Source organism: Pseudomonadota bacterium, from assembly GCA_039028155.1.
Classification (GTDB): domain Bacteria; phylum Pseudomonadota; class Alphaproteobacteria; order SP197; family SP197; genus JANQGO01.
On sequence record JBCCIS010000024.1, the window covers coordinates 1 to 57,671 of the forward strand.

57 protein-coding genes (1 of these 57 running past the window's edge) are annotated in these 57,671 nt (G+C 63.9%); 45 read left to right on the top strand and 12 right to left on the bottom strand.

Features of this window, described 5'->3' with window-relative positions; genetic code table 11:
* Both AAF563_13825 and AAF563_13830 read right to left on the bottom strand, forming a co-directional pair.
* On the bottom strand, nt 1-417 hold a 417-nt coding region (locus tag AAF563_13825), incomplete at its 3' end, for a polysaccharide biosynthesis protein (protein ID MEM7122357.1).
* Complete coding sequence (locus tag AAF563_13830) at nt 414-1,436, bottom strand: glycosyltransferase family 4 protein (protein MEM7122358.1); 1,023 nt, start codon at nt 1,434-1,436, stop codon at nt 414-416. The genes AAF563_13830 and AAF563_13825, both read right to left, overlap by 4 nt.
* Nucleotides 1,437-1,594: 158 nt before the next feature.
* Between AAF563_13830 and AAF563_13835 the strand changes: the two genes are divergently transcribed.
* The 4 genes from AAF563_13835 (at nt 1,595) to AAF563_13850 (ending at nt 5,179) form a co-directional block, all read left to right on the top strand.
* Entirely contained in the window at nt 1,595-2,872 is a 1,278-nt protein-coding gene (locus AAF563_13835; GenBank protein MEM7122359.1) for an O-antigen ligase family protein, read from the top strand.
* Entirely contained in the window at nt 2,869-3,897 is a 1,029-nt protein-coding gene (locus AAF563_13840; protein ID MEM7122360.1) for a KpsF/GutQ family sugar-phosphate isomerase, read from the top strand. The genes AAF563_13835 and AAF563_13840 overlap by 4 nt, the downstream gene beginning before the upstream one ends.
* Before the next feature lie 3 nt (nt 3,898-3,900).
* Nucleotides 3,901-4,401, top strand: coding sequence for a transcription termination/antitermination NusG family protein (locus AAF563_13845; protein ID MEM7122361.1), 501 nt, complete (start codon nt 3,901-3,903; stop codon nt 4,399-4,401).
* A gap of 139 nt (nt 4,402-4,540) precedes the next feature.
* Complete coding sequence (locus AAF563_13850) at nt 4,541-5,179, top strand: winged helix-turn-helix transcriptional regulator (GenBank protein ID MEM7122362.1); 639 nt, start codon at nt 4,541-4,543, stop codon at nt 5,177-5,179.
* Nucleotides 5,180-5,182: 3 nt separating this feature from the next.
* Here AAF563_13850 and AAF563_13855 read toward each other — a convergent pair whose 3' ends face one another.
* Nucleotides 5,183-6,544, bottom strand: a complete 1,362-nt coding sequence (locus AAF563_13855) for a hypothetical protein (GenBank protein MEM7122363.1) — start codon at nt 6,542-6,544, stop codon at nt 5,183-5,185.
* A 167-nt stretch (nt 6,545-6,711) separates the two neighbouring features.
* On the opposite strand from AAF563_13855, the gene AAF563_13860 reads away from it, so the two are divergent.
* From AAF563_13860 to AAF563_14040, 37 genes are all read left to right on the top strand, one after another.
* A complete protein-coding gene (locus tag AAF563_13860; protein MEM7122364.1) occupies nt 6,712-7,458 on the top strand; it encodes a class I SAM-dependent methyltransferase in 747 nt (248 codons plus the stop codon).
* 249 nt (nt 7,459-7,707) lie between these two features.
* Entirely contained in the window at nt 7,708-8,736 is a 1,029-nt protein-coding gene (gene pseB, locus AAF563_13865; protein MEM7122365.1) for a UDP-N-acetylglucosamine 4,6-dehydratase (inverting), read from the top strand.
* Nucleotides 8,733-9,935 carry a UDP-4-amino-4,6-dideoxy-N-acetyl-beta-L-altrosamine transaminase gene (pseC, locus tag AAF563_13870; GenBank protein MEM7122366.1) on the top strand — a complete coding sequence of 401 codons (1,203 nt, stop codon included), beginning with the start codon at nt 8,733-8,735 and terminating at the stop codon, nt 9,933-9,935. The genes pseB and pseC overlap by 4 nt, the downstream gene beginning before the upstream one ends.
* 14 nt (nt 9,936-9,949) lie before the next feature.
* Nucleotides 9,950-10,657 carry a glycosyltransferase family protein gene (locus AAF563_13875; GenBank protein MEM7122367.1) on the top strand — a complete coding sequence of 236 codons (708 nt, stop codon included), beginning with the start codon at nt 9,950-9,952 and terminating at the stop codon, nt 10,655-10,657.
* The gene (locus AAF563_13880; GenBank protein MEM7122368.1) at nt 10,654-12,363 is read left to right on the top strand and encodes a hypothetical protein; all 1,710 of its coding nucleotides are present in this window, start codon (nt 10,654-10,656) and stop codon (nt 12,361-12,363) included. Before AAF563_13875 ends, AAF563_13880 begins: the two co-directional genes overlap by 4 nt.
* Nucleotides 12,360-13,415: a UDP-2,4-diacetamido-2,4,6-trideoxy-beta-L-altropyranose hydrolase gene (gene pseG, locus AAF563_13885; GenBank protein ID MEM7122369.1), complete on the top strand. Its 1,056-nt coding sequence runs from the start codon at nt 12,360-12,362 to the stop codon at nt 13,413-13,415. The genes AAF563_13880 and pseG overlap by 4 nt, the downstream gene beginning before the upstream one ends.
* Nucleotides 13,415-14,494 (top strand): pseudaminic acid synthase, encoded by a 1,080-nt coding sequence (gene pseI / locus AAF563_13890; protein ID MEM7122370.1) that lies wholly within the window; start codon nt 13,415-13,417, stop codon nt 14,492-14,494. The genes pseG and pseI overlap by 1 nt, the downstream gene beginning before the upstream one ends.
* Nucleotides 14,487-15,119 (top strand): pseudaminic acid biosynthesis-associated methylase, encoded by a 633-nt coding sequence (locus AAF563_13895; protein MEM7122371.1) that lies wholly within the window; start codon nt 14,487-14,489, stop codon nt 15,117-15,119. The genes pseI and AAF563_13895 overlap by 8 nt, the downstream gene beginning before the upstream one ends.
* Before the next feature lies 1 nt (nt 15,120).
* On the top strand, nt 15,121-15,858 hold the full coding sequence (locus AAF563_13900) for a glycosyltransferase family protein (protein ID MEM7122372.1): 738 nt from the start codon (nt 15,121-15,123) through the stop codon (nt 15,856-15,858).
* Nucleotides 15,848-16,840, top strand: coding sequence for a Gfo/Idh/MocA family oxidoreductase (locus tag AAF563_13905; protein ID MEM7122373.1), 993 nt, complete (start codon nt 15,848-15,850; stop codon nt 16,838-16,840). Before AAF563_13900 ends, AAF563_13905 begins: the two co-directional genes overlap by 11 nt.
* Entirely contained in the window at nt 16,837-18,123 is a 1,287-nt protein-coding gene (locus AAF563_13910) for a DegT/DnrJ/EryC1/StrS family aminotransferase (GenBank protein ID MEM7122374.1), read from the top strand. Before AAF563_13905 ends, AAF563_13910 begins: the two co-directional genes overlap by 4 nt.
* Before the next feature lie 106 nt (nt 18,124-18,229).
* Nucleotides 18,230-19,189, top strand: a complete 960-nt coding sequence (locus tag AAF563_13915) for a hypothetical protein (GenBank protein ID MEM7122375.1) — start codon at nt 18,230-18,232, stop codon at nt 19,187-19,189.
* Nucleotides 19,186-19,890, top strand: a complete 705-nt coding sequence (locus AAF563_13920) for a hypothetical protein (GenBank protein MEM7122376.1) — start codon at nt 19,186-19,188, stop codon at nt 19,888-19,890. The genes AAF563_13915 and AAF563_13920 overlap by 4 nt, the downstream gene beginning before the upstream one ends.
* Nucleotides 19,891-19,900: 10 nt before the next feature.
* A complete protein-coding gene (locus AAF563_13925) occupies nt 19,901-20,653 on the top strand; it encodes a WbqC family protein (GenBank protein ID MEM7122377.1) in 753 nt (250 codons plus the stop codon).
* A complete protein-coding gene (locus AAF563_13930) occupies nt 20,650-21,171 on the top strand; it encodes a GNAT family N-acetyltransferase (GenBank protein MEM7122378.1) in 522 nt (173 codons plus the stop codon). The genes AAF563_13925 and AAF563_13930 overlap by 4 nt, the downstream gene beginning before the upstream one ends.
* A 109-nt stretch (nt 21,172-21,280) precedes the next feature.
* Complete coding sequence (locus tag AAF563_13935) at nt 21,281-22,117, top strand: hypothetical protein (protein ID MEM7122379.1); 837 nt, start codon at nt 21,281-21,283, stop codon at nt 22,115-22,117.
* Between the two features lie 9 nt (nt 22,118-22,126).
* Complete coding sequence (locus AAF563_13940; protein MEM7122380.1) at nt 22,127-22,924, top strand: class I SAM-dependent methyltransferase; 798 nt, start codon at nt 22,127-22,129, stop codon at nt 22,922-22,924.
* A gap of 121 nt (nt 22,925-23,045) precedes the next feature.
* Nucleotides 23,046-24,839: an ABC transporter ATP-binding protein gene (locus tag AAF563_13945; GenBank protein MEM7122381.1), complete on the top strand. Its 1,794-nt coding sequence runs from the start codon at nt 23,046-23,048 to the stop codon at nt 24,837-24,839.
* Nucleotides 24,840-24,842: 3 nt separating this feature from the next.
* Entirely contained in the window at nt 24,843-25,580 is a 738-nt protein-coding gene (locus AAF563_13950; protein ID MEM7122382.1) for a hypothetical protein, read from the top strand.
* A gap of 57 nt (nt 25,581-25,637) precedes the next feature.
* Complete coding sequence (locus AAF563_13955) at nt 25,638-26,657, top strand: N-acetylneuraminate synthase family protein (GenBank protein ID MEM7122383.1); 1,020 nt, start codon at nt 25,638-25,640, stop codon at nt 26,655-26,657.
* A gap of 1 nt (nt 26,658) precedes the next feature.
* Complete coding sequence (neuC, locus tag AAF563_13960) at nt 26,659-27,816, top strand: UDP-N-acetylglucosamine 2-epimerase (GenBank protein ID MEM7122384.1); 1,158 nt, start codon at nt 26,659-26,661, stop codon at nt 27,814-27,816.
* 22 nt (nt 27,817-27,838) lie between these two features.
* Nucleotides 27,839-28,621 carry a methyltransferase domain-containing protein gene (locus AAF563_13965; GenBank protein MEM7122385.1) on the top strand — a complete coding sequence of 261 codons (783 nt, stop codon included), beginning with the start codon at nt 27,839-27,841 and terminating at the stop codon, nt 28,619-28,621.
* A complete protein-coding gene (locus AAF563_13970; GenBank protein ID MEM7122386.1) occupies nt 28,621-29,346 on the top strand; it encodes an acylneuraminate cytidylyltransferase family protein in 726 nt (241 codons plus the stop codon). The genes AAF563_13965 and AAF563_13970 overlap by 1 nt, the downstream gene beginning before the upstream one ends.
* On the top strand, nt 29,343-30,713 hold the full coding sequence (locus tag AAF563_13975; protein ID MEM7122387.1) for a hypothetical protein: 1,371 nt from the start codon (nt 29,343-29,345) through the stop codon (nt 30,711-30,713). The genes AAF563_13970 and AAF563_13975 overlap by 4 nt, the downstream gene beginning before the upstream one ends.
* A complete protein-coding gene (locus AAF563_13980; GenBank protein MEM7122388.1) occupies nt 30,710-31,687 on the top strand; it encodes an NAD-dependent epimerase/dehydratase family protein in 978 nt (325 codons plus the stop codon). Before AAF563_13975 ends, AAF563_13980 begins: the two co-directional genes overlap by 4 nt.
* Entirely contained in the window at nt 31,684-32,859 is a 1,176-nt protein-coding gene (locus AAF563_13985; GenBank protein ID MEM7122389.1) for a glycosyltransferase family 4 protein, read from the top strand. Before AAF563_13980 ends, AAF563_13985 begins: the two co-directional genes overlap by 4 nt.
* The gene (locus AAF563_13990) at nt 32,847-33,875 is read left to right on the top strand and encodes a hypothetical protein (GenBank protein MEM7122390.1); all 1,029 of its coding nucleotides are present in this window, start codon (nt 32,847-32,849) and stop codon (nt 33,873-33,875) included. Before AAF563_13985 ends, AAF563_13990 begins: the two co-directional genes overlap by 13 nt.
* Before the next feature lie 3 nt (nt 33,876-33,878).
* Nucleotides 33,879-35,771: an asparagine synthase (glutamine-hydrolyzing) gene (asnB, locus tag AAF563_13995; GenBank protein ID MEM7122391.1), complete on the top strand. Its 1,893-nt coding sequence runs from the start codon at nt 33,879-33,881 to the stop codon at nt 35,769-35,771.
* Between the two features lie 13 nt (nt 35,772-35,784).
* Nucleotides 35,785-36,588, top strand: coding sequence for a class I SAM-dependent methyltransferase (locus AAF563_14000; GenBank protein MEM7122392.1), 804 nt, complete (start codon nt 35,785-35,787; stop codon nt 36,586-36,588).
* Between the two features lie 19 nt (nt 36,589-36,607).
* The gene (locus AAF563_14005; GenBank protein MEM7122393.1) at nt 36,608-37,390 is read left to right on the top strand and encodes a class I SAM-dependent methyltransferase; all 783 of its coding nucleotides are present in this window, start codon (nt 36,608-36,610) and stop codon (nt 37,388-37,390) included.
* A gap of 68 nt (nt 37,391-37,458) precedes the next feature.
* Nucleotides 37,459-38,427: a GDP-mannose 4,6-dehydratase gene (locus AAF563_14010; protein MEM7122394.1), complete on the top strand. Its 969-nt coding sequence runs from the start codon at nt 37,459-37,461 to the stop codon at nt 38,425-38,427.
* On the top strand, nt 38,424-39,545 hold the full coding sequence (locus AAF563_14015) for a glycosyltransferase family 4 protein (GenBank protein MEM7122395.1): 1,122 nt from the start codon (nt 38,424-38,426) through the stop codon (nt 39,543-39,545). The genes AAF563_14010 and AAF563_14015 overlap by 4 nt, the downstream gene beginning before the upstream one ends.
* Nucleotides 39,542-40,639, top strand: coding sequence for a glycosyltransferase family 4 protein (locus AAF563_14020; protein MEM7122396.1), 1,098 nt, complete (start codon nt 39,542-39,544; stop codon nt 40,637-40,639). Before AAF563_14015 ends, AAF563_14020 begins: the two co-directional genes overlap by 4 nt.
* Nucleotides 40,636-41,409, top strand: coding sequence for a methyltransferase domain-containing protein (locus AAF563_14025; protein MEM7122397.1), 774 nt, complete (start codon nt 40,636-40,638; stop codon nt 41,407-41,409). The genes AAF563_14020 and AAF563_14025 overlap by 4 nt, the downstream gene beginning before the upstream one ends.
* Nucleotides 41,410-41,423: 14 nt before the next feature.
* Nucleotides 41,424-42,269 (top strand): glycosyltransferase family A protein, encoded by an 846-nt coding sequence (locus AAF563_14030; protein ID MEM7122398.1) that lies wholly within the window; start codon nt 41,424-41,426, stop codon nt 42,267-42,269.
* A gap of 9 nt (nt 42,270-42,278) precedes the next feature.
* Nucleotides 42,279-44,162, top strand: coding sequence for an asparagine synthase (glutamine-hydrolyzing) (gene asnB, locus AAF563_14035; protein ID MEM7122399.1), 1,884 nt, complete (start codon nt 42,279-42,281; stop codon nt 44,160-44,162).
* Complete coding sequence (locus AAF563_14040; GenBank protein MEM7122400.1) at nt 44,096-45,289, top strand: glycosyltransferase family 4 protein; 1,194 nt, start codon at nt 44,096-44,098, stop codon at nt 45,287-45,289. The genes asnB (AAF563_14035) and AAF563_14040 overlap by 67 nt, the downstream gene beginning before the upstream one ends.
* A gap of 7 nt (nt 45,290-45,296) precedes the next feature.
* On the opposite strand, the gene AAF563_14045 is transcribed toward AAF563_14040, so the two are convergent.
* The 4 genes from AAF563_14045 to htpX form a co-directional block, all read right to left on the bottom strand.
* Complete coding sequence (locus AAF563_14045) at nt 45,297-47,006, bottom strand: heparinase II/III family protein (GenBank protein MEM7122401.1); 1,710 nt, start codon at nt 47,004-47,006, stop codon at nt 45,297-45,299.
* Between the two features lie 9 nt (nt 47,007-47,015).
* The gene (gene rpe, locus AAF563_14050; protein MEM7122402.1) at nt 47,016-47,675 is read right to left on the bottom strand and encodes a ribulose-phosphate 3-epimerase; all 660 of its coding nucleotides are present in this window, start codon (nt 47,673-47,675) and stop codon (nt 47,016-47,018) included.
* Nucleotides 47,676-47,692: 17 nt separating this feature from the next.
* Nucleotides 47,693-48,979, bottom strand: coding sequence for a transcription antitermination factor NusB (locus AAF563_14055; GenBank protein MEM7122403.1), 1,287 nt, complete (start codon nt 48,977-48,979; stop codon nt 47,693-47,695).
* Nucleotides 48,980-49,109: 130 nt separating this feature from the next.
* Nucleotides 49,110-49,958: a zinc metalloprotease HtpX gene (htpX, locus tag AAF563_14060; GenBank protein ID MEM7122404.1), complete on the bottom strand. Its 849-nt coding sequence runs from the start codon at nt 49,956-49,958 to the stop codon at nt 49,110-49,112.
* A gap of 136 nt (nt 49,959-50,094) precedes the next feature.
* Here htpX and AAF563_14065 point away from each other — a divergent pair, with 136 nt between their 5' ends.
* Genes AAF563_14065 through AAF563_14075 form a run of 3 tightly spaced genes read left to right on the top strand, consistent with a single transcriptional unit; the run spans nt 50,095 to nt 51,553 of the window.
* A complete protein-coding gene (locus AAF563_14065) occupies nt 50,095-50,448 on the top strand; it encodes a hypothetical protein (GenBank protein ID MEM7122405.1) in 354 nt (117 codons plus the stop codon).
* 2 nt (nt 50,449-50,450) lie between these two features.
* Nucleotides 50,451-50,615 carry a succinate dehydrogenase assembly factor 4 gene (locus tag AAF563_14070; protein ID MEM7122406.1) on the top strand — a complete coding sequence of 55 codons (165 nt, stop codon included), beginning with the start codon at nt 50,451-50,453 and terminating at the stop codon, nt 50,613-50,615.
* 5 nt (nt 50,616-50,620) lie between these two features.
* A complete protein-coding gene (locus tag AAF563_14075) occupies nt 50,621-51,553 on the top strand; it encodes a tetratricopeptide repeat protein (protein ID MEM7122407.1) in 933 nt (310 codons plus the stop codon).
* Here the strand turns inward: AAF563_14075 and AAF563_14080 are convergent.
* The 4 genes from AAF563_14080 to AAF563_14095 all read right to left on the bottom strand — a co-directional run bounded on the left by AAF563_14080 (nt 51,550) and on the right by AAF563_14095 (nt 55,321).
* The gene (locus tag AAF563_14080) at nt 51,550-52,203 is read right to left on the bottom strand and encodes a pyridoxamine 5'-phosphate oxidase family protein (GenBank protein MEM7122408.1); all 654 of its coding nucleotides are present in this window, start codon (nt 52,201-52,203) and stop codon (nt 51,550-51,552) included. The two genes, AAF563_14075 and AAF563_14080, sit on opposite strands and share 4 nt — an antisense overlap.
* Nucleotides 52,204-52,207: 4 nt before the next feature.
* Entirely contained in the window at nt 52,208-52,948 is a 741-nt protein-coding gene (locus tag AAF563_14085) for a class I SAM-dependent methyltransferase (protein ID MEM7122409.1), read from the bottom strand.
* 265 nt (nt 52,949-53,213) lie between these two features.
* The gene (locus AAF563_14090; protein ID MEM7122410.1) at nt 53,214-54,611 is read right to left on the bottom strand and encodes an amidase; all 1,398 of its coding nucleotides are present in this window, start codon (nt 54,609-54,611) and stop codon (nt 53,214-53,216) included.
* On the bottom strand, nt 54,608-55,321 hold the full coding sequence (locus tag AAF563_14095; protein MEM7122411.1) for a GNAT family protein: 714 nt from the start codon (nt 55,319-55,321) through the stop codon (nt 54,608-54,610). Before AAF563_14095 ends, AAF563_14090 begins: the two co-directional genes overlap by 4 nt.
* Before the next feature lie 97 nt (nt 55,322-55,418).
* On the opposite strand from AAF563_14095, the gene AAF563_14100 reads away from it, so the two are divergent.
* The gene (locus tag AAF563_14100) at nt 55,419-56,903 is read left to right on the top strand and encodes a PLP-dependent aminotransferase family protein (GenBank protein ID MEM7122412.1); all 1,485 of its coding nucleotides are present in this window, start codon (nt 55,419-55,421) and stop codon (nt 56,901-56,903) included.
* Here the strand turns inward: AAF563_14100 and AAF563_14105 are convergent.
* A protein-coding gene (locus tag AAF563_14105) for an Ldh family oxidoreductase (GenBank protein ID MEM7122413.1) crosses the window boundary here: on the bottom strand, nt 56,900-57,671 show its 3' portion. 251 nt of this gene lie beyond the right edge of the window; the window shows 772 of its 1,023 coding nt (coding positions 252-1,023); its start codon lies off the right edge, out of view; it ends in the stop codon at nt 56,900-56,902. The genes AAF563_14100 and AAF563_14105 overlap by 4 nt on opposite strands.

Consider the following 57,671-nt stretch of genomic DNA (forward strand, 5'->3'; position numbering starts at 1 on the left):
GACGTTGGAAAGACCGCCGTCCTTGGCGATGCGATAAATCATCCGCGAGCCGCCGGTCAGCGCCAGCAGGACGAACCAGTTGATGACCAGCGCCGAGCGCGGGTAGTCCTCGGCGCGGCTGAACAGGAAAAGGATCGGCAGGAAGATCAGGATCGTCAGCGTCACCGCCTTGGCGAGCGCATAGAGATCGGGCAGCGACGCATAGCGCCAGACGCCGCGGTAAACGCCGGTGCGCAGAAAGACCAGGCCCGCGATGGCAGCAAACACCACCACGCCCTCCAACAGGTAGGGCCGCGTCTGGGCGAACATGTCGTCGCCAAGGCGCAGGTAAAGCGCGATGACAAAGGAAAGCCCCGCCATCACCACGTCATGCACCATGGTGATGTGCGAACGCGATGGCCGATAGCGCCGTTTCATGCGGTTTCCGCCCTGTTCTGGCTGCGAAGATACCACAGGAAACCGGCGACCGTGACCATGCCGACCACCAGCGCGATCCAGGCCAGCCAGCCGCCCATGAGCGACGCATAGGCGCAGGCGACCAGCAGGATGTTCACGAGCGAGACGCGCTTGACGACCCAGGCATGATCACGTCCGCCCATGATCGCGGCCTGATAGGCGTGGTCGCGATGCGGCCGCCAGAACTTGCCGCCGCGCGCCATGCGCATGACCAGCGTCGTCGTCGCGTCGCCCCAGTAATAGAGCGGCAGCAACAGGGCGGCCATCCAGTGACCCATGGCGGCGGCCTGCCAGATCAACAGGAAACCAAGCAGAAACCCCAGTGTGACGCTGCCGACATCGCCCAGGAAGATCCTGGCGGGGTGCCAGTTCAGGACCAGGAAACCCGCCGCGCCACCGGCCAGGACCGCGGCCAGAGCCGCCTGGCTCCAGTCACCGCCCTGGCGCGACACATGGTCGAGGATCAGGATGGCAAGGCCGCCGGCAATGGCGATCGTCTCGGCGCCGGTCATGCCGTCAATGCCGTCCATGAAGTTGTAGAGGTTGATGAACCAGATCCAGGCAACCGCCAGGAGCGCCCGTTCGACCCAGATTGGGACCAGGCCGTCAAACAGCAGCACATTCTCCGGCAGCAGGCTGAGGACGAAGGCCACGGCCAGGATCTGCGCACCAAATCGCGGTAGCGCCGGCAGATCCTTGATGTCGTCCCACCAGGAAATGGCGGCCAGGACCAGCGCGCCGGCCAGCACCGGCCACATATGGGCCAGCGTGCCGGTGAACCAGCACAGGATGAACCAGCTTGGCAGGGCGATCGTGACAATCGCGAGCCCGCCGCCTCGTGGTACCGGCGCGCCATGGCTGGACCGGTCGTTGGGCCGGTCCATGATGTCGCGTTCGCGCAGCATCTCCAGTACCATGCGGGTCATGGCCCAAGTGGCAAACCCGGTCAGAAACGCGGCGAGCAGGGTAATCGTCCACATGGCGGTGGGTTATAGAGAAGTTTGCCGTCGGATGGCAGCACCGGCCCGCATGGCCCTGTTTGGGAGCTTGAGAGAGCGGCGGTGCGGTCCAAACGGTTGCCCGCGCGCCTTGGCCGGTGATATGCCGACGCCGCGGAACCGGTGAACAAGGCGTCTTGATGGAGATTGTCGACGAAAACAGCTCGGCCGCGTCGCGTTACGCGGCGTCGCTGGCCGCGGTGGCGTTGGGTGCATCGGTGCCGATCCTGATCCTGGGCCGCGCGGGCATGGCCGTGGCGATCGCCATTGCCATCATTGGCCTGGTGGTCACAAGCGACCGTTCGCGCCTGGTCTACGACGTTACGGCAGCGATCAAGACGCCGCTGGGCACGGCCGTCGCCGTCACCTTCGCATTGTGGCTGGTCAGCGTCATCGGCTCGCCGGAGGTGGCGCTGTCGGCCAAGATCTGGGCGCGCATGATCGCGCTTCTGGTCGCGGCCGTGGCGCTGGTCAGTCTGCTGCGCCGCGCGCCGCACTTGCATGACCTCGCGCTCAAGGCGCTGATCGTGACGGCGCTGGCCGGTGCTGCGGTGGGTTTGGTTACGGTGCTGATGTGGCCGGATCCGCTGCTCTCGCTGCGCGGTCACGGCGCCAACCTTGATCAAGCGAACCTCGCGGTGTCCGTGTTGAAGTCCTATGGCACGGCGATCGCGTGCGCGATGCCGGTCGTCTTGTGGGCTGGCTGGCGCATGGATGCGCGTTGGCGCGCACCGGCGGTCATCTTTCAGTTTCTGGCCTTGGCGCTGCTCATCGTGCTCGAGAGCCGCGCCGGACTGGTTGCCGCGGCCGTCGGCGGCGGCATCTTCGCCTGCTGGTTTGTCTGGCGCATCGGCCGTGCCTGGTTGATCGGCGCGGTTGCCCTGATCATGGCGGCCGGCATTGCCATTGCGTTTGCGACCAACGAGCGGAACAACCAGATCGAGGCCGCGCTCGACCTGCCGATCTGGTTGGTCGACGCGCACCGCCAGACGATCTGGGATGCTTCTCTGCAGCGCTTTACCGAAGCGCCGATCTTCGGCTGGGGCATCGACGTGATCGACAAACTTCCGGGCGCCAACGACATCGTGCCTGGATCCGGTGTCGAGTTCATTCCCTCGCACCCCCATAACTGGGCGATCGAGGTGCTGGCTGAAACGGGCGTCGTCGGTTTCGCGGCAATGTCTGTTGCGCTGATCGTTCTGGCTGTCGGTGGCATCCGCGCCACACGGCGCGATGGTGCACCGGGCGCCACGCTTCTGGCGGTGTGCGCCATCTTCTTTCTTGTCTCGCTGATCAGCTATTCGTTCTGGGCGTTCTGGTGGCAGGCGACATTCGTCCTGATGGCAAGCCTGGCGATCGCGCCGCTGACACCGGGTTTGGTGAGTTCCAGCCGGTCGCCTAAGGTGACGGCGACATGACGGCAAAACTGGGACATCCGTTGGAGGCTGGCCGCGAGGTCTTGCGCGAGGCCGCGGCCTGCCTTGGCCGCGCGGCCGATGGGCTGGGCGACGACTTCGTTCAGGCAGCCCAGGCTTTGTCGCGCGACGACAGTTTCACCGTCGTTATCGGCGTCGGTAAGTCGGGCCATATCGGCAACAAGCTGGCGGCCGGGTTGACCGGTGTCGGCCACCGCGCCGTCTTCGTGCATCCCCAGGAAGCGCTGCATGGCGATCTCGGCATGGCCAGCCACGCGACGCTTGCCATCCTGCTCAGTCACTCCGGCACGACGGAGGAGTTGATGGTCCTGGCACCGGCGCTGAAGGAGTTCGGTTGCCAGATCGCACTGATTACGGCGGTCAAGGAGTGTCCGCTTGCCGGTTATAGCGACTGGGTCATTGAAACGCTGGTCGACGAGGAAGCCGGCCTGCATCGTCTAGCCCCGACATCGTCATCGACGACGACACTCTCAATCGGCGACGCCTTGATGATCGCCAGCTTGAACCTGCGCGGCTTCACCGCCGATGAGTTCCGCCGCTATCACCCCGGCGGCCTGCTGGGGAAGAAACTCAAGAAGGTGCGCGACCTGATGACGCCGATTGAGCGGCTGGCGTGGTTGGGTCCGGATGACTCCATCTTTGACGTGCTGGAGAAGGTCGCGTTGGGCCGGCGTGGTTTCGGCGTCGTCAGCAACAAGTCACGCGACGAAGCCGTGCGCGCGGACGAGGTCGGCGTCATTTCCGACGGCGACATCCGCAACGCGGCGCGCGACCGCGACGGTTTTCACAACAAGACCGCCGCGGCCATCATGACGTCCAAGCCGACGGCCATCGACGCCGATGCCCTGATGGGCGACGCGTTGCGGCTGATGGAGACCTATCGCTATACGTTCCTTTTGTGCTCCGACAGCGACGGCACCCTGGTCGGGGCGGTGCAGATCCACGACTTGGTCGCCAGCGATCTGGACGTGACCGCACGGGCAGACCGATTGCCCAACGGCGATTGAGCCATGAAACGCTGGTACGTCGCCCATACCAAAGCACAGAGCGAGCGCCGGGCGCTCGACCATCTGACCAATCAAGGGTTCGAAGCGTGGCTGCCGGAGTTCAACAAGCGGCGCCGTCACGCACGCCGCACCGACTGGGTGCGCCGCCCGCTGTTCCCGCGCTATCTGTTCGTCCACTTGGATCTGGATGCCGAGCGGTGGCGCAGCGTGCTCGGCACCGTCGGCATCCAAGCGTTGGTCGGTGGCGCCGAAAAGCCGACGCCGATGGCCGATGCGGTCGTCGAGGCAATCCGCGCCCGGGTTGATCAGGAAGGGCTGGTGCGTATCAATCCGGCCGAGACGCTGGAGGCCGGCGATGCCGTCAGGATCGCCGACGGACCGTTCGCCGATCTCGAAGGGATCTTCCTGGACATGGGCGATAACGAGCGGGTCGCGATCATGCTCAGCCTGCTCGGGCGCGAGGTCAAAGTCACCGTCAGCGCGGACCAATTGGAGCGCGCCTGACGCCATCGCGGATGGCGCCGGACTCTCCCGCATGCCCGTCGTGTTCGACTTGACATCAGTGTTCGATTTATGAACAAGGTGGTGAAACGGACCGGCGATGTGGTGCCGGTTCGCCCATGAAACGGATGGGCCGCAAGCGGTGACAACCCGGCGCGAAGCAAGCGAAGACGAGGCAATCCGCCAGATTCTGGATCGTATCGACGGTGACCAGAACGTGTCGCAGCGCGACCTGGCCGATGAGCTGGGCGTCGCGCTGGGCATGGTCAACGCTTACATCAAGCGCTGCGTCCACAAGGGGCTCGTCAAGATCCAGCAGGTGCCGCGCCGGCGCTATCGTTACTACCTGACGCCTCAGGGTTTCGCCGAAAAGAGCCGGCTGACCGCACAGTACCTGTCGGATTCGTTCGGCGCGCTGCGCCGCGGTTTGAGCAGCTTCGACCGTCTTTATGGCGATCTGGCCGAAGCCGGGCATTGCCGCGTCATCCTGTGCGGCGACGACGAACTGGTCGAGGTCGGTATCCTCTCCAGCCTTTCGACGCCGGTCGAGATTGTCGGCGTTTTCAATCCGCTTGGGACCAGTCACACCGTGCGTGGCGTCCCGGCGATTGACCCGTCCGATCCGCCGGAGGCAGACCGTTGGGTCCTGGCCGTCGCCAAGAACGGCGAGGAGGCTTTCGCCAAGCTTGAGGAAATCGTCCCGGCCGATCGGATCATCATGCCGGACGTCCTGCACCTCTATATGTTGCGCAGCTCGTCAGCCGACCGTGGCGCCGCCTGATTGTTATTGGCTGGCCGCGTAGGCGGCGAAGGCCACCGATGTCGGCGGCCCCAATCGTTCCAGCAGAAAGAACGACCAAACCGGCGCTGTCGCCAGTCGGCCCGACGCGAAGTCTGGCGCCAGCGGCGCGCGGTAGTCGAACGACGGCACGAACTCATCCAGGCGCACGGTCGATTCAAGCGCGGCGATCTGAAAGTTGGTCGCCTGGCGGTCCGGTCGGACGGCGATCACATAGGTGAAGAAGCCATGGCTCACGAGCTCGTCGAACAACAGGAACCCGGCATCGCCTGACACCATGTCGGACGGCAGATCGTTGATGTGGACCGTGCGGTAGGCCACGCCGCCATGGTCGGCAGGCGGCGCATGGCTGAGGCCGCCGGGCGCGAGCGCTGCCTGATCCTCCAAGCCTCTATTGTTCGTCTCGACCGTGACCGGCGCCATGTCGACGACGAGCGGCAGGTCGGGCGGCAGGTGCTCCTGCAGCCATGCGCGCGCCTGAAGCCGGGTGTCGTCCTGGGCCATGAGCCACGCCATCCACCCGGCGGTGGCCAGCGGATAGAGCAGGGCGATGGCAGCCAGGCCCACGACAAGTCTTGAGAGCGCGCGGCGTCGGCCGAGCCAACGCGCCAGTCTTGCCGCGCCGCCGCCGGCGCCCAGCGCCAGCAGCGGTAGCAGGGGAACCAGGGCCGCTTCGTCGCCCAAGCACCAGGCGGCAACGATGAGACCGATGGCGAAAGCGGCGGCCAACAAGGCGGCCGTCACCGGCCGTGTGAGGACAAACGACAACACGCCGACGACACCGGCAACCGCCAACACCGGGTCGGCGCGCAGCACAGCGCCGACATAGTCGCCAACCGTCATGGGCCCACCAGCGGCCATGCCGCGGTCAAAGCTGACGGACGGCATCAGCCAGAAGACCACGATGACGAGAGCGACGACCAGCGCCAGGACCAAAGGTATGAGGCCCGCCGCGGTCGGCCTGCCAAGCCAGCGATGGGCGCGCCAGATCACGAGCCATAAGGCGAAACCCGTCGCCGACCAGCCAAGCGCGGTGTGGCCAAGCAAGGCCGCATACCATGACGTGGCAAGCAACGCGGCGGCGACCAGGCCGGCGACAGGGCTGTCGAACAGATCAAGGGCCAGGCGCCAGGCCAGCCAAACCGTCGCGGTGGAAAGCAGCAGGCTCAACAGACGCCCGGCGACAAGCACGCCATTATCCGGCGGCACCCCGACAACGCCGGCCATTTCGCCGGGTATCAAGGGGAACGGCAGGCCATAGTCCAAGCCGATCAGCCGCAAGGCGACGGCGATCAGCAGGATAGGCGCGACAAACCAGACACCGGTCCGGCTGACAGGATGCTCCATGGCATACCCTGGAAACACTTCGGCTGTGTCTGTTTACCATCGCGACGCCTGACGACGAATAGGGTTTGCTTTCCCTGCGTCATCGGATCGCTCGACATCCCCCTTGCGTCATGGCATGCGGGGGGATCTGGAAGCGCGGCATCGCCAGTGGGGGACGACGGCACGTGATGATCTTGTGGCGCAGCTTGGATCTGCCGCGGCGTGCAATGCGCCGGCTGAAGGGCGACAAGCGCGATTACCGGCACTTTCTCTTCGAAGACCTGAAGGCGCGGCTTGGCGAGCGGCGCGTCGCGAACGTGCTGGAGATCGGCCCGATGGAGGCCGACGACACCAAGCGCTTGCTGACCCTGGTGCCCGATCGCCTGACACTGGCGGAAATGCCGCAGTGGACGGAGCACCTGGACAAGAACCTGGCTGCCAAGGGCATCGCCGACCAGGTCGAGATCCGCGTCGGGAATGTCATGTATGACACCATGTTCGATGACGTCGTGCCGTTCGATCTCATCTGGTGTACCGGCGTCCTCTATCATAACCCCGAGCAGCTTCGCATGCTGGCGCGGCTCTACGACTGGCTGGCGCCCGACGGCCTCTTGGTCATGGAGACGGCGACCGCGCGGCGCGGCCTCTTGCGCAGCCAGAACTGCGTCGAGATCTGGCACGATCAGCCCAAGGCGGCGATGACACGCGCGCACCTCAGCATGAACGTGACCCATGTGCCGTCGCGCAAGGCGGTCGGCGCCTGGCTCGCCATGGTTGGTTTCGACGAGATCGCCTTGTCGTCCTGTCATGCCCGTCAATCGTACAGTCTGGCGCAGAACCGGGTCGCCTACATCGCCCGGCGCGCCGCCGCGACGGAGCCGGAGAGCTACTACGTTCACTCCGGGCGAACCTTCCCGATCGGCCGTGCGTTGTGACAGGCCAACACCGGTCCTATGCACGACGCTTGCAACGGGGTCTTTTGAGGTGAATGCTGCACTGCAGCATATTGATTTGTGGCCGAAATCGGCCAGTTTTCATAGTGTTCAAGAAATGAACTTGACGGCGGCGTTCATTAACTGAACATTGTGGCCAGGCTGGTGGCGCCAAGCGGCAAAAAATGCTGTGCACCCGGCCTGCGGTAGCATGCCGAAAGCCCAGATTTTCCTCACCAACAGCCCTTCTCCATGACCTCTCGACGTTTCGATACGCCGACGCCGGATCTGAACGGCGCCTCCATCCTGGTCACCGGCGGGACCGGCTCCTTTGGTCGCGCGTTCGTCAAGACGGTGCTTGAGCGCTATGAGCCCGCGCGGTTGGCGGTGCTGTCGCGCGACGAACTCAAGCAGTTCGAGATGCAGCAGGATCCCGCCATCAGCCAGAAGACCTGCATGCGATTCTTCATCGGCGATGTGCGCGACGTCGGTCGCCTTGAAAGCGCGATGCGGGATGTGGATATCGTGATCCACGCGGCCGCGCTGAAGCAGATCACGACCGCCGAGTACAATCCGTTCGAGTGCGTGCACACGAACGTCATGGGCGCGGAGAACATTGTCCAGGCTGCCATCCGCATGGGAGTCAAAAAGGTCGTCGCGCTTTCCACCGACAAGGCGGCCAACCCGATCAATCTCTATGGCGCCAGCAAGCTCGCGTCCGACAAGATCTTTGTTGCAGGGAACAACATGGCGGGGTCGGTCGGTACACGGTTTGCCGTGGTGCGCTATGGCAATGTTCTGGGATCGCGCGGCAGCGTCGTGCCTGTGTTCCGCAATCTTCTTGCCGATGGCGCGACGGAACTGCCGGTAACGGACGCGCGCATGACGCGGTTCTGGATCACCCTGCAGCAAGGCGTCGACTTCGTTCTTTCCTCGCTCGCCATGATGACCGGCGGTGAGATTTTCGTGCCCAAGATCCCGTCGACGACCCTGATCGATCTGGCCCGCGCGCTGGCGCCAGATGCCGCCCACAAGGTGATCGGCATTCGCCCCGGCGAGAAGCTGCACGAAATCATGATCACCGAAGATGACTCACGCTCCACCGTCGAACTGGACGATCGTTATGTCATCGAGCCGGTGTTCAGCTGGTGGGATACCGATCCCTATCTGGATAACGGCGCTTCCCGTGTCGAGGACGGCTTCGTGTACGCCAGCAACCGCAACGGTGAAACGCTGGACGCAGAAGGTCTGATCGGCCTCCTGAACGAAGCGGGCGTATGAGCGCCGAACCACCCTTCCTCCCCTACGGCCGCCACACCATCGAGGCCGACGATATCGCCGCTGTCAGCGCGGTCCTGAAAAGCGACTTCCTGACCACCGGCCCGGCGGTTGATGCCTTCGAAACCGCCTTTGCGGCCGCCACCGGAGCGCGTCATGCGGTCGCGCTGAGCAGCGGTACCGCCGCCCTCCACCTGGCGACGCTGGCCTTGGGGCTTGGTCCGGGCGATGCGGTGGTCGTGCCGTCGATCACGTTTGTCGCAACGGCCAATGTCGCCGAATTGGTTGGCGCCGACGTGTTGTTCGCCGATGTCGATGCTGACACTGGTCTCATGACGCCGGCGACGCTGGAAGCGGCCCTGGCGCGCCGTGGCGATGCAGCACCGCGTGCGGTTTATCCCGTTCACTTGAACGGCCAGTCGGCAGACATGGCTGGGATCAAAGAGGTCGCTGATCGTCATGGTCTCAGAATTGTCGAGGATGCGTGCCACGCCCTTGGCGGCACGGCGCATGACCGTCCGGTCGGCGGCTGCGTCAACAGCGACATGGCGATGTTCTCACTGCATCCGGTGAAGACGATTGCGATGGGTGAGGGTGGCGTCCTGACGACCAACGATGACGACCTCGCCGCTTCGCTGCGCGGCTTGCGGAACCATGGTCTGGTTCGTGACGCCGCGCTGTTTGAGAACGGTGCCATGGCGTTCGATGCAGAGGGCGACGCTAATCCCTGGTACTACGAGCTGCACGCGCCGGCCTTCAACTACCGTGCCAGCGACATTCACTGCGCGTTGGGAACCAGCCAGCTGTCGAAGCTCGAGCGGTTTGTCGGCGCGCGGCACAAATTGGCGGATATCTACGATGAGGCCCTTACACCGCTTGCACCTCAGGTCCGGCCGGTGTCCCGGGTTTGCTATGGCTCAAGCGGCTGGCACCTCTATGCGGTGCTGATCGATTTCGATGGCATCGGTAAGGAGCGCGCGGCGGTGATGCATCAGCTCCGGCAAAGCGGCATCGGTACGCAAGTTCACTACATTCCCGTCCACCGCCAGCCCTATTACCGTGAGCGCCACGGCAACCTCGATCTGCCCGGCGCCGATGCCTATTACGGACGCTGCTTGTCGCTGCCACTCTACCCGACGATGACGAATGCGGATGTCGCACGCGTTGTCGCGGCATTGCGTGAGGCGACGGGACGACATTGAGATCCGTATGCATTGTGCAAGCGCGTTTCGGGTCGACAAGGTTGCCGGGAAAGGTTCTGGCTTCGCTTGGCGAACGAACGGTGCTTGCCGAGGTGTTGCACCGCTGTCGATCGATACCGGGCATCGACGATGTCTGTTGCGCGGTACCGGAAGGTCATCGTGATGATGATGTCGCCGACGAAGTCGATCACTCAGGTGTGCATCTCGTTCGCGGGTCGCACGATGATGTACTCGCGCGCTATGCCAAGGCGGCCATTGAAACCGAAGCCGACATCGTGATGCGCGTGACGAGCGATTGTCCGTTGATCGATCCCTACCTCTGCGGTGACGTCTTGTCATTGCGTCAAACGGAGAATGCCGACGTTGCGGCCAACGACTTCGAGCCGGCGTTTCCGCATGGTCTCGACTGCGAGGTCTTCACCGCGGATGCGCTGCACCGCGCCGATGCAGCGGCGACGGAGATGTCCGATCGCGAACACGTTGCCCCATGGATCAGGCGCGAGTTGTCCTTTAGGCGCGCTTCGCTCGTGGGACCGGGCGGCGAGATGGCGCGGCAGCGATGGACGCTCGACTGGCCGGAGGACTTGGACTTCATGCGCGAACTGTTTGCGCTGGGCGAGACGCCGCTGCGGTGGCAAGAGACGTTCGGCTTGATCAAGCAGCACCCGCACCTAGACGCCATCAACCAAAATAGGTTTGTCGAGCGCGTGGCGGACGCATGAGCCTGCGGTCGAATCTTGTTGCGCCAATCTCTCGGCTGGCTCGCGACGGCGTCAATGTCGCTCGCAGCTGGTCGCCGTCGCGGCGTGCCCAGGTGCGCGAGTACACGACACGTCGTCGCGTCGGGTTGGCGATACTCCATGACCTGAGTTCGCGTGACACACCCGATCCGGTGTTCACGAATGTGCTCGTCGATGGCCAATGGGACAACGCGAATTTCTGGACCCGGTACGCATTCCTGCGTCGCGCCCTTGGTCTGGCAAAGGTGAACGAGGTCGGCGTCGTTGGCGAATTCAGCCGCGATCCCGTTGCCGAAGCATTCACCGCGTTTGGTATCGACGACGTGCGAGACTTCGGGCGGCATGTCAGACATCGTCGGCGCTTTCGCCGGCAAGCCGAAGACCTGCTGTCGCGCACAAGCCGGCCGGAAGAGATCCTGGCCTGGCAGTTGCCGAACGGCTTTCCGGCGACAATCGTCTATGACGGTGTTTTGAAGCGGCAGCGCCGCGGTGTCGTCGATCTCAACGATCCCATGTTGGTCGACTACGTCGCCGAAGCGCTTTCGGCCGTCCAGCATGCCGACGACCTTTTAGAAGACTGCCGGGCCGACTTGCTGGTGACGAGCCATGCGGTCGACTTCGCCCACACCGCACTCATTTGGGCGGCGGTTACCCGTGGCGCGAAGGTCATCGTGCTCTATGGCGACTACGGCAGTGCCCGCTTCATCCGGATCGACGGGCAAGATCAGGTGTTCAGCTATCCAGGGCGACCGAACCGGGGGGACTGGGAGTCACTGTCGCCCGTGCAGTATGCGTCGCTTGCCGAAAACGGCATGGCCTACCTACGTCAGCGCTTCGGTGGTGACACCGGCGATGTGGGCGCCGTGTATGCCTATCAGCGCCGGAGCGAACGGGTCAGCCGGCGCGATATCGCGGCGCATTACGGTTGGGATCCGCAGAAGCCGATCATCGCCGTCTATGCCTCCAATTGGTTTGACTATCCCCACTTCACCGACAGCATGCCGTATCGCGACTTCGTCGATTGGATGGCGATCACCATCGACGCGGCAACCGCCAATAGCGACGCCAACTGGTTGTTCAAGGCCCATCCGTGCGACGAGTGGTACGGCAAGATCAACGGCGTGACGTTGGCCGACATGCTGGCCGATAACGACCAGGACCACATCGCCTTGATGGAAACATCATGGACAGGCCACGACGTCCTGGAGGCGATCGATGGACTTGTCACCTGTCACGGAACGGCCGGTATCGAAGCGGCGGCCGTTGGCACGCCGGTGCTTGTGGCCTATCCCGGTTGGTACAGCGACGCCGACTTCGCCGTTACCTGCCGCAGTCCCGAGGCATATGCGGCAACACTTGAGACGGCCTGGTGGACAGCGTCGGACATGGCCGCGTGCTCCAGACAGGCCCGCGCCTTCGCGGGCTGGTATTTTTGCGTGCCAGACTGGCAGGGCAGCTACGTCTTTCCCGACGACGCCAACCAGAACGCGATCTGGCGGGGGTTGCCGAATTTCCTGAACGAACACCGCGACGCCATCGACAAGGAGATCGCCATGCTCCGCGAATGGACCGTTGCGGCGGACCCCTACTATCACGTCTTCAAGATGAGCCGCGCGCTCGGTTATCGGTCCCCCGAACGTGAAAGGGGACTTGTCGAGGGCATTGCCGAAACGGGAGCCGCGGCGTGAGCGACATCGTGAGCTTGCGTTGCGATGGCGGTCCGCAGATGGGGTTGGGCCACGTCTATCGATGCCTGGGCTTGGCTGAGGCGCTAACTGATTTCGGCTGGCGTCCGGTGTTCGCCTCAGAACATCCGACCGACAGTGTCGCGTCCATCATCGGCGGGCATTTCGAGTTGATTGACGTCACCGGCGACGAGCGCGAACAAGCGGCAGAGGTCGCCAAAGCAAGCGACGGTCACGTGGCGATGGCGGTGGTGGATCACCCGGCGCTCGGTGGCGACTATCTCGGTCACTGCCGGCCGTTTGCTGATCATCTGCTCGCCATCGATGACACGGCGCAGCGCCGGTTTCTGGATTGCGACACCTTGCTCAATCCCAATCTTGGCGCGGAACGTCTGAACTATGACGGGTTGGTGCCGCAGAGTTGTCAGCAGTTATTGGGTGGCGCCTACGCGCCCTTGCGGTCTGCGTTCGCGCATCAGCGGGAGGCCTCGTGTGCAAGGCGACGGGGGACCGACAGCGTGCAGAAGGTTCTTGTCGCTTTCGGCGGGACCGATCCTGTCAACGCCACGCATTTGGCGTTGAAGGCTCTTGCGCTGTCCGAGACCGATGCCGCGATCGACGTCATTCTCTCATCGGCGGCGCCACATCTTGGCGACTTGCAGGAGCAGGCGGCCGGGCACGTCCGGTTCCACATCGACGTTCCGGATCCCGCGCCGCTGTTGGCGGCGGCTGATGTCGCCATTGGTGCCGGCGGCGTCTCCGCCCTTGAGCGGTGCGTCCTCGGGCTGCCGACAGTCCTTGTCGTGATCGCGGAGAACCAGCGCGGTCTGGCCAATGCGCTTGGCGAGAGCAACGCCGCTGTTGTGGCCGGTGATATCGAGACGCTCAATGCTGCCGATCTGGCGGACGTCCTGAAACCGTTGTTGGCAGACCCCGAAGCACGCGGTGTCATCGCCGGCAACGCCGCCGCGCTCTGCAATGGCCGTGGCGGTCACGAGGTCGTATCGGCAACGATTGGCACACATCGATTGGGCATGGCCGCGGGAGAGAACTGATGCGCGATGTCACCATTGCCGGCCGCCCTATCGGGCCTGCGCACCCGCCCTATGTGATCGCCGAAATGTCCGGCAACCACAACGGCGACATCTCGCGCGCCTTTGCGATCATGGAGGCGTGCAAGGAGGCCGGCGCGGATGCCGTCAAATTGCAGACCTATACGGCCGACACGATCACGATCGACCATGACGGACCCGGCTTCACCATGGAAGGCGGGTTGTGGGACGGACGGACGCTCTATGATCTCTATACCGAAGCCCACACACCCTGGGACTGGCACGAGGATCTGTTCGCCAAGGGCCGAGAGCTCGGCATTACTGTCTTCTCCTCGCCATTCGATCCGACGGCGATCGATCTGTTGGCCAGCCTTGACGCGCCAGCTTACAAAATCGCGTCGTTCGAGATCGTTGATCTGCCGCTGATTGAGTATGCCGCGAAGACCGGCAAGCCGCTTGTCATCTCATCCGGCATGGCGTCGCTCGGCGACATGGCTGATGCGGTCGCCGCTGCCCGTGGCGCTGGCACAGGCGGCGTGGTGCTGTTGCACTGCGTCAGCGGCTATCCGACGCCTTTCGGTGACATGAACCTGAAGACCATCCCGAACTTGGCGGCCGCATTCGATGTGGTTCCAGGCCTTTCAGATCACTCCATGGGCGTTGCCGCGTCGGTCGCTGCGGTCGCGCTTGGCGCCTGCGTGATCGAAAAGCACGTGACATTGCGGCGCGCCGATGGCGGACCCGACGCCGACTTTTCCCTGGAACCTGACGAACTCGCCGACCTCGTTCAAAGCGTCAACGCGGCGCACGACGCGCTCGGCGACGTTGTCTACGGTCCAGTTGCCAGCGAGGCAACAGAGCTCGACGTCAGGCGATCGCTCTATGCGGTCACGGATATCGAGGCCGGCAACCTGCTGACCGGCGAAAACGTTCGCTCGATCAGGCCGGGCTTTGGACTTGCGCCGAAACACCTCCCCCGCGTTCTCGATAGGCGCGCGCGCCGGTACATCGCCAAGGGCACGCCGTTGACCTGGGATCTGATTGACGACACCGAAACTGCGGGCGGAAACGACAATGACTGATGAGACTTCGCCCCAGCTTTCGGCGTGGCGCGGCGATTTCGGCGCGGCGTATCGGCAGCGCAACCCGGTCGAGGAGACGGCGGTTGTCGCACGGGCGCGCATGTGGTCGCGCATCCTGCGGGCCACCGACGCGCAGCCGCCGCAGGAAGTCCTGGAAGCCGGCGCCAATGTTGGTATCAACCTGCATGCCCTCAAGCGGGTTTGTCCGGCACGTTTGATGGCCGTCGAACCCAACGATGCCGCGCGCAACGTGCTTGCCGAATCCGGCGTTCTCGATCGGTCAGACGTTCACGAGGGAACGCTTCAATCACTGCCGCTGGGGGACGCCGCCGCCGACCTTGTGTTCACGAGCGGTGTGTTGATTCACGTCGCGCCTGACGATCTGCCGGCGGCCTTCAGCGAGATTGTCCGCGTCGCAAGGCGCTATATCGTGCTTGTTGAGTACTTTTCCGATCAGCCCGAGGAGATCGAGTATCGCGGCCAGAAGGGTCTGTTGTTCAGGCGCGATTTCGGCGGCGCTCTGCTCGACGCTCATCCCTCGCTCACGTGCCTGGACTATGGGTTCTTTTGGCGCCGCTTGACCGGCCTGGGCAATCTGACCTGGTGGTTGTTCAGAAAACCCTGACATGCAGAACATCGTCGCGGTGATCGAGGCGCGGATGTCGTCGACCAGACTGCCGGGTAAGGTCCTGGCGGAAGTCGAAGGCCGGCCGATGCTTGAACTGATGATAGAGCGGGTCCGACGTGTGCCGTCGCTCGATGGCATTGTGATCGCGACGACGGAGAATGATGCCGACCAGCCGATTGTCGACTTCGCTGAGCGTCTGGGGGTCGGCTGTTGGCGCGGTAGCGAGGACGACGTCATGCGGCGCGTGCTGGATGCCGCGACGGCCTATGACGCGGACGTCATTGTCGAGCTTACCGGTGACTGCCCGGTGATTGATCCCGCCATCATCGAAACGACGATCGCCGCGTTCCAGGCAGCGGACGTGGTCTATGCGGCGAACGATCTGGAACAGACATGGCCCATCGGCATGAACGTCGAAGTCTTCACGACGGCGGCGTTGAAGGACGCCGAGCGGCGGACCAGTGACGCCGAAGAGCGCGAACATGTGAGCCCCTACATCTATCGCAATCCCGAGCGTTACCCGCAGATCAATGTCGCGGCACCGCCCGATGAGACGCGACCCGGCCTTCGCCTGACGCTCGACACGCCCGAAGATCTGATTGTCTTGTGCGCGATCTTTGAAGCCTTGGGCACAGACCCCGCGGACTTTTCGCTCCGCGATGTGCTGGTCTTCCTGGATGCCAACCCGCAGATCGCCGCGGTTAATGCCAACGTGGTCCATCGCTATGTCGTCTGAGTGCAGCGTTCTTCTCGTTGGGTGTGGCCAGGTTGCGGGCAGATACAATACCGGACCGAATGACGAGACGGTACTGACGTATGCGTTGGCGTGTCACCGCAGTCCGTCCGTCCGTCTGGTCGCGTGTGTCGATCCTGATGAAGTTGTGCGTCGAGAGTTTACCGCGACATGGCAGGTGCCCCATGCCTATGAGTCGCTGTCGTCGGCGCTCGATGCGGACACCTATGACATCGCGGTTGTCGCGAGCCCGACACCGACGCATGCAACGGTGCTGGAAGGCCTGCTTGCCTCGCCTGTTACCGCCGTTATCGGCGAGAAACCCTTGGGTGGTCAGACCGAACGAGCAAGGTCGCTTGTCGATGCCTTCGACAAAGCAGGCAAACCCCTAGCGGTCGCCTTCGTGCGCCGGTGGGATCCGGCGATGGTGGCGTTAAAGCAGGAAATCGCGAGCGGAAACTGGGGCGGTTTGCGCACTGGCGTCGGGTTCTATGGTCGCGGTGTCGTCAACAACGGCAGTCACATGATCGACCTCGTTCATTATCTGACCGGCGGTTCGCTCAGCATCCTGGCGGTAACGGGACGCCTTGACGATGGGGTTCAGGACGACCCTACCGTTGATGCCGTCCTTGCCGTCAACGATGAGGCAAGTATTCACCTTGCCGCGACAGATGGTCGCGACTATGCGTTCTTCGAGCTGACACTCGTCTTTGAGCGCGGCGTGGTCGTCGTCGAAGACTCCGGCTTTTCCATACGGCGCAGACCTGTTGTCGAATCCGGGCGGTTCCCTGGTGCCAGGTCCGTCGATGCCGGGGAATACGAACCGGCCCGCTATGGCGAGGCGTTTGTTGCGATGATGGAGAATGTGGTCGAAACAGTGGCGCACGGTGCACCGCTCGCCGGCGATGGCCGGTCGGCTCTCGAAGCGATTACCATGGCCGATGCTCTGCGTCACCGCGCCGCCGAACTTGAGAGCGTTGCATGAGTAACCTGGCTTTGTTCGGTGGCGCGCCGGTCATCGATTACGCGTTCAAACCCTATCGCACGATCGGCGAGGAGGAGCGCGAGGCCGTCGACCGGGTCATGAGGACCGGCGAGCTCTCCGGTTTCATCGGCGCATGGTGCGACGCTTTCAACGGCGGTCCTCAGATTCAGGCGTTCGAAGCCGCGTGGTGCGAAACGTTCGGCGTTCGCCATGCCGTCTCCTTGAACTCGAACACATCCGGCTTGTTCGCCGCGATGGGTGCTGTTGGTGTCAGCCCGGGAGACGAGGTGATCGTGCCGCCCTATACCATGTCGGCAACGGTCATGGCGCCGCTGATCTATGGCGGCATTCCGGTCTTTGTCGATATCGAGCCTGAGACCTATTGCCTCGATGTCGATCTGGTGCGCCAGGCCGTTACGTCGCGCACCCGGGCCATTCTCGTCGTCAACCTGTTCGGCCACCCCGCCGCGCTCCACGACCTTCGCGCCCTCGCCGACGAGCGGGGCATCGCCCTGATTGAGGACAACGCCCAGGCGCCGTTGGCGACCGAGCGGAACACGTTGACCGGCACCGTCGGCCATATCGGTGTGTTCAGTCTGAACTATCACAAACACTTCCACACCGGCGAAGGCGGTGTCTGCACGACAGATGACGATGATCTCGCGCAGCGCCTTCGCCTGATCCGCAACCACGGTGAGAATGTGGTCGACCCGTTGTCCATCGACGATGCGACGAACCTGGTCGGCTTCAACTATCGACTAACCGAGTTGGGCGCGGCGGTTGGTCTGGAGCAACTCAAGAAGGCCGACGCGCTGGTCGCAGGCCGTGAGGCCGTTTCGTTGCGCCTGAGTGACGGTGTACGCGGCCTGCCCGGCTTAACGCCGCCGATGATCCGCGATGACTGCCGCCATGTCTTCTATCATTGGGGCGCCCGCTATGACGAGAGCGCCACGGGCGTTTCCCGGGAGACGGTGGCGCGCGCCCTGGAGGCCGAAGGTGTTCCCGTTTGGCAAGGTTATGTCACGCCACTCTACATGCTGCCGGTGTTTCAACGCCGCCACGCCATCGGCCGCGACGGCTTTCCGTTCACCCTGACCGATCGAGAGTACGGTCGTGGTCTGTGTCCGGTCGCCGAACGTTGTCACGACAGTGAGTTGTTGGAGTTTCCAGTTTGTCTCTTCGATATGTCGGAGCCCGAGATCGATGCCGTCATCGATGCCTTTCATAAGGTGTTCGAGAATCTGGGCGAACTGTCGAATCGGGCCGAAGAGCTGGAGAGTTGATGCGGCCGTCCGTGATACCCGATGACCTGGGCGACGCTGCCGCGGGTTCTTGGCAAGTCGCGGGCAGTCTGCCGCGTCTTGCCAACCATGCACCGGAGCCGCGCGATTGACGGCGACGCTGATCTTTTGTCGTGATCCCGCTGCGGCAATCCAGGTCGCCGGCCTGTTCGCTGATCGTGAGGCGCAGCACGTGATCGGTAAGGCCCTTGATTGCCCAGACGCGCTTGATGAGGTTGTGTGTGTCGCTGAGCCGCCGGCGTCAGACATGCTTGCGCGTGAAGGTTTAGCCGTGAAGAGCTGGAACGCGTTTTTCGGCGACAATGACGCAGCGACGGTCCTCGGTCGCAACGGCGTTGCCCAGGTCGTTACCGGTACCAGTGACGTCGACGAAACTCGTGATGTCGCGCTTTGGCAGGCCGCTGCAAGGATTGGGGCAATGTCACTTTGTTTGCTGGACCGCGCCGATGAAGCGACGGCACGGTTCACCGACGACAGGGGTTCGATGTGCTTTCCCGATGTGATCGCCGTGGCCGATGATACGATGCGGAATGCCGCAATCGATGATGGGTTGCCGGCGAACAAGCTCCTCGTCGCGGGCAATCTGCGTCAAGCGCATACGGTTCATGCAGCGCGCGTTCTGGGAAAGACCGACAGAGATCTGGTGCGACGAGAATGGAGCGCCACCGATGAAACGTTCTGTGTTCTGTTCGCGAGCGAGTGCGGCAGAGAGGCAGCGTCCTTGGGTCGACCTCAACGGTTTGACGAGATAACGGCCCTCGAAACGCTATTGGATTGGTCGAAGACCGAACACTTCCGTGATGACGTCGCTGATGGACGTGAGACACGTTTGATCGTGCGGCCCCATCCGCGCGATCGTGCCGACAAGTATGAGGCGTGGATCGGCAAGTCTGTTGTCGGTGACGATGTCGGACGCCCCGCTATCGGCTCCTTGTTGGCTGCTGATTTGGTTGCTGGCCTCGAAACCTCTTTGCTTGAGGAGGCTGTTTGGGTGGGAACGCCATCGCTATGTCTTCTAACGCCTGCAGTCGGAAGTCCGAGTCCATGAGCATGACGCGATACCTCAAGCGGACCTTTCCGCTGACCTGTGACTTCTCCGTCGCCACGCGCCATTTCCTGCAGCGTCTGGGCAAGCGCCATGCGCCGCAGGACTGGGCCGGCGACATGCCGGCGATGTCCGATCGCGCGGGTCTCAGTGACCTGCCGGCGGCGATGTTTTTGCGATTGATCCTTGAGAACGGCTATCGGGAAGTCACCGAAATAGGAACCTACACCGGTGAGCGTATCTCGACATTGAAACGGCTTGTGCCAGACATCACTGCCCACGGCATGGATATTGGTCCGCGTTTCGATACGCCATTCGAAAGCCACGGCGTCGACTTTCAGCGTTTCAACACAGCGTTTTTTGAAGGCCCGATGGACAAGGGTCTGATGATCTGTGTCCAGACGTTGGTGTGTTTCACCGAAGCCGAAGTTGATGCGCTGTTCGCCGCGTGCGCGAAGGGTGGGGTCGACTTGGCCTTCTTCGAAGTTCAGCCTCTCTTCAGTGTTGGCGACGCCGCGCCGATTGACCGGATCAAGACCGGCGGTACGGGCTGGTATCACAATTACGAAGAGATCATGAGACGACATGGCTTTACCGATCGGCTGACCGGTGCCGACAAGGTTTGGTCGCACACCAGCCACACCAAGACGCTGGAGCAGTACCGCCCCTATTACGCCACCGCGCCGGCCGGCTCGGGCAGTTGAGCGCACACGCGTGATTCTTTCCGCCCATCAGCCGGTCTATCTGCCGGGCGTCATCTTCTTCAACAAGCTCGCCTTGTCTGACGGGTTCGTCTTTTTGTCGGATGTCACGCTTGCACGCGGCCGCAGCTGGCAGACCCGCAACCGTATTCGCCAGGGCAATGATGCGGGTTTCCTCTCTGTGCCGGTCAAGCGGAAGGGCAAGTCGGATCAGAAGATCTTTGAAACACGGATTGACAGTGAACAGAACTGGCAGCATCGGCATGTCGCCAGTCTGCGCCATGCCTATGGCAAGCGGCCTTACTTTACGACCTACTTCGACGACCTCGCAGCGATTATCGAGCGGCCATGGGACTATCTGAGTGATCTCAACCGCGCGCTCATCTGTCATCTGGCCGAGTGCTTCGGTCTGTCGCCGCAATGGCATGACAGCCGCGACTTTGATGTGCCGGATGGCAAGAACGAAAGGCTGATCGCGTTGGCTCAGCAGACCGGCGCCACGTCCTATGTCTCGAACGTGGGTTCGATGACTTATGTCGACGAAGCCGCTTTTACGGCCGCCGGCATTGAGCATCTGTGGCAGCTCTTTGAACACCCGACATGGGATCAGGGCGCGCCCTTTATCGAGAACCTCAGTGCCGTTGATTTGCTGTTCAACGCCGGCCCCGATTCCCAGGCACTTATCCGGTCTTGCGGCACATTCCGTGCTGAGCGACCTGAATTGTCGTCTGTCGACAATGAAGCCGCGTCGCAGATGGCGTCATGACTGTCGCTCTGTCGACCGCGCGCTTGAGCCTGGAGCCGTTTTCGGATCGCTTCCTGACGGATACGTATGTTGCATGGTTGAACGACGAGGAAACAGTGCGTTACAGCGAGCAGCGACATCGTAGCCATAGTGTGGAGAGTTGCAGGACTTTCGTGGTTGCCGCCACAAGCCCGCCAAACCTCATGTGGGCTATCGTGCGCAAGGAGATGGACGACCACATCGGTAACGTGACGGCCAGTGTGGATGAACGAAACGGCGTTGCCGATTTGGGGATGATGATTGGTTCGGCCAATTGCCGAGGACGAGGCTATGGCGTGGAGGCCTGGGCGTGCGCCAAGTCCTATCTGCTCGGTGAGCGAAACCTGCGCCGTGTCGAAGCCGGCGCGATGTCTGAGAACGCCGCCATGCTCGCCGTTTTTCAGTCGACAGGCATGACCGAGGAGGGCAGGCGTAAGGGTCACTTTCTCCTTGATGGACGGCCGGTGGACATGGTGCTGGTCGCGCAGGATAGGAGCTAGGCTCGTCGTGTTAGCAACGTCGGTTCGGCACGCCGTCAGTGACGCGCTCTGGCGGCGAAGCCTGAAGAAGCACCATAGCAACATGGGCTGGCGTCAGGCGCCACGCTACGTGCACTATCTCGACCGCTGCCGCGCCGCGATTGGAACAGGCGCGCAAACAAACGACGCGTTCCGCTCGGAAGTCGCTGAGTTTGCAAAGCATGGGGTGACATCGTTTCGCTCGTCGCAGACCGAGTCGTTGGCCAAAGGCATTGCGCAACGGATTGCCGAGAACGAAGCAGCCGGCCGCGATACATGGATTACCCAAAAGTCTGACGACAATATCGACGCTTATGCTGGCGATGTTTGGATGGACTTTCCCGAAGTGCGTGACCTGTTGCGCGGCCCGATCGGCTCGTTTCTCGCAAGCTATTACGCAACGCACGTCAAGTACTACTTTGGAAGCTGTTACCGTTCCAAGCGCCGCAGCAACCTGCCTGCCGGATCACAGCTCTGGCACAGCGACTCCGGGCCTGGCATCTGCACCAACGTCATGGTCTACCTGACCGATGTCGGGGCGCATGACGGTCCGCTGCAAGTTCTTCCCTGGCATGCTTCGCTGCCGATTTTCTTGCGTCAGCCTGGTGCTATGCGGTCCCGCCTTTCGGATTCCGAACAACCGCTCGACAAAATCGCCCAGCGCGAAATCCTTTGTCGGTACCACGAGGAGCAGATCAACGCCGGGCTGTCCGATCAGGTTCGCACGATGACGGGGCCGGCGGGGACTGTCATCCCGTTCTTCAACAACAGCCTGCATCGCGGCGGCTTTCCCGATACCGGCCATTCGCGCATCGCCATCGTGTTCCACTGCTACCCGTCGCATCGACCGACGAACTGGGCGCACTACGACACAGCCGGGCTGACGAAGCGCGGATCCTATCCCAGTGATCCGGCTGAAGATTTCTAGGGGCAACGCGTGAGCCGTTCACAGCCTTCGCTGTTTCGTCTGCTGGCGAGTGCCATCGTGCACCCGACGAAACCGCAGATGATGGTGCGGCCACTGCGCGCGATACTGCGGGCTCCCGTCTTCTTCGATGTCTCCGCGTTTTTCATTCAGGCGCGTGATCTCCTGCGACCCAACCGAACCGGGGACCACTACACCGCCGATGATCCGCACCACCGCAAAGTCCACGACTACAACGCGGGTGTGACGGAAGCGAAACGCATACACCGGACCCGGCGCACCGAGGAGTACTATCAGGTCCTGAACCTGCCGGCGCGGGATCTGTCGAACGAAAAGGTGTTGTCGATCGGTCCGCGAAACGTGCTCGAACTCTATGTTGCCTGGCTCTATGGGTTTTCGTGGTCGAACATCACCGGCGTCGACCTCTATTCGACCAATCCGAAGATTGTCGAAATGAACATGGAGAAGATGACCTTCGAGGATAACCTGTTTGACGCCGCCGCCATGTCATCGACTCTGGCCTATGCCGAAGACACGAAGGCGGCGTTGAGCGAAGTGTATCGCGTGTTGAAGCCCGGTGGCCGGTTCGTGTTCGGGCAGACCCACGTACCCGGTCAGTTGGAGTGGCCAGGTAATCGGTTCGATGGCGACGACATCAAGGCGATGCTCGATGACATCGGGTTTCGCGTGTTCTTCTATGAGCCGCATCCGAAGATCAACTCGCTCGGCCAACCGCAGACGTCGCACATGTTCGGCGTTGTCAAAGCGACCGGCGAAGAAGCCGGGCAAGACCTTGCCTCGCGGATCTAGGGAAACAATTGGCGGTCGTATCAATAATCTCTGAAAGGCGCACCTAGTGGCGGATGTGCCTTTTACGGGTGAGCATCGCGGCAAGCACATGCGCTTGCCGCTTCGCGCAGGTTTCTCCTTGATGACCTCGGCCGAGAAGAGGCGGTTCGCTCTTCTTGCCGTCTTTGCCGCGGCGGCCAGCTGTATCGATACGATTTCTCTTGCCGCTGTCGTTCCCTTTGTCAGCGTTATCGTCGATCCGTCGACACTGGAAACCAACCAGTATATTGCGATGGCCTATGACGCGGTCGGGCGACCGGCTACGCCCGACTTTCTTTTCGGACTCCTCGTGGCGATTGTCGGCCTACTCGTCGCCTCGTCATGTCTTTCTTTCCTTGTGCAGGCTCAGGCCAATCGTTTCGCGGCGGGCTGCCAGGAGCGTTTCGGCAGGGACTTTCTGAAGACGTGCCTGGGTGCGCCCTATGTCTGGTATCTGCGCAAGAACGTTCTGGTCCTCGCGCGCATGTTCCACAACCACGTCGTCGTTTGGGGTCGCGACTTCGTTCTCCAGCTGCTGACGTTCTGTTCTCAGGCGTTCACGATCTTTTTGCCGATTTTGCTTCTGCTTGTCATGGCGCCACTTGCCGGGACGCTGGGTCTTGCGGTGGTGGCGATCATTGCGGCGATGCTTCTCTTCTTTATTCGCCGCCATACCGTGACGCTGCAATACGAAAAACGCTCGGCAGACGAGCGCAGTACGCTGCTGGTCAACCAGGCGCTCGCCGGCATCAAGGATATCAAGCTCAGCTCGCGTGAACCGACATTCGTTGCCATGTTCGGTCACTTCTTCCATGTGCTTTGCCGGACCCACGCCAAGATCGCGAACTGGAACCTGCTGCCCAATGCCATTGTTCTTTTGTTGGGACAGCTCGTTCTGGTCGGCCTGGCCTATGGCCTTTGGCGCGCCGGCCTGACGAGTGGCGAGATCACCTCGCAAATGGCGCTGGTGCTCCTGGTCAGCTCCCGCATCGTACCGGCGGTCAACCGGATTGGCGGGTCTGTCGCCGGCTTGTGGGGTGTCGCGCCGTGGATCGAGGGTCTGATCGAGACATTGTCGGAGATCGAGACGGACAAGGACGACGGCCGGGCGCCGCAACCGGCCGGCAAGGCCTGGCAACGGATCGCCCTGGACCATGTCACGTTCCGCTTTCCGGCCGCCGAGCGGACGGCCCTGGTCGACCTTTCCATCGAGATCGAGCAAGGCAAGTCCTATGCGATCGTCGGCCCGTCGGGTGCCGGCAAGAGCACGGCTGTTGATCTCCTGCTCGGCCTCCTGACGCCCATGGCCGGCCGCATCACCGTCGACGGTACCGACATCGACGATTTCGGCATGCGTAACTGGCAGGCCGGCATCGGTTATGTGCCGCAGTCGCCTTACATGACCGACGGCTCGTTGCGCGAGAACATCGCCTTCGGTGTCCCGCCGAGCCAGATCGATGACGACCGCGTGCGGGCATGTCTGGAAATGGTCGATCTGATCCCGCTTCTCGGCGAGCTGGAAGACGGGCTGGAAACCCGGCTGGGTGACCGGGGTGTCCGGCTATCCGGCGGCCAGCGCCAGCGCGTGGCGATCGCCAGAGCGCTTTACGACGCGCCTGATCTGCTGGTTCTCGATGAGGCGACCAGCGCGCTCGACAACATCAGCGAGAACGAGGTCCGGAACGCGATCGCCAGGCTGCATGGCCACGTCACGACGGTCATCATCGCGCATCGCCTGAGCACGGTGCGCCAATGCGACAAGCTGTTCGTCCTGGAGCAAGGGCGACTGGTGGCCGAAGGCGCATACGATGAGCTGCAGCGGACGTCACCGCTGTTCCGGTCACTGGCGCTTCACGAACGGGATGGTGACGTGGCCCATCTGGCGACTCAAGGCTGAGCGATGTTCGACGTTCTGCTTCGTAAGGCTCGCACGCTGCTTCGTGACCCCGAGCTTGCGATCAAGGGCAAGTTCGCCGCCGGTGACCACGCGCGCGCCAATGCCTATCTGGAACGTGAGGGTGTTCAAGCCTATCTCCAGCGCGGTCGCGGCGACGAGATCGCGCCCCATCCGGTTGACCTCGCGCGGCTTCACGCGCTGGTGCGCAAGAAGAAGCCGCTCGCTGTCATGGAGTTTGGCATTGGGTTCAGCACCATCGTTTTCGCCCACGCGCTGATGCTCAATCAGCGCGAAACCGGTGCGGAAGGTCATCTTTGGTCGGTCGATTCAAGCCAGGAATGGATCGACAATACGCAAGAAAAGCTGCCGGACGACTTGCGTCCGTTCATCACGCTTTGCTTCAGCACGGTCAGCATCGCGGAGTTCGAGGGCGAGCTGTGCCATCTTTATGACGAGCTGCCCAATGTCGTGCCGGATGTTCTGCTGGTCGATGGCCCGTCACCGGCCGACGTAGGCGGTGACATCAGGGGCCTTGCTTTCGCGACGGCTGACGGCGAAGGCGTGCGCTCTCCCATGTCGGCGGATGTTCTGTTCTTGGAGAGCACGCTGCCCGATGGGTTTGTCATGCATGTCGACGGGCGCTACGCCAACATGCACTTCCTGCGAAGGCACCTTAAACGGCGCTATCGCTTCTCTTGGAATCGTGTCCATCGGTTCTCAACATTTCGCCTTGTCCGATAAGGAGCGATTGCGAGCAATGACATCATCGACAGCGATATCGGCGTGGTGAAGGCAGGCATGGCGACCTTTAACGGTTTCGATTCTGCCATGCTGATCGCGGAGATCGCGCAAGCCCACGACGGTTCGCTGGGCACGGCGCACGCCTATGTCGACGCGGCCGCCGATGCCGGCGCCGATGCCATCAAGTTTCAGATGCACATCGCCGAAGCCGAGTCGACCAAGGACGAGCCCTGGCGCACGCGGTTTTCCTATCAGGACGAAACGCGTTTTGACTACTGGCGGCGCATGGAGTTCACCCGCGAGCAGTGGCAGGGGCTGCGCGACCACGCGGGCGAACGCGGCCTGCTGTTCGTCGTCTCGCCATTCTCGCATAGCGCCATCGATCTGATGGTCGACATCGGGGTCGACATCCTCAAGATTGCCAGCGGCGAGGCGCTGGCAATAACGAGCCTGCTGCCCAATGACGTGTCGTTGCCGATCATCGCGTCGACCGGCATGAGCCAGTGGCGCGAGATAGACGCGACGATCGAGGCGTTGCGGGCGAGCACAGGCGCCTTCGCGCTCCTGCAATGCACGTCGCAGTATCCAACACCCTATGACCGGGTTGGCCTCAACGTCATGGAGGACATGCGGGAACGCTATGACTGTCCGGTCGGGTTGTCTGATCACTCCGGCACGCCGTATCCCGCTCTCGCCGCGTTGGCCCGCGGCTTTGGTTTGATCGAAGTCCACGTCACGTTCGACCGACGCATGTTCGGCCCGGATGTCTCGTCGTCGCTCACACTGGATGAGTTCGCGCTCGTCGCCCAAGCCCGCGATGCGTTCCGCGCAATGGACCAGGCGCCCGTTGACAAGGATGCGATGGCCGGCACCCTGCAGGATCTGCGCGGCATGTTCTCCAAGAGCCTGGCCGTCACGCAGCCGCTTAAGGCCGGCGATATCCTGGAACGCGATACCCTGACGTTCAAAAAGCCGGGCACGGGCATTCCCGCGTCCGAACGCGATAACGTCGTGGGACGGCGACTGAAAAACGCTGTCGAACCCGACAGTGTTCTCACGTGGTCGGATGTGGAGTGATATGGTGAGTACGCCGCGAAAGATCTGTATCGTCGTCAACAGCAGGGCGAACTACGGACGTATCAAGTCCGTGATGCGCGCCATTCAGCAGCGTGACGATCTGGAACTCCTGACCGTTGTCGGCGCCTCGGCGCTGTTGCACCGCTTTGGCAATGTGCGCGAGATCATGGAACAGGACGGTTTCGATGCCGGTGCGACCGTCTATTCAATCATCGAGGGTGAGAACCCGACGACCATGGCGAAGTCCACGGGCGTCGCGATCATCGAGCTCTCGTCAATCTTCGAGAATCATCAGCCCGATATCGCGCTGACCGTCGCCGACCGGTTCGAGACGATCGCAACGGCCATTGCGGCGAGCTACATGAACATTCCGGTTGCCCACACGCAAGGCGGCGAGGTGACCGGTTCGATTGACGAAGGCGTGCGCCACGCTGTGACCAAGCTCTCCCATCTCCACTTCGCGGCGACGGAACTCGCGCGCGACAACGTCGTGCGCATGGGCGAGGATCCCGCCTCGGTCTATCTGACCGGCTGCCCGTCGATCGATGCTATCGCCGAGATCGACTTCGCGCTGTCCGACGACTTCTTCAAGCGATACATGGGCGTCGGCCCGGATCTCGATTCCAGGGAACCCTATCTGGTCGTCCTGCAACACCCGGTAACCACGGAGTATGGGCAGGGCCTGGCGCAGATACGCGAGACACTGAGCGCCGTGGTCGCGACCGGCATGCAGACGGTCTGGCTGTGGCCCAATGTCGACGCCGGCTCCGATGAGGTCTCAAAAGGTCTTCGCATGTTCCGCGAGGATAACCCGCAGGCACCCATCCACTTTTACCGAAACTTCGAGGTCGAGGACTACGCGCGTCTGATCAACGGCGCACAATGCCTGGTCGGTAACTCGAGCTCGGCCTTGCGCGAGGGTTCGTTCCTTGGCGTACCCGCGGTCAATATAGGCTCACGTCAGAATGGACGGGAGCGCGGCGCAAACGTTGTCGACGCATCGTATGATCGTGACGCGATAGGTGGCGCGGTCCGCCGGCAGCTCGATCACGGGCGCTACGAACGGTCGACCTTGTTCGGCGACGGCTCGGCGGGTGAGCAGATCAGCGCGATTCTGGCCGAGGCCGAGGTCAACGTGCAAAAGCGTCTGGCTTACTGAGATGGCAATGTCGGAGGCAGCCATGGACCAACAGCGTCAGGAACACCTCAGCTTCCTCCGCGAGCGTGTCTTTCAGACAACGACCAAGTGGCCACAGTTCGAGCTGCTGCTCGGCGACATCGTCACCATGGCCAACGAATGTCGGCCCGGCGACACGGTGGTCGGTCTCGAGCGGACGCTTCTCTATGGCGGTATCAGTCTTCTGGCGCCTGTGTTCAGCGATCAGACCTACATCAGTGTCGATTGCAGCCCGTCGTCGGCCGACGAGCGGGGCGCCTACAACAACTGGATGGTCGATGATGATCGTTGCATACGGCGTAGTTACGATCGTCGCGGCGATCCCACGGCAACTGGTCTGGAGGCTGAAACGGCCGACTTGGTTCTGGTGCCGAACCTCGTTCATCATGTTCGCGATCAGCGTGGTTTTTTTGCCGAGATGGCGCGCATCCTGAAGCCCTCTGGCCAGCTCTACATTTTCGAGCCGCTGGTGCGCGAACTCCATCAAAAGCCCGATGACTACGTTCGTTACACGCCGTCCGGCGTCGAAGCGATGTGCGCCGATGTTGGGTTGACCGTGAATCGTGTGAACGATCGCGGCGGTCCGTTCGAGGTGATTTCATACTGTTGGACCCAGGCGCTGGAGTACATTCCCGAAGACGAGCGCGGGCCGTGGCGCGATTGGTTCTACGACCAGCATTTCGCGGAGTTGCTCGACATGGACCGCAAGTACCCCAATAACCTTGTGCGCCAGCATACGAGCTTCCCGATGACGTGGTCGGTCCTGGCGAGCAAGTCGACCGATTGATGTGGCGCGATAAGTCGGTCTTTGCGGTCGTTCCTGCGCGTGGCGGCAGCAAGGGTGTTGCGCGCAAGAACCTCGTCCAGCTGGCCGGAAAGTCGCTGATCGCCCACGCCGCAAGTTTTGTCGCCAATCTGCCCTGGCTTGATGTCGCGATCATCTCGACTGATGAACCCGAGATGCGCGACGAAGCCGCGCGCTTCGGTCTGCGATCGCCCTTTCTGCGGCCCGCCGACCTCGCCGGTGATGCCGCTGAGGCCATTGATGTCTGGCGTCACGCCTGGCTTGCCACCGAAGCCGACCAGAACCGGCAGTTTGACCTCGGTATTTACTTGGAACCGACCAGTCCACTGCGCTCCGCCAACGACGTCGAACGATGCCTGGATGCCGTCACCGAGGGCGGTTACGAAACGGCAGCCACGGTGACGCAGACGCCGCCATCGCACTCTTATCAGAAGAGTCTTGCGATCGACGGAGAGGGGCGCCTCGAGTTTTGTGCCCCCGCTTCCGAACGTCTCAACAGGCGCCAACTTGTGCCGCCGACCTGGCACCGCAATGGGCTGTGCTACGCGGCGCAGCGTCTGGCGATTATTGAGGGCGACGATATCATCGCAGACCGATGTGCCGGTGTCGTTGTCGAACGGCGCACCGTCAACATCGACGAGGCATTCGACTTCCGCATCGCCGAAGTGATTCTGCAGGACGAAGCGAAGACAGCCGGCGTTTCGTGAAGGTTCTTATCTTTATCGATGCGGATCTTGTGGTCCGCCACTTCGTCATGAACGGCGCCTTCTGGGATCTGGCGGCCCAACATGACGTCACCTTCGTGTTTCCCGAACCCGGCCATGTGCGCATGGGTCCGGTGCGGCCGGAAACGCTGGACCTTTGTGGCGCTCACTACGACGAGATGCCGATTGACGCCAAGCGTGTGCGGTTGTGGAGCGAGCTCTTCACCATCGACCGCCTGCGGCTCCGGCCCGGTCGTCAGTTCAAGGCGATCCGGCAGATCTATCGTGGCGCGCAATCGTGGAAAGGCCGGCTGCTTTATCAGACGCTCGCGCTGCCTGGCTTGCGTCAGGTCTTTACGTGGTGGCAGTACCGCCGTCTGGCGGCCAACCCTAACTGCGCGATGGAAGCTCTGTTCGATCGCTATCGTCCCGACCTCGTTGTGCACCCGACGGTGTTGAACGGCCTCTTCATCAACGACCTCGTTCAGCTCTGCGGTCAGCGCGATATCCCACATGTCCAGATCATGAACTCGTGGGACAACCCGTCCAGCAAGCAGGCGATCGTCGGTCAGCCCGATCTGCTGCTGGTCTGGGGCGAGCAGACCGAACAACACGCCATCGACTATATGGGCATGCCCAAGGATCGCCTACGCCGCTTCGGTGCGGCCCAGTTCGAGGTCTATAACGAACCGCCACGCTTGGATCGCGCGGCCTTCTGCCGGATCCACAATATCGAACCCGACCAGCGCATTCTGCTCTACGCCGGATCCAGTAAGGACACCGATGAGTTCGGTCATCTGACCGCGATCGAAGACATGATCGAGCGTGGCGACTTGCCGGGAACGACCGTCGTCTATCGGCCCCATCCCTGGGGCGATGGCGGCCGTGGCGGCCACCGCATCGTCGATCACAACTGGAAACACGTACGGCTGGAGCATTCGATGCTCGGCTATCTCGAGCAGGTCAAGGCGGGCAACACGGAGAAATCGCTGCCGGACTATCGCGACACCCGCGACCTGCTGTGCAACATCGACGCGCTGGTGTCGCCGCTCTCGACCATCATTGTCGAAGCGGCGCGGTTGGGCCACGCCGTCCTGTGTTTTCTGCCCGAAGACGAGGTCGAGGAGGCGCTACACCTGCGCATCGCGATGCCCAGCGTTCACTTCGACGCAATGTATGCGATGCCCGGGGTCATGGTCGCGCGCAGCCGCGAGGCCATGTTGCGTTCGCTGCCCGAGCTGCTCGACAACGCCCGTGACCCCGCGATGATGCAGGCGCTGGAACGGGCAACCCACACGGTCGTCGAGCCCTTCGATGAACCGTGGGGCAAACGTTTCGTGCGCTTGGCCGAAGGCATGGTGGCCGCGTGACCTCACGCGTTACGGGTGCCACCTGCGCCATTACCGGCGGTGCCGGCCTGATTGGCTCTTTCCTCGCCGACCAACTTGTCGATGCCGGTGCCGAGGTCATTGTTGTCGATGACTTCTCAAAGGGCGCGCGCGCGAACATCGCGCACCTCGATGGCAAGGTCGACGTGCGCGAAGTTGATCTGGAGGTCATGGGATCGGCGCGCGAGGCGCTGGCCGGAGCCGCGTACGTCTTCCATCTGGCAAGCCGCGCCTATGGCGTCGGTCACGGCGCCGGGCGTCATGGCGAGATCCTGCGCCACAACGAACGGATCACCGACAATGTGCTGGCCGCGGTCGTCGTGCACAGGCCGGCCCATCTGCTCGTCACCTCATCGTCCTGCGTCTACCCCGATGATGGTCCCGACACGGTATCGGAACTGCCGCTTTTCTCCGGCGAACCGGAGGCCGCCAACCGGGGTTATGGCTGGGCCAAAAGGTTCCTTGAGCAAAAGGCGATCCTGGCCTCCGAAGAGACCGGCGTGCCGCTTACCATCGTCCGGCCTTTCAACATCTATGGCGAGCGCTATGCCTGGGTCGGCGAGTCCAGTCAGGCGATCCCGATGCTGGTCAAGAAGGTGATGGACGGCAACGACCCCGTCATAATTTGGGGCTCGGGCGAACAACGCCGCACCTATCTGCACGCCGCCGATTGCGCGCTTATCATGCGGCGTCTGGTGGAGCGCGACTATACGGATGGGCCGGTAAACATCGGCCTTGAAGAAACCGTGTCGGTGCGCGAACTCGTTGAAACGGTTTGCCGTCTGGCGGGCAGGCAACCGGAGCTGACCTGCGACCGGTCGAAACCGGAGGGTCGGTTCGTCAAGAGCAGCGATCCCACGCGGCTCTTCGAAGCGGTGCCGGATTTCGCGCCGACCGTCGGCCTCGACGACGGCCTCAATCGCATGATCGGCTGGTATCGGTCGACCTTTTCATGAATCTCGTGCCGGACGGCGCCGCCGGCCGCCTGGGGCGCGGCACGGCGGCCATTCAACTCTTCACCAAGGGCGCCTTCGATCAGCGCCTGATCGGTGCGGGCGATGGCCGTGTTCCCCGTGATTTTTTCTATGGGTTTCTGGGATTGATCGCGCGCGGTTATGACGCGCGCTGGCAGCAGACCGACGGCGCCTATGCGGGCGCTGGCGCGTCGGCCGATCACCTGCGCGAGCGTGTGGTCAGCCGGCTGACAGGCTTGAGCCGGCGCCACCGTGTGCTCAAGGAAATGACCGAGGACTGGCGCCAGTCAAAGGCTGCTGTCAGCTTCACCGATCATTTCAGCCTGACCCTCGGCGACTATCTGGGCCGCCAGCCGAAGCGCCCTTTTGCCGCCGGCCTCTTTCATGGTCTTTCGGATATCCAGAATCGGCTACCGGCGCTCGGCCAGATGACCGGTGACCGCTATATCCGGCGCGCGCTGGCCGGCCTCGATCACGTTGGGTTCTTCGGGCCAGCCGACCGCGACGAAGCGGTGCGGCGGTACGGGCTGGAACAAGAGAAGACCAGCATCTACCCGTTCGGCATCGACGCGGATTTCTGGTCGCCGGGCGACGGCGATGCGACACCTGAACCGAACGTGCTGTCGGTCGGTTCGGATCCCAGCCGCGACTTCGCGACTCTTGCCGCCGCACCAATCGACGCGCCGGTGCGCATCATCACCCGGCTCAAGGTCGACGTGCCGGCCGGCCGCGATGTCGAGGTTACCAGCGGCCACTATTTCGAAAGCCCGCTCGACGACGTCGGCCTGCGCGACCTCTACCGCAAGGCGACCGTGGTTGTCGTCACGCTGAAGGACGTATTCCAGCCGACAGGCTACAGCGTCTGCCTCCAGGCGATGGCCTGCGGACGTCCCGTGGTCCTCTCCGATATCAAGGGTCTGTGGGCGCCGGGGCTTTACAAGGACGGCGAGCATTGCCTGCTGGTGCCGCCGGGCGATCCACGTGCCATGGCTGCGTCGGTCAACCGTTTGCTCGGCGATACCGGCTTGCGTGAACGACTGGGCAAGGCTGCGCGTCAGGTGACGCTCGACCACTTTCCACTTTCGCGCATGGATGATGGCCTCGAGGCACTGGTGCTGCGCGCGCCCGGCATGGAACGTCCGTGCCGGGGCTGACCGTCGCCATCGGCTACCACGTGCAGGACGGGCCGTGGGGCGGCGGCAACAGGTTCGCCAAGGCGCTTGGCGCGGCGTTGGAAGCGCGTGGCGACCGGGTCGTCCACGACCTCAAGGACCCGGCGATCGACGCCATTCTGCTGACCGACCCGCGCGCGCGAAGCGCCAACGTCTCGTTTGCCGCCGGCAAGGTGCTGCGCTATCTGGCGCGCCGGCCGGAGGCGATCGTCTTCCACCGGATCAACGAATGCGACGAGCGCAAGGGCACGCGCGACATGAACCGGCGGCTCAAGCGCGCCAACTATGCCGCCGACCACACGATCTTCATCGCCTCCTGGCTTCAGGACCTGGATGTCTGGCGGCGCGAGACACCGTCATCGGTGGTGCTCAATGGCGGCGACACCGCGATCTTCAACAGTCGAGGTGCGGAACAGTGGGATCATCGTGGGCCGCTCCGGCTCGTCACCCATCATTGGGGCGGCAATCGCATGAAGGGTTTCGACGTCTATGAAGAGGTCGATCGCCTGATCGGCACGCCGACGTGGAAGGACCATCTGGACCTCACCTACATCGGCAACCTGCCGCGCGGGTTCTCCTTCAAGAACGCGCGTCACCTGCCGCCGATGGACGGCGACATGCTGGCCGATGAAATCCGCGGCCATCACGTCTACCTGACCGCCTCGATCAACGAGCCCGCCGGCATGCATCATATAGAAGGCGCGTTGTGCGGCCTGCCCCTGCTGTATCGCGACTCCGGCGCGTTGCCTGAGTACTGCACCGGCTTTGGCGAGGTGTTCGAGGACGTACGCACGTTCCACCATGCACTCGGCCGCATGATTCAGGCATATGATGACCATCGGGCGTCGATGCACGACTACGACCATACCGCCGAGCGCATGTGCCGGGATTACTTGGCGGTGATCGACCATCAGATGGCCGAGCGCGACAAGGTGGTCGCCGAACGCCGGCTGTGGCGCCAGCCCGGTGTCGCCATCGCCAACCGGGTGTCGGGCTAGACCATGTGCGGTATCGCCGGCCTAATCGACTGGCAGACCCATTTGGGGCCTGACGCGGCGCGGCGCGCGGTCGAGGCGATGACGGCGCGCCTGGTTCATCGCGGACCCGACGCCGACGGCCTGTGGCATGAGGCCGACGGCATCGCGACGCTCGGCCATCGCCGGCTGTCGATCATCGACCTTAGCGAGACGGGCGCGCAGCCCATGGTGTCCGGCGATGGCGACCTCGTCATCACCTACAACGGCGAGCTCTATAACTACCGCGACATCGCGGACGACCTGCGGGCCGAGGGTGTGGTGCTGCGCGGCGCATCCGATACGGAGGTCCTGCTGGAGGCCGTCTCGTCATGGGGTCTTGAGGCGGCCTTGGAGCGGTCGGTGGGCATGTTTGCCTTTGCGCTGTGGTCGCGCTCGCGGCGCGAGCTGGTCCTGGTGCGCGACCGGCTTGGCAAGAAGCCGCTCTACTGGTCATCCCATGGCGGCCGGCTTGCGTTTGCGTCGGAGCTGACGGCACTGCTCACCCTCGACACCATGCCGCGCGACATCGACCGCGATGCGCTGGCGCTTTACATGCGCCACGCCTGCGTGCCGGCGCCGCGGACCATCCTTTCCGGCATCAACAAGCTGATGCCCGGCCACACCATGACCTTCCGCGATGGCGAACAGAAGAGTGACTGTTACTGGGATCTGCGCGACATCGCCCGGCAGGGCGCGCACCAGCCGCTTGACGTCACGCCGGACGAGGCAGTCAAGACGCTCGACGGTCTGGTCGGTGACGCCGTCGCCAAACGCATGATCGCCGACGTACCGCTTGGCGCGTTTCTGTCGGGGGGAATCGATTCCTCGCTGATGGTCGCCACCATGCAGGCGAGAAGCAGCGCGCCGATCAAGACGTTCACCATCGCCTTCGACGAAGAGGGTTGGGACGAGGGTGGCTACGCGCGCGATGTTGCCGAGCGCCTCGGCACCGATCACCAGGAGCTGCGCCTGGCGCCGGATACCGGCCTTGCCATGGTCGATGACATCGCCGCGTTCTACGACGAACCGTTTGCCGACGCGTCCCAACTGGCGACCTGGCTGGTCAGTCGCCTGGCGCGCGAGGACGTGATCGTCGCGCTGTCCGGTGATGGTGGCGATGAGCTGTTCGCCGGCTACTCGCGCTATGGCTGGGCGACGGCGGCCCATCGCCGTTTCCAGCGGGTACCGCAGGGCGCGCGCCGCGCCGCTGCGGCGCTGCTGGCCGATGCGCCGCTGCCCGGCAGTTGGGGCGATCGGCTGCGCCATCACGCCGGCATGGCGGATGCCGGCGACACCGACGAGCTTTACCGCCGCCTCGTCAGCGCTTGGCGCGAACCCTGTGGTGTCGTTGCCGATGCCAAGGAGCCGCAGGGTATGTTATGGGACCGCAGTTTGATGGGCGACGTTCCCGATCCAATCGCCCGCATGCAGCTGCTGGACGCCATGACCTTCCTGCCCGACGACATCCTGACAAAACTCGACCGCGCCTCGATGGCGGTCAGCCTGGAGGCGCGCACCCCGCTGCTCGACCATCGGATCGCCGAGTTCGCCTTTGCGCTGCCGCGTCACGTGATGCGGCTCGACGGCGAGGGCAAGTGGCCGTTGCGCCAGCTGCTCTATCGCCATCTGCCCAAGGACTTGTTCGACCGGCCCAAGCGCGGGTTCTCCGTGCCGGTTGGCGCCTGGTTGCGCGGACCGCTGAAAGCATGGGCCGAACGACTGATCGATCGGCGCCGTCTCGACGAGGCCGGCCTGCTCAACGCAGGTGCGATCGAGGGCGCCTGGCGTCGGCACCAGGCTGGGCGCAGCGGCTGGGCGAACGCGCTTTGGGCGGTGCTGATGTTTGAAGCGTGGCGTGACAGCCACGGGTTCGCGTGAGGGAAATCTGAGCATGCGCAAGGACGTGATCGCCAGCGCCGACTTTTCCGGTCTTGCCGAACCGGACTTCGTCGAGCGCTATTGGACGGAGGTTTGGCAGCGCCAGGGAACTATCGACGGCGCCGTCGCGAAGATCCCGACGAAGCCCGAATTCCGAGTTATGACGCCCTATCTGGACGCGTTGCCAAAGGGCGCACGCATCGTCGACGGCGGCTGCGGTTTGGGCGACTGGGTGGTGTGCTTGAAGCAGCGCGGCTTCGATGTTCTGGGCATAGACATCAGCCGCGACACTGTGGCCATTCTGGAGGAGCGCTTCCCCGACGTCGCGTTCGAGGTCGGCGATATCCGCGAGACCGGTCTGCCCGACGCAAGTGTCGACGTCTACTTTTCCTGGGGTGTCTTTGAACATTTCGAGGAAGGGTTGGGTCGCTGCATCGACGAGGCGCTTCGGATCCTCAAACCCGGCGGCCATCTCTTTATCACCGTGCCGTTCGACAACATCCGCATGTCACTGAGAGCCTCGTTCGGCAGCCCCGGCGCCTATCGCGAAGCACGCGATGACGAGCGCTTCTATCAATGGCGCTTGACCCGCGAGGAACTGGCGCGCGAGCTCTCCCACGGCGGGTTCGAGGTGCTGGACGTCATGCCCATGCACAAGCGTCAGGGCATGTTGCGATCGTTACATCATGAATTCGGCCTGCCGTATGGCTGGCTATTGACCCGGGGCCTTGCGTTCGGGCTGGCGCCCGTCGTGCCGGGCCGCGTCGTCGCCCACATGTTGATGGCCGTGGCGCGCCGCCCAGATACAGATGGGTGAAATCTGTGGTGATGGCGCCATGTCGCTTAGCGCGCGGCTCGCCTATCTACTCTTTAACGCTGGACGCAACATTGCCGACGCGTTCGTCCCGCTCAGGGTCGAGCGCTGGCGCTTGCCGCCCGCGGAGATCGGTCGGGCGCGTCACCGTCTGACGTCGCCGTCGCGCATCGTCTCCGAACACGCGCTGTCCACCGTCTTGCGCGACTGGGCGCCCAATCGTCCGGTAACCATCATCGATATCGGATGCGGAAGCGGTGGTGCGCGCGAGATGTTCGCCGCTGCCGGGCTCCACGGAACGTATATCGGTGTCGACATCGACGACCGCTTTCAGGCCGATGGCTGGCCGATGTTCGAAAGCCGGTTTGTTCAGGCCGACGCCCATGACGCTGAGCTGCCGATGGCCGATCTGATCTTCTCGTTCTCTGCTCTCGAGCACATCCCGAACGATGGCCGGCTGATCGAGAGGCTGCGCGGATTCGTCAAGCCGGGCGGGCTTCAACTTCACATCCTGCCGGCTGGATGGGCGCTCGCCGCCTATCTCTGGCACGGCTACCGCCAGTATCCCCGCGCGGCGTTGCGCCGGCGCTTCGACTCATCGACCACCCGCGTGATTGCCGCCGGCGGCGTGCCAAGCCTGTTGCTGCATGTCTTCGCCATTGCCGTCCCGGAGATTCTGCTTCGCTTCAACCTTCGCCGGCGCTGGCCCAAGGCCTTCGGCCGTGCCCTGGCCGCCGGCCTGGGCGCCGACCGGTGGCTGCCGGTTGCGCCGACCGGCTATGTCGTCGTCGAGCGCGCCACTTGAGTACAGGTTTTGCGTGCGGCCGCGATCCGCTCTAAAAGGCCGCATCGCATCCGCACTTCGCAGCATTCATGACACAACGGACCGCCCTTATCTTCGGCATCAGCGGCCAGGACGGTGCCTATCTGACGCAGCACCTGATCAACCATGGCTACGCCGTGCACGGTGCCTCGCGCGATGCCGCCAATCGCGGGTTTGACGGGCTCGCCACGTTGGGTGTCAGAGATTGCGTCACGCTACATTCGGTCTCGACTCTGGATCGCGAACAGCTCGGGCAGCTCGTGGCGGAGGTGGCGCCCGACGAGATCTATAACCTGGGCGGTCAGAGTTCGGTCGGCCTGTCGTTCGATCAGCCATTAGAGACGTTCCATAGCAACGTCACCGGTACCGCGAACCTGCTCGAGACCATTCGGCTGTCGAAACCGGACACCCGTTTCTACAACGCCTGTTCAGGCGAGTGTTTCGGCGATCTCGGCGAAGGTGAAGCTGCCGACGAAGCGACGGCGTTTCGACCGGTCAGCCCCTATGCCGCCGCCAAGGCGACGGCGTTTTGGATGGTCTTGTGCTACCGCGAATCCTATGGGCTGCATGCCTCGTCCGGCATTCTTTTCAATCATGAGTCACCGTTGCGGCCCGCCCGTTTCGTGACCCGCAAGATTGTCGCCGCCGCGGCGCGCATCGCCGCCGGGTCAGAGGAAACGCTGACGCTTGGCGATACCACGATCCACCGCGATTGGGGCTGGGCGCCGGAATACATGGAAGCGGTGCGGCGCATGGTGCAGCTCGACGATCCCGAAGACTTTGTCATAGCAACCGGCGTCTCGCACAGCCTCCAGGCGTTTGTCGCAACCGCGTTCGACCATTTCGGCCTCAACTGGGCCGACCATGTGAAAACCGACCCATCGTTCTTTCGGCCATCCGAGATCCGTCAGAACGCCGGCAATGCAGCCAAGGCGGCGCGGCTCCTGGACTGGCAGGCCACGGTTACCATGCCGGAGGTCGTCGCGCGCATGGCAGAGGCCGAAGCGACGGGTCATTGAGCGAACTGCGCCAACTCGCCGCCCGTAACCTGAGAGCCGGACGCTGCGCCTGGCGGCGCGGGCTCCATCTTTGCGGCCTCTACCGGCCACAGCTGGCGCCGGTCAACATCGTCGTCGAACGCGCCGACTGGGTGCTCAAACGGTTCGGCGAAGAGATCGTCGAGCACGTCAACAGCAACCATCCTGGCGCCGCCGCCGTCACCACGGCGCCGGATCTGATGGTCGGCACGACCGTACACTTCGCGTCGCAGTACATGTGGCTGACCTGGGGACCGCATATGTCGCGGTCGAATCGTTTTGTTGTTTCCTTCTTTCACGGCAAGCGTGAAGACGGTGACGATATCGACCGCCACATCGATCTCTTCCTGGAATCCGTGGCCCGGCTGTCGCGTATCGTCACGGCTGCCAGCATCATCGAACAGCGGCTGGTCTCTTGGGGCGTCGATCCCCAGCGTATCGTGCGCATTCCCCTCGGTGTCGACACACAGGTCTTTCGGTTTCCCGATACCCAGCAACGGACAGCGGCGCGCCGGCGCTTCAAGGTACCGGACGGCGCGCTGTGCATCGGTTCGTTTCAGAAAGACGGTGTCGGCTGGGGCGAGGGCAACGAACCGAAGCTCATCAAGGGCCCCGATCTGTTTGTCGAGGCGGTTGCGCGTATCGCTCGCGAAAGGCCGGTCCATGTTCTCCTGACTGGCCCGGCGCGCGGCTACGTCAAACAGGGACTGGCGTCCCACGGCATTTCCTTCCACCACGAATACCTGAAGGACCAGCGCGAACTCACCGCCTGCTATCACGCGCTCGACCTTTATCTCGTCACGTCTCGCGAGGAGGGCGGACCCCTGGCGCTGCTGGAAAGCATGGCGACCGGCGTGCCGGTGGTTTCGACGCCGGTGGGCATGTCGCCCGATGTGATCGACGACGGCAGAACTGGCGGCCTCGCCGACGTTGACGCCGACAAGATCGGCGAGCGCGCTGTTAACCTTCTGGCAGACGCCGATGCGCTCACCGTGCTGAAGGACAACGCACGCGAACGGGTGCTCGCCTGTGACTGGCGCGAGGTCGCACGTCAACACCATGACCTCGTCTACAGACCCTTGATCGGTGAGTTGTCGTGACCGCGTTGCGCGATCCGCTCACCAAACGCCTGGCGCGCGGCGCCTATCGCTTGGGCCTCGGTCTCGAGATATTGACGCGTTCGGGTGAGCACAGTGGCGCGCCGCGCGTGTTCTATGGCGGTACGCGGCCCGGCGACAGTGGCGGCGCGCTGGTCAAGATGCAGCGCCTGGTCGAGTACTTCCCGGAAGACCGTCAGCGCTACAATCTCGTTTACCTGATGAGCAACACGCCTTACCTGCCGCCCTTCGCGCTCGAAACGCTGAAACGCCGCGGCGTGCCCATCGTCTTGAACCAGAACGGCGTCTTTTATGGCGGCTGGTTCGCCGGCGACTGGCAGGCGAAGAACCGCGAGATGGCGGTCGCCTATCACGCTGCCGACCATGTCTTCTGGCAAAGCGCGTTCTGCCGCCGGTCGGCCGACCGTTTCCTGGGCGAGCGCGATGGCGCGGGCGAGGTGCTGTTCAACGCCGTCGACACCAATCACTTCACGCCCGCCGCCGAACGTCCCGAACGCCCGCTGACGTTTTTGGTCGCGGGAAAGATCGATCAGCATCTGTTCTATCGCATCGACTCAAGTCTAAGGGGTTTTGCCGAAGTGCGTCGTCGTGGGCTGGATGCCGCCATGATCATCGCGGGCATGCTGGACAATCGAGCCGAAGAGATGACGCGCGCGCTTATCACCGACTTGGGTCTCGGCGACCGTGTGACGCTGACCGGCGCCTATCGTCAGGCGGACGCGCCGTCGGTCTATCGCCAGGCAGATATCTACGTCATGACGAAACACAACGATCCCTGCCCGAACACGGTGCTGGAGGCGATGGCGTCCGGCTTGCCGGTGATCTATTCGGCCACAGGCGGTGTGCCGGAGTTGGTTGGCGATGAAGCCGGCTTTGGGCTGGCATGCGCGGAAAGCTGGGACGAACCGCACTGGCCTGATTCCGATGCGCTGGCCGACGCAATGCTACGGACCGCCGAAACCCGTGAAACCATGGCAGCTGCCGCGCGCGAACGGGCGATCGCGCTCTTCGGCATCGAACACTGGATCGGGCGTCATCGCACGGTCTTCGAATCACTGTTGGAGAATCGTGCATGAGCCCGGCAACCAAACGTCTCGTTCTGGGTATCGCTGGCGTTTTGGCGTTGCCGTTGCGCTTGATACCGGCCCGACTGCGTCGGGGTTTCCTGTTTGGCGCGATGACCATGGAATCGCGCCTGGGCGCGCCGGCCGACAGCCTCAAGCGTCTCTATGGTCTAAGCGACGACCTCGAACGCCTCATCGCCGACCGCGCCATGGCGTTGGGCGATGGCGTTCATCCCAAACACCGGCTGACCAACTACCACGACTTCTTCGTTACGCGCATCGACGACGGCAAGCGCGTGTTGGATATTGGTTGCGGTTATGGTGCGGTCGCGCGTTCGATCGCCCGGGCGCGGCCAGCCTCGACGGTCACCGGCATCGACATCGAGGCACCGCTGATCGAACAGGCCAAGGCCGCGGACAATCCCGCCAACCTGACTTTCGTCCTGGGTGACGCGCTCAAAGACCTGCCGGACGGCCATTGCGACATTATTGTCCTGTCGAACGTGCTCGAGCATCTTGAGCATCGCGTCGACTTTCTGAAGGGCATACGAACCCGGCTCACGCCCGAGCGTGTCCTGATCCGCGTGCCGCTTTATGAACGCTCCTGGCATGTACCCATGCGCGAGGAGCTCGGCATCACCTATTTCTCCGACCGCACGCACTTCGTCGAACATCGCCTCAAAGAGTTCGAGGATGAGTTGACGGCGGCCGGGTTCGACATCGTCGAGTGCCAGACATTCTGGGGCGAGATCTGGGCCGACTGCCGGCCAGCCCAGGATTGACGATCGTGTGAGCGATGCCTGACGTCAGCGTTGTCCTGCCGTGTTTCAACGCGCATGCGTTTCTTGATCGCGCGCTGGACAGTGTGCGGGCGCAGACGGTTACCGATCTCGAGATCCTGATTGTCGACGACGGATCGACCGATCCCGACACCATCGCTTATCTGGACGCGCTTGATCCGTCCGTTCGCGTCGTCCGACAGGAAAACCGCGGTCTTGCCGGCGCGCGCAACCGGGCGTTCGAAGAGGCAAAGGGGCGTTTTGTCCTGCCATTGGATTGCGATGACTGGATCGCGCCGGATTTCGTTGCCAAGGCGCTCGATGCGGTCGGCGATAGCGACGACGCGTTTGCCTTCGCCTGGCTCGATGTCTTCGGCGATTTCTCGGCGGTGCTTCAGAAGAACTGGAACCTCTATGAGCAGCTTTTCTTCAACCAACTGCCCTATTGCATGTTGATACCAAAGGCGCTGTGGACGCGGGTCGGCGGTTACGACGAGACCATGCGCTGGGGCTACGAGGACTGGGACTTCAACATCCGCCTGGGCCTCGCCGGCGCCCAAGGCCATGTCATGGCCGAGCCGCTGTTCCACTACTACGCCAGCGGCAGCGGCATGTTGCAGACCCTGTCGAACCGGCGTTACGCGGAACTGTGGGCGGGTATACAGGCGAAACACCGGGAGACCTATCGGTTGGGGTCCCTGCTGAAGATGAAGAAGGCATGGGCGGGGCGGCCGTCGACCTATCCGCCGACGCTCCTGCTCTTGTGGTGGCTTGCCTTTCGCGTCCTGCCGCGCCCGCTCTTCCAGGCGCTGTTCGACCGCCTTCTGCGTCACTCTCACGTGCGGCGCACGGCCGCCGCCTGACGCCCCGCCATGTGCGGCATTGCCGGCCAAATCAATCTTGGTGGTCTCGACCGCGGGACAATCGCGCCCCGGCTCGACCTGGCGGTGGCGCGCCTGAAGGCGCGCGGCCCCGACGCCAACGGCACGTGGTTCGACCGTTGCGCCGCGCTCGGCCATACCCGCCTCGCCATCATCGATCTCAGCGAGGCCGGCGCCCAGCCGATGACCGAGGACGGTCTCGCGCTGGTCTATAACGGCGAGATCTATAATCACGCCGAACTCCGGCAGGAACTCGAAACGCTCGGCCACCGGTTTCGTGGCCAGTCTGATACAGAGGTGCTGTTGAAGGCGTGGCGCCAGTGGGGCGCTGCCGTGCTGCCGCGGTTGAACGGCATGTTCGCGTTCGCGCTATGGGACGGCAGCGAGCTCGTCCTGGCCCGCGACCGCTTTGGCAAGAAGCCGCTACTCTATGCCGGTGATGGCCGGCGTCTGACGTTCGCTTCCGATCTCGTCGCGCTCGAAAGCCTCGAGGCGACGCAACGCCCTGTCGATCCAGCCGCCTTGCGGCTCTTCTTCGCGCTGCGCTATCTGCCGGAACCCTGGTCGATCGCCCAGGGCGTGCGTCATCTGGCACCCGGTCACCTCGCACGGTTTTCGCAAGACGGCCTCAGGGTCGAAAGCTGGGTCACGCCGCCCCCGGCTGGCCCTTACGCCGACGAAACGGAGGCCGCACGGGACCTCGCCGACCGTTTCGATGCCGCCGTTGCCGCGCGTTTGGTCGCCGACGTACCTGTTGGTGCCTATCTCTCCGGCGGCGTCGACTCCGGTCTCGTCACGGCTGCCATGGTGCGTCACGCGCGCGATGTCAGAAGCTTCACGGTAGGCTTCGCCGGCGTTCCCAGCTATTACGAGGAACGTCCGGCCGCGCGACGTGTCGCCGATCATCTGGGTCTTGATCATACGGAGATCGAGGTCAGCCCGGACGATGCGCTTGCCGCGATCGAACCGATGTTCGACGGCCTGGACGAGCCGTTCGCCGATTCCTCCGCGCTGCCGTCCTATATCCTGGCGCGTGAAACCCGCCGGCACGTGACCGTCGCACTCTCCGGTGACGGCGGCGACGAGGTGTTCGGCGGCTATCGCATGTATCAGGGCGAGTTCTGGGCCGGGCGTTATGGCGCCTTGCCCGGTTGGCTGCGCGAGGGTCTGATCGAACCGGTCGTTGGCGCTCTGCCGGACGGTAAGGGATCACGGCTGACCGATCAGGCGCGGCGCCTGAAGCGTTTTATCGACCACGGCGCCAAGCCGGCGATCGCGCGACGCGCCGGCCTTGCGCGTTTGCTCGATGAAGGCGAACTGGACGTGTTGATGGCCGTACCCAGCGAAGCGCCGACGGTCGAACAGCTATTCGCCATCGCGAGGCGCGACGCGCCGGCCGACGATCCGTTGACTGCGCTTTTGATTGGCGATCAGGTGCTGGGCCTGCCCGGCGACATGCTGGCCAAAGTCGATCGCACCTCGATGGCGGTGAGCCTCGAGGTGCGGTCGCCGTTTCTCGATCCCCATGTCGTCGCCTCGGCGAACGCCATGCCGGGTCCCTGGAAACTCAAACCTGGCCAAGGCAAGGCGATCCTCAAAAAGGCTTTCTCGGACTGGCTGCCGGACGATGTCTTCAGCCTGCCGAAGAAGGGTTTCGAGTTGCCGATCGATCGCTGGCTGACCGGACCGCTGGACGATCTCACGCGCCGGGCCGTAGACCGAGGTCGGTTGGAGCGCCAGGGACTGATCAAGCCGGACCTGCCGGCGCGCTGGTATGACGATCTGAAGTCCGGCCGCCGCGATACCGCATGGCACCTTTGGGCGATGATCAGCTTCGCCGCCTGGTCGGATCGGCGCGAGGCCGGCTGGTCATGAAGATCTGTCAGCTCTGCGCGGTCGACTTCACGATGTACCGGTTCCTGTTGCCTCTGTGCCTCGCCATGCAGGAGGCCGGTCACGAGGTCGTCGCCGTGTGCTCGCCGGGACCGTTGCTCGACCGTGTTGAAGCCGCCGGCATTCGCTGCCGTCCGGTCGTCATCGAGCGAAGCATGAGTCCGTTTGCGCAGAGACGCTCGGCGGCAGCGCTGAAACGCCTCTTCAAGGATGAATCGTTCGATCTCGTCCACGTCCATACACCGGTCGCCAGTCTGGTCGGGCGCTACGCCGCATGGCGCGCCGGCGTTCCGCATATCGTCTACACGGCGCACGGTTTCTACTTTCACGAAAACATGGCGTGGCCGAAGCGCAGTCTGATCATCGCACTGGAGTGGCTCGCGGGCCGCGTGACCGACGTGTTGTTGACCCAGTCTGAGGAGGACGCCGAGACCGCGCTTCGCCTGAAGCTGACCCGTGCCCGCATCGTCGAGGCGATCGGCAACGGCGTCGACACGGCAAGGTTCTCGCCCGGCGATGGCGACGTGCGCCGACGCCTTCGCGACGACCTCGACACGCCGGAGGACGCCGTCGTCGTCATGATGACGGGCCGGTTGGTCGCCGAGAAAGGCTACCCCGAACTGTTTCACGCCATGGCCGGTGTCGATGCGCATCTGTGGGTCGCGGGCGACCGACTGGCGAGCGATCACGCCGATGCCATCGATGACGCGTTGGATCGTGTCGCGGCCGACCCGATGTTGGCCCCGCGCGTTCATTTGCTGGGTCAGCGCGACGATGTTCCCGATTTGCTGCGTGCCGCCGATATCTTCACGCTGCCGTCTCATCGCGAAGGCATGCCGCGCTCGATCATCGAAGCCATGATGACCGGCCTGCCGGTCGTCGCGACCGATGTCAGGGGCAGCCGTGAGGAAGTCGTCGACGGCGAGACCGGACTGCTGGTGCCGGTCAAGGATGCGCGGTCACTGCAGAACGCCCTTGCGCGCTTTGCCGACGACCCGGCGCTTCGCGCGCGCATGGGTGAGGCCGGCCGGGAACGGGCCTTAACGCTCTATGACGAACAGCAGGTCATCGAGCGTCAACTCGAGCTGTTGGGATTGAAGACGAGCTAACCGGCGACTACGCGGTCTCGCTATCGCCGGCGGATTTCTTTTTCCGCCGGCTTTTCTTTTCTTTCGGCAGGACGGTGATCGCCCATTTGATGGTGGTGGATTCGCCGTTCAAGCCACCGCTAACAACGATCTGGCTGGTGCGGCGCATGGTACTGCCGCCCAGATAGATCGAATCGGCGACGGAGACCACGCCGCCCTGGGCGCGGAACCGCCAGCCTTCGCCCGAGCCCAGGCGCATCAGGACGCTGGCGCCGTCGCGGATCGCGGCGGCCTGGACATCCGGGTGCAGGTGAAAGCGCAGGGTGAACTGTTCGCCGCCCGGCCCTTCGGCGATGTCCTCGCCGCGCAGATCGGTGCCGTCGGCATTCATGAAAAGGCGCCGGCGATGCATCAGCCGGCTGTTCGCGCGGTAGCCGTCGTGGCTCATGGTAAGCCACGTCGCGCCTTCCTGTTCGTCTCGTTCGATCGCGATCTCTTTGGGCGCGCGGCCCAACGTGCCATCGGCGCGGAACTCGACGGCGTTATTGTCGTCGATGCCAAGGGTCGAATGCGCCGCCGTCGCACGGCACGCCGCCCGCCACTCGGTGTTCGGGCCGCGATAGGCGCCGACATTCACGATCATCCGTTCGCGCCCAATGCTCATCTCAAAGCTCAGGGGCCCGGCCTGGGCCTCGCCGGCAAAGTCGGCCGGCGGCGGCGTACCAGAATCGACCAGCAACAAGGTGCGCCGGGCGACGATCCGTTCGTAACCGGTCTGGAGCGCGCGCGACGTCGGTTTGCCGGTCGCCTGACCCAGCGCGAGCACGTTGTCGATCAACTCGGCCTGCTCCTCCGACGATCCGTTGAAGAGCGCCAGCCCGCCATCGCCATGACGGTAAAAGCGCAGCATGGGCGCGGTGCGGTCGATCGCCAGTTGCAGCCAATCCGGCGTCGGTTTCTTGGCCGCGATCAGGGCGAAGCGGATCTCCACGAGGTCCCGCATCAACTGGAACTGCACGCTCGGGTTCCGTTCGGCCTGGCCGCCGTCGGGCAGCGACTGCCGGTCAAGCTCGTGCTCCAGCAGACGCAGGCCCTGGGGCAGACGTCGTTCGGCGCCCGGCAGGGTCATGCCGGCGTAAAGCAGCGCCTTGACCGCGGCGATCCGGCCGATGCCCTCGGGCCCGTGGCCGACGACGCGGGCCAGGTGGCGGGTCTGTTCGGCCAGGCTCTGCAGAAAGCGGCGGCGGAACAGGATGTCGGAGCCGTTCAGCAGAAAACCGCCATGGGTCAACCAGGCCGCCAGGCGCCGGCCCAGAATGTCCGGGCGCCAGCAGAAGCGTTCCCAGCTGCCGCATTCGGCCATCCAATTGGCGCAGGCGTGTCGCGCCGCGCCACGTGCCTCGCCGCCCAGTTCCCGCAGATCGCGCAGCCATTGGAAGCCGTGCAGCTCGGCGACCCAACCGTCCCATGCTTCCGGCGGGTACCACTCGACACTGCCCGGCTTGCCGTCAAACTGCAGGGTCTGGCCGGCAAACCGCCAGGTGCCCTGCATGATCAGGCGAGCGCGTTCGGCATCGCCGGGCCAGGGATCGGTCGGTGCCTGGGCGAGCCGCTCGGGCTGGCGTCCGCCCAGGGTGAAGCGGTAGAGCGGACTGGCGAACGCAATCGCGCGCAGTGAATCGATTGGTCCACGCATAGCGCGCCGACGGCGCCGCGCGATCTCGCCTCCGCTGGCCATCGGGACGGCTTAGCCGCGCAATGTGGCGATATTGGTCGCGTAGGCCGCCGCGTCGCCGGTGAAGACGGCGCTGCCGGCAACCAGCACGTCGGCGCCGGCGGCAATGACCTGGGGTGCGGTCTGAGGCGTGATACCGCCGTCGACCTCCAGGTCGATGTCGCGGCCGGTCGCATCAATCTTTGCACGCAGCGCCATGATCTTGTCGAGCGTCGAGGGGATGAAGCTTTGACCGCCGAAGCCGGGATTGACGCTCATAACCAGCACCAGGTCGACAAGATCGAGCACGTGGTCAACCGCGTCGGCCGGCGTTGCCGGATTGAGCGAGATGCCGGCCTTCTTGCCGAGTGCCTTGATGCGCTGAAGCGAACGGTGCACGTGCGGGCCGGCTTCTGGATGCACAGTCAGAATGTCCGCCCCCGCATCGGCAAAGGCGTCGAGCATCGGGTCGACGGGGCTGATCATCAAATGGACATCGAATGTCTTGGCGCTATGCGGGCGCAGCTTGGCAATCACTGGCGGGCCGATGGTGAGGTTGGGCACGAAGTGACCGTCCATCACGTCGACGTGGATGTAGTCCGCGCCGGCCTGATCGATGGCCCGGATCTCCTCGCCCATCGCGGCAAAGTCGGCCGCCAGGATGGAAGGCGCGATGCGAATAGCTTGTGGCATGACGATGAGGTAACAGGTTAGCGAATCCGCCGCAAGCGAACGGCATAGAAGCCATCCAGCCCGCCGCGTTCGGGCCAATGGCAAGGCAGGGTGCGCAGCGCACCCGTGCCATCGATAAGGTCAGGATCGCCGCCGGTTTCGGCCGGTGTGACGGGCACAATCTCGACATCGTCACAGCGCGCCAAGAGTGCTTCGGTCTGCGCCGCGCTCTCGTCTTCCTGCAGGGAGCAGACCGCGTAGACCACCAGACCGCCGGGCCTGACCATGCAGATCGCATTGTCGATCAGGCGTCTTTGCAGGTCGGCCAGGCGTACGACGTCATCCGGGCGTTTGGTCCGGGCGATATCGGGATGGCGCCGGATGGTGCCGGTGCCGCTGCATGGCGCATCGATTAGAACTGCATCGGCGGGCATTTCCGGTTGCCACGTCGTGGCGTCGGCGCTGATGGGTGTCGCGGTCAGCGAAAGCCGCTTCAGGTTCTCCTCCAGGCGCGCCTGGCGGCGGTCGGAGAGATCGACCGCGGTCACCTTGCCGCCGGCCGCGACGAGCTGGGCCGTCTTGCCGCCGGGCGCGGCGCACAAGTCGATTACCGACTGGCCGGCGACATCGCCGAGCAGGCGGGCCGGCATTGCTGCCGCGGCGTCCTGCACCCACCAGCGGCCCTCGGCGAAGCCCGGCAGGTCGGTGACGTCGCCGCCCGCCTTGAGACGCAGGGATCCTGTCGGCAGGCGCTCGGCCTCCAGGCGGCGGGCCCATTCATCGCCGTCGCTGACAACCGTCAGGTCAAGCGGCGCGCGGGTCAGATGGGCCGCCCCGATCGCGCGTGCCGTCGCCTCGCCATAGGCAGTCGTCCAACTATCGAAGAGCCATTCGGGTGTGTTGAGCAGGATTGCATCCTGGGCCTCTATCTTGGTTGGGCCTTCGCGCTGAAGTCGGCGCAGCACGGCGTTGACCAGCTTGGCGAAGGGCGGACAGACATCTTTCGCCAGATCGACGGAGGTCGAGATCGCGGCGTGCGGCGCCAGATCCAGAAACAGGAGCTGCGCCACGCCGATGCGCAGCACCTGGCGTGCCATCAACGCGCGCTTGGGCAGGCGACGCTCCAGGCAGGAGCGGATGAGGTCATCGATCTGGCCCAGACGTCGCAAGGTTTCTGATGCGACGGCGCGGGCCAGCGCCCGATCGCGCAGTTCGAGTTTGCCGAAGACCTTGTCTGTCTCGAGCACATCGTCGAGCGGGCGGCGGTGATCGAGCACGGACCCGACAGCGCCAAGTGCCACCGCCCGGGCATTCTCAGGCGTCACGCGCCGCCCTGACGCACGGCGAGGTGACAGTGCTCACGACACAAGACCTCTTGCCAATGATCTCGGCCGCCACCGCCGGATGTCGTCCATTTGGTCATGGCGCCATAGTGCCGTGACGGTGAGGTGCCGGCTAGCCCCACGGCCCCGCGGCGCCGGCCATGGCGCGCAAGCGCGCGACGCGCTCGGCGGTGCGCGGGTGGGTACTGAACAGGCTATCGACGCTGTGCGCGTGCAGCGGATTGACGATGAACATATGGGCGGTCGCCGGGTTGTCCTCGGCCTCGCGGTTGTCGATGCGCGAGCCACGCTCGAGCTTTTCGAGCGCCGAAGCCAGCCATAGCGGATGGCCGCAGATCTCCGCGCCGATCTTGTCGGCTTCGTACTCACGGGTCCGGCTGATCGCCATCTGCACCAGGCCGGCTGCCATCGGCGCCAGGATCATCATCAAGAGCACGCCGACGATGCCGAGCGGATTGTTGCGGCTGCCGCCGAAGAACATGGCGAAGGAGGCAAGCATGGTCAGCGCGCCGGCAATGGTCGCCGTGATTGTCATGATCAGGGTATCGCGGTTCTTCACATGCGCGAGTTCGTGCGCCATGACACCGGCGATTTCCTCCGACGTCATGGCCTTCAACAGCCCGGTCGTCGCCGCGACGGCGGCGTTCTCCGGGTTGCGTCCGGTGGCGAACGCGTTGGGCTGCGGCGTGTCGATAATATAGACCTTGGGCATCGGCAGCTCGGCGCGCTGGGCCAGCTGTTCGACGATGCCATAGAATTCCGGCGCGTTCTGGCGGTTGACCTCGCGCGCCTTGTACATCCTGAGCACCATGGAGCCGGAGTTCCACCAGGCGAATAGGTTCATGCCGCAGGCGACAACCAGCGCGATCAGCATGCCGGCCTCGCCGGCCAGCAGGAAACCCGCGCCGATGAAGAGCGCGGTCATCGCCGCCATCAACATGAAGGTCTTGATTTGGTTCATGTTCTCTACCGTTCCTATGCCCCTTTTTTCTTGGACATGCATGTGGGGATGGCGGTGCCCGCCGGTCAAGATGCTGGGCCGCCGATTGGACCCAAGGCCCTCAATCCACTACCCTGAGGCGGAAGGGTGAGAAGCGATGCCCGAGGTCATGGAGAGCGAAAAGGCCCGCAAACGCCGCGAAGAAGCAGCCATGCTGCGCCGTGCGGCGCGATCGACGACGCCCAGGGCCTATCAGACTCCCGCAGCCAACCGGCCGAAGACGTTCGATCACGACCCGACAATCGATGCGCAAGAGACCTATACCAACTTGTTCGGCGCGTTTACGAGCGGTACCACGCTGCGCGAGCATATCGCCAACGCGATGGTGTTGGGCGCCAATCTGTTCGCGTATCTTCTGCTCGCCACCATATTGAGCCTGGCGCAGTGCTCCCTGTGGTATGAACCCGGCATGTACTCCGATCCCGATCGCGTTCAGACAATCGGCCGATAAGCATGAGTGACGAAAAGAAAACACCTGACGAGACGGGCAAGAAGCCCGCGACCCAACGTTTGGGACCGGACGGCAAGCCGCTGCCCGAGGAGGTCGGCGGACCCAAGGGTCCGGAGCCCACGCGTTATGGCGACTGGGAGGTCAACGGTCGGGTCTCCGACTTCTGACCGGCATGAACAATGTCGGGCGCTTGTGCCGCCAGGGTTTGCTGGCAGCGACACTGCTGCTTGGCGCATGCGCTGATCGTCTTTCCGATGCCTCGCTGCCGGACAACCCGGATGTGCAGGAGACCGTGCGCCTGGCGCGTGAAGGCGACCCGATCGCCCAGACGGTCATGGGCAACCTCTATGAGACCAATGTGTTCGGTGCGCCAGACTATCGGCGCGCGGCAGCCTGGTACATGGAAGCGGCGCGCCAGGACGATGCGCTGGCCCGGTACTTCCTGGGCAACCTCTATGAGCGCGGCCTGGGCGTCGACCGGGACTACGCGACGGCGGCGGCGCTCTATAAGTCGGCCGCCGATGGCGGCAACACGAGCGCCGCTTTCAAGCTCGGCTACTTCCACGAAAAAGGCCTGGGTGTCGTCCAAGACTTTGCGGCGGCCCGGCGCTGGTATGACGTGGCCGAGCAGGGCTGGACCGGCCAGCGGGTTCAACCGTTGCAGCCGGAATATCTGGTGGTGGCACCGGCCGCCGGTCCGAGTGAGCCGGAGACCGTGACGCTGGTGCCGGTTGCCAGCCTGGCCTCGCTGCCGGTCACCTTCCAGCCGGCAGACAGCGCGACACCGGCGGACCTCGCCAGCACCGCCACCGCGGAGGCGGCGCCAGCACCCGCGGCTGCGCCGGGTTTCTATCTTCACCTGGCGTCACAACGCGAGCAGAACGATGCGATCGCAGCCTGGCAGGAAGCGCAAAGCCGGTTTCCCGATCTGCTCGACGGCCTGACCGTGGCGCTCGCCAAGCTCGATCTGGGCGGCGGTTCCGGCGTCTATTATCAGGTGCTGGCCGGACCGATCGCTGCGGAGGAAGACGCCGACATCATCTGTGCGCGCCTTCAACCGCAGGATCAGTACTGCGACCCCATTCCGCTGACCGACCTACCTTAACCGAACGAAATCTTGGTCAGATGGTCCGGTTGTGGGACGCCTTCCTTCAGGCGATCGTCGTCGATCGGTGGGTCGATCACCGTGCGCACCGGCACGACGCCCGCCCAGATGTCGAGGGCGTAATCCTCCTCGTCATCGGACGGGCCGCCGACCCGGATCTTGGCCGAGGCTTCGTCGATCTCCATACCAACCACGGTGGTTGCCTTGAGCTCTTGGTCCATCACCGGCCTTAAGGTTGGCCAGCGCCCGGGAGTGATGTGATCGACAAAGGCCTCGAGTGAGGCGAGCTTGGCGGCCTTGTCCTCCACGATATGGGCGTGGCCGAACAAGGTCGCCGAGCGGTAGTTGATGCTGGAATGCATGCCCGACCGCGCCAACACCAGCCCATCGAGATGGAAGATGTTGACGCAGACCGGGATGCCCGTCTTCACCGTGCGCAACATGCGGCTTGCCGACGAGCCGTGCCAATAGAGATGATCGCCTTCGCGCCACATGCTGGTCGGCGTCACGTAGGGTTCGTCGTCGATGATGTAGCCGACCGTGCCCATGATCGCGGCATCGATAACCGTGTAAAGCGTGTCGCGGTCATAGTGGGCACGTTCATGCAGGCGCTTGACCCGCGTCTTCTTGCTGGGGGTGAAGTCGTTCATGCGTTTATCCAGGTTTGCGGCCGGAGAAGATCGCGTGGCCGGCTCTTAGCCAATGCACGTCGACATCAACGAGGCCCGCTTCCTTCAGCCAGGTGAGTTGATCGAACAGCGTCGAGGGCTGGTCGACCGGGTCGGGTTCCGGCACGCCATAGTGGTTCCACTCATCCTCGCGGAAGAAGTCGAGCATCTTCTCGTTGCCATCGAGGGCCAGGGACCTCTCGCGGACACCGTCGTCCCAATGGCGTGCCCACAGGACCTTGGTCTCCTCCGTGCGCGGTTCGACGAGGTCGCAGATGACAAAGACGCCACCCGGCGCGAGCGCCGCGGCAATGTCCTTGGAGAGTTGCGCCTTGCCCGCGTCATCCAGGTGGTGGATCGCCAGCGACGACACCACCGCATGGAACGGCTGATCGAACTGGCGCCAACTCGTGTCGGCGATGTCGAACAGTTTGGTCGTGTGCTGATCGCCATGTTGACCGAGCTTCTTGGCGGTCGACGCCAGCATGGCTTCCGATCCGTCATAGGCGTGGACCGTGGCGTCAGGAAAACGGGCCGCCAGGGCTTTGGCCAGCAGGCCTTCGCCGCTGCACAGCTCTAACATGTGCACCGGGGCGCCTGGCTCCGGGATCACACTGACGACGGTGTCGATCTGCACATCACGTTCCGGCACGAAGTAGGCGCCGTAATCGATGAAGTGCTGGGAATCGTCTTCGGACCAAACGGTTCCGTCTTTTGTCTCGGCCATGATTTTATCTCCAATGCGTTCGTCTGTCGGTTTCGGATGAATCCAGCCGGCAGACGAGCCAACGCCCCGTCAAGCCAGCTGCGGGCAGATCGCCCAACGGGTTCGTCGTACGGCTCAGCGCCGTCGTCGCATCATACGATGTTAGGTGGGTTCAGATCGTACTTCGCCAGGTCATGGTTACTCTCCGTTTAGGGTTGGAACGGAGGCATCATGCCGTCTATTGGTCCCGCCTCAAGGTCCACTTTGGGCAAAGTAAGGGGGCCAATCAGAGGGTGGGGTGGCGACCATAGAGAGGATGGGCGGTTTCGAAGGCCTGCGCGGCGCGGAGCACGAGGGCGTCCTCATAGCGCCGGCCGACGATCTGCAGGCCAATGGGCAGGCCGCCGGTGCTGAAGCCGCAGGGTACGGTGACCGCCGGCTGCTTGGTCGCGTTGAACGGGCCGACCAGGACTTCGTAGTTATCCGTTTCCATGCCCCAGTCGGGCGGATGGTCGTGGCCATTGGGGAAGGGCAGGACGGTGCAGGCCGGCGTCAGCAAGAGGTCGAAACGGCGGTGGAAGTCGATCATCACCCGCGCCATCTCGCCGCGCTGGCGGTCGGCGTCCAGCAGGTCGCCCGCCGGCAGGCCGCGGCCCGCCTCAGCCGATTCGAGCATCTCGTGACCCAGCCGCGCCTGTTGCTCGGCCGGCATGGCATCGACCGATGCGGCGGCCAATCCGTGCCAGAGGACATCGAACCATGGCGTTGGATCTTCGATCGGCGGGTCCTCCTCGACCACGGTCGCGCCGAGCTCCTGGAAGATCGCAATCGCCTGGCGGCACGCCGCGGCGATCTCAGGCTCGACCGGCGCAAAACCCAGATTGCCGCTATAGGCGATCCGAAGCCCGGCGACGCCGGCGTCCAGGCCGGCGACATAGTCGCAGCCATTGTCGGGTAGGGCGTGCCAGTCGGTGGGGTCGTAGCGCGCGATCAGGTTCATGGTCATGGCGGTGTCGCGCACGGTGCGTGACACCGGACCGCTGGCCGAGAGCTGGCCGAAATCATTGCCGTGATCCTGGGGTACGCGCCCGAAGGTCGCCTTGATGCCGACCAGGCTGCAGAAGGCGGCGGGCGTGCGGATCGAGCCGCCGCCGTCGCTGCCGATCGAGACCGGCCCGCAGCCGGCGGCGACCGCCGCGACGCTGCCGCCCGACGAGCCGCCGGGCGTGCGCCCGGTATCCCAGGGGTTCACCGTCAGACCCGTAAGCGGGCTGTTGGTGATACCGGAATTGCCGAACTCCGGTGTCGTCGTCTTGCCGATCAGGACCGCGCCGCCGTCGCGGAGCCTGGCGACCAAAGGCGCGTCGCGCTCCCACGGTCCCGCCGGATCGACCGCCAGGCTGCCGCACAAGGTCGGCCAGCCCTTGGTCTCGATCAGATCCTTGATCGAGATCGGCACGCCGTCGAGCGGCGAAAGGGGCGAGCCCGCCGCCCAGCGTGCTTCCGATGCCTTGGCCGCCTTAAGCGCCGACTTATCGTCGCGAAGACAGAACGCGTTGATCACCGGGTCGACCTGATCGATCCGGTCGAGTACGGCGCGCGTTGCCTCCACCGGTGACAGGGTTCGCGCGTCGAACCCCGCAGCCAGATCGGCGGCGCTTTGCCAAATGATGTCGTCGCTCATGTCCGAAGGGACTGTGTCATCGCTCCCAGCGACTGTTTCTGGTTGCCCGCGTCATCGAAGTTGGCGGGGTCAAGCCAGGACTCGAAACAACCGCGCACGGCCGGCCACTCTTCGTCGAGCAGCGAAAACCACGCGCTGTCGCGGTTTCGCCCGTCCACGATCATGTGGCGGAAGAATACGCCTTCGAACGCAAAGCCCAAGCGCAAAGCGGCGTTGCGCGACTTTTTGTTGAGCGCGTTGCACTTCCACTCAAGGCGGCGATAGCCGAGGTCGTCGAACGCCTGGCGCATGAGAAGATAGAGCGCTTCGGTCGCCGCCGGCGTGCGCTGCAGGAACGGGGCGAACCAGATATGGCCGATCTCGATCGAGGCACTTGCCGGTGCGATGTTGAGGTAGCTGACGATGCCGGCCAGTCGGTCCGGGTTCAGCATGCGGACCGCGAAGAAGATCGGATCGAACGCGGCCGCCGAGCCGGTCAGCCAGCGGCCGTAGTCCGCTTCGTCGGCGAACGGGCCATAGGGCAGGTAGGTCCAGATCGCCGCGGCGTCGGCGCCCTCATGGCCGGCGCGATAGAGGCCGTCGCTATGGCGTTGGGGATCGATCGGCTCAAGCCGCACGCGCGTGCCGTCGATCGGCGTACGGGCGGGGATCAGGCGGACCGCATGCGGAACTGCCTCGCCATGCTCCCGGCGCGGTGGAAGTTCTATCATGGGTGTCAGACTGTCGGTCAATTGGACTTGCCTCAAGGTCCATTTTTTGGCGAAGTAAAGGAGCCAATCAAGGAACCCCTTCAAGGGTCGCGATGCCATGGCCAAGTCAGTCCCCGCCGATCCCGTCCTTCCGCTTGCCTTCGACCGGAGCCTCCCGGAACCACTGCACCGGCAACTCTATGACCAGCTGTGCGCGCTGATTCTGGCCGGGCGCCTGTCGCCGGGTGTGCGCCTGCCGTCGACGCGCGCGCTGGCGGCCGATCACGGCGTGTCGCGCAACACCGTGGTCAGCGCCTACGACCAGTTGCTGGCCGAAGGCTACGTGACGGGCACGGTGGGCTCGGGCACCTACGTGTCGACGATTCTGCCCGACGAACTTTTGTCGGCGCGTGCGACGGAACCGGCCGGGCAGGCAGCCACGCCGGGCGAACCGTCGGCGCGTGGCGCGCGGCTGCTGGCGATGGCGCCGGGCCGCGACCGGCGTCATCAGGCGTTCCTGGCCGGGGTGCCCGATCTCGAGCACTTTCCCTTCGATCAGTGGGCCAGGCTCTTGAGCCTGGCGTGGCGGCGGCCCGACCGCACGTTACTGGTCGGCGGCGACGCCGGCGGTTACGCGCCGCTGCGCCGCGCCATCGCCGGCTATCTGTGGACCGCGCGCGCCGTGCGCTGCGCGCCCGAGCAGGTCATCATCGTGGCGGGCGTCCAACAGGGCATCCGCCTGACCGCGGACGCGCTGCTTGACCACGGCGATCAGGTTTGGATCGAAGACCCCAGCTATCCCGGCGTTCGCGGCGCGTTGGCCGGCGCTGGCGCAGCGACGATCGCCGTGACGATCGACGATCAGGGCATCGATGTCGCCGCCGGCGAACGGTTGGCGCCTGGCGCCCGCCTCGTCTGCGTGACGCCGTCGCATCACTATCCGTTGGGCACGACCATGTCGCTGGGCCGCCGGCTGGAACTGCTGGACTGGGCGGAACGCAATGACGCCTGGATTCTGGAAGACGATTATGACAGCGAGTTCCGCTATGCCGGACGCCCGCTCGCCTCGCTGCAGGGCCTCGACCGCGCCGGCCGGGTCATCTATGCCGGCAGCTTTTCTAAGGTGATGTTTCCCTCACTGCGTCTGGGCTACCTCGTGGTGCCGCCGGGCCTGGTCGAGGTCGTACGACGGGTGCGCGCGGCGGTCGACGACCATCCGCCGTCGATTGCCCAGCCGGCGCTGGCGCGGTTCATCGACGACGGCCTGTTCGCGGCGCATGTCCGGCGCATGCGCCGGCTCTACGCGGCGCGCCAGGAATGCCTGCTGGCCGCCGCCAAGCGCCAATGGTCAGGCCTGTTGGAGGTACAGCCGGATGATGCCGGCATGCATCTCGTCGCCTGGCTTAGCAACCCCGTGCGCCGGCGCATGAGCGACCGCGAGGCCGCTGCTCTCGCCTTCGAGCACAACGTCACGACCCAGCCGCTCTCCGGCTTTGCGTCGCGCGCCGATCTGCGCCACGGCCTGGCGCTCGGTTATGCGGCCATACCTGAAGACGAGATTGAAGCCGGCGCGGCTCGACTGGCCGAAGCGTTGTCTGGTTAGGTGAGATAGGCGTCTGCGTGAATGCCAACACCCTCTGCCGCCTTGGCGATGCCGTCCCACACGCCGTCGGCGACCGGCACGCCGGCCTTGCGGCGTTCGGCTCTCAGCCGGCGTTCCGGCTCGCCCGGGATCATGACCTCGTCGACGCCCGGCATGCCGGGCACGGCTTTGACCTTGGCAAGGATGTCGGCGGCGTCGCGGTCGTACCCGCCGCCCGGTCGGACATGGGCGATGTCGATACCGATCATCAGCCAGTTGTATTCCAGCGGGTTTGACAGCAGCGCATAGCCGACGAGTTCGGCGATCAACGCCATGCCATAGCCCTTCGGCCCAGCGGCCGGCAGGATGGCGCCGCCGGCATAGAACGCATCGACATCGGAAGTTGGCTGGCCGTCGCGGTCGAGAATGTGGCCGGGCGGCGCCGCCTTTCCCTCGGCACGCGCCACCGCCAGCTTGCCCTGCGCGGTTGCCGAGGTCGCGAAATCGACGACGACGTTGCCGTGCTGGCCGCCCGGCATGGCGAAGGCGTAGGGGTTGGTGCCGAGCAGGCCCCGGGCGCCGCCGAACGGTGCAACCGCCGGCCATTCCTGATGGCCGCCGCCGCCCAGGATGATCGCCACCATGCCGTGCTCGGCGAGCGAGTCGGCATAGGCGCCGATGCGGCCGGTGTGACCGCAATTGGTAATGGCCGCCGCCGCGATGCCCGATCCGCTCACGGTGGCCGGCAATTGCTCGGCCGCCAGCTCCATGGCGGCGATACCGAAACCG

Bases quoted from the DNA above. Each gene is read 5' to 3' on its own strand.
- AAF563_13830 (MEM7122358.1), bottom strand. From the start codon at position 1,436: ATGTGGACGATTACCCTGCTCGCCGCGTTTCTGACCGGGTTTGCCACT.
- AAF563_13835 (MEM7122359.1), top strand. From the start codon at position 1,595: ATGGAGATTGTCGACGAAAACAGCTCGGCCGCGTCGCGTTACGCGGCG.
- AAF563_13840 (MEM7122360.1), top strand. From the start codon at position 2,869: ATGACGGCAAAACTGGGACATCCGTTGGAGGCTGGCCGCGAGGTCTTG.
- AAF563_13845 (MEM7122361.1), top strand. From the start codon at position 3,901: ATGAAACGCTGGTACGTCGCCCATACCAAAGCACAGAGCGAGCGCCGG.
- AAF563_13855 (MEM7122363.1), bottom strand. From the start codon at position 6,544: ATGGAGCATCCTGTCAGCCGGACCGGTGTCTGGTTTGTCGCGCCTATC.
- AAF563_13860 (MEM7122364.1), top strand. From the start codon at position 6,712: ATGATCTTGTGGCGCAGCTTGGATCTGCCGCGGCGTGCAATGCGCCGG.
- pseB (MEM7122365.1), top strand. From the start codon at position 7,708: ATGACCTCTCGACGTTTCGATACGCCGACGCCGGATCTGAACGGCGCC.
- pseC (MEM7122366.1), top strand. From the start codon at position 8,733: ATGAGCGCCGAACCACCCTTCCTCCCCTACGGCCGCCACACCATCGAG.
- AAF563_13880 (MEM7122368.1), top strand. From the start codon at position 10,654: ATGAGCCTGCGGTCGAATCTTGTTGCGCCAATCTCTCGGCTGGCTCGC.
- pseI (MEM7122370.1), top strand. From the start codon at position 13,415: ATGCGCGATGTCACCATTGCCGGCCGCCCTATCGGGCCTGCGCACCCG.
- AAF563_13895 (MEM7122371.1), top strand. From the start codon at position 14,487: ATGACTGATGAGACTTCGCCCCAGCTTTCGGCGTGGCGCGGCGATTTC.
- AAF563_13900 (MEM7122372.1), top strand. From the start codon at position 15,121: ATGCAGAACATCGTCGCGGTGATCGAGGCGCGGATGTCGTCGACCAGA.
- AAF563_13905 (MEM7122373.1), top strand. From the start codon at position 15,848: ATGTCGTCTGAGTGCAGCGTTCTTCTCGTTGGGTGTGGCCAGGTTGCG.
- AAF563_13910 (MEM7122374.1), top strand. From the start codon at position 16,837: ATGAGTAACCTGGCTTTGTTCGGTGGCGCGCCGGTCATCGATTACGCG.
- AAF563_13920 (MEM7122376.1), top strand. From the start codon at position 19,186: ATGAGCATGACGCGATACCTCAAGCGGACCTTTCCGCTGACCTGTGAC.
- AAF563_13930 (MEM7122378.1), top strand. From the start codon at position 20,650: ATGACTGTCGCTCTGTCGACCGCGCGCTTGAGCCTGGAGCCGTTTTCG.
- AAF563_13945 (MEM7122381.1), top strand. From the start codon at position 23,046: ATGACCTCGGCCGAGAAGAGGCGGTTCGCTCTTCTTGCCGTCTTTGCC.
- AAF563_13950 (MEM7122382.1), top strand. From the start codon at position 24,843: ATGTTCGACGTTCTGCTTCGTAAGGCTCGCACGCTGCTTCGTGACCCC.
- AAF563_13955 (MEM7122383.1), top strand. From the start codon at position 25,638: ATGGCGACCTTTAACGGTTTCGATTCTGCCATGCTGATCGCGGAGATC.
- neuC (MEM7122384.1), top strand. From the start codon at position 26,659: ATGGTGAGTACGCCGCGAAAGATCTGTATCGTCGTCAACAGCAGGGCG.
- AAF563_13965 (MEM7122385.1), top strand. From the start codon at position 27,839: ATGGACCAACAGCGTCAGGAACACCTCAGCTTCCTCCGCGAGCGTGTC.
- AAF563_13970 (MEM7122386.1), top strand. From the start codon at position 28,621: ATGTGGCGCGATAAGTCGGTCTTTGCGGTCGTTCCTGCGCGTGGCGGC.
- AAF563_13985 (MEM7122389.1), top strand. From the start codon at position 31,684: ATGAATCTCGTGCCGGACGGCGCCGCCGGCCGCCTGGGGCGCGGCACG.
- asnB (MEM7122391.1), top strand. From the start codon at position 33,879: ATGTGCGGTATCGCCGGCCTAATCGACTGGCAGACCCATTTGGGGCCT.
- AAF563_14000 (MEM7122392.1), top strand. From the start codon at position 35,785: ATGCGCAAGGACGTGATCGCCAGCGCCGACTTTTCCGGTCTTGCCGAA.
- AAF563_14005 (MEM7122393.1), top strand. From the start codon at position 36,608: ATGTCGCTTAGCGCGCGGCTCGCCTATCTACTCTTTAACGCTGGACGC.
- AAF563_14010 (MEM7122394.1), top strand. From the start codon at position 37,459: ATGACACAACGGACCGCCCTTATCTTCGGCATCAGCGGCCAGGACGGT.
- AAF563_14025 (MEM7122397.1), top strand. From the start codon at position 40,636: ATGAGCCCGGCAACCAAACGTCTCGTTCTGGGTATCGCTGGCGTTTTG.
- AAF563_14030 (MEM7122398.1), top strand. From the start codon at position 41,424: ATGCCTGACGTCAGCGTTGTCCTGCCGTGTTTCAACGCGCATGCGTTT.
- asnB (MEM7122399.1), top strand. From the start codon at position 42,279: ATGTGCGGCATTGCCGGCCAAATCAATCTTGGTGGTCTCGACCGCGGG.
- AAF563_14040 (MEM7122400.1), top strand. From the start codon at position 44,096: ATGGCACCTTTGGGCGATGATCAGCTTCGCCGCCTGGTCGGATCGGCG.
- AAF563_14045 (MEM7122401.1), bottom strand. From the start codon at position 47,006: ATGGCCAGCGGAGGCGAGATCGCGCGGCGCCGTCGGCGCGCTATGCGT.
- rpe (MEM7122402.1), bottom strand. From the start codon at position 47,675: ATGCCACAAGCTATTCGCATCGCGCCTTCCATCCTGGCGGCCGACTTT.
- htpX (MEM7122404.1), bottom strand. From the start codon at position 49,958: ATGAACCAAATCAAGACCTTCATGTTGATGGCGGCGATGACCGCGCTC.
- AAF563_14065 (MEM7122405.1), top strand. From the start codon at position 50,095: ATGCCCGAGGTCATGGAGAGCGAAAAGGCCCGCAAACGCCGCGAAGAA.
- AAF563_14070 (MEM7122406.1), top strand. From the start codon at position 50,451: ATGAGTGACGAAAAGAAAACACCTGACGAGACGGGCAAGAAGCCCGCG.
- AAF563_14075 (MEM7122407.1), top strand. From the start codon at position 50,621: ATGAACAATGTCGGGCGCTTGTGCCGCCAGGGTTTGCTGGCAGCGACA.
- AAF563_14080 (MEM7122408.1), bottom strand. From the start codon at position 52,203: ATGAACGACTTCACCCCCAGCAAGAAGACGCGGGTCAAGCGCCTGCAT.
- AAF563_14085 (MEM7122409.1), bottom strand. From the start codon at position 52,948: ATGGCCGAGACAAAAGACGGAACCGTTTGGTCCGAAGACGATTCCCAG.
- AAF563_14090 (MEM7122410.1), bottom strand. From the start codon at position 54,611: ATGAGCGACGACATCATTTGGCAAAGCGCCGCCGATCTGGCTGCGGGG.
- AAF563_14095 (MEM7122411.1), bottom strand. From the start codon at position 55,321: ATGATAGAACTTCCACCGCGCCGGGAGCATGGCGAGGCAGTTCCGCAT.
- AAF563_14100 (MEM7122412.1), top strand. From the start codon at position 55,419: ATGGCCAAGTCAGTCCCCGCCGATCCCGTCCTTCCGCTTGCCTTCGAC.